Genomic DNA, 57,671 nt, shown 5'->3' with positions numbered 1-57,671 from the left:
CCGGCCTTCAGCGATTCAGCGGTGTTTTCGGTCGAGAACCGGAAGTTGAACTTCAGCTCGACAGTGCCCGGGATTACGTTGGTGGCGCCGGTGCCGGCGTTCAAGTTGGATGCCTGCCAGCTGGTCGCGGGGAAGTAGGTGTTGCCTTCGTCCCACACGGTGGTGGCCAGTTCGGCCAGTGCAGGGGCCATCAGGTGGATCGGGTTCTTTGCCAGATGAGGGTAGGCGATATGGCCTTGTTGGCCCTTGATGATCAAGGTGCCGGACAGTGATCCGCGGCGGCCGTTTTTGATCGTATCCCCGAGTTCGCTGGTCGAGGTCGGTTCGCCGACGATACAGTAGTCGATGGCCTCGCCGCGCGCTTCGAGCAGGTCAACTACGCGAACGGTGCCGTCGGTGGCGACGCCTTCCTCGTCCGAGGTGATCAGGAGTGCAATCGAGCCGGGGTGGTCGGGGTGGCTGGAGACGAAGCGCTCGATCGAGGTGATGAAGGCAGCAAGCGAGGCCTTCATGTCGGCGGCGCCACGTCCGAACAGGTGGCCGTCGCGGATCTCCGGCTCGAACGGGTTGCTGTGCCATTTGTCGAGCGGGCCGGTAGGTACCACGTCGGTGTGGCCGGCGAAGCATAGCAGCGGGCCGGTCGTGCCGCGGCGGGCCCAGAAGTTGTCGACGTCGCCGAAACGCAGGCGCTCGACGGTAAAGCCGATTGCTTCGAGGCGCGCGATCATCGCCTCCTGGCAGCCCTCGTCGCGCGGGGTTACCGAGTCGCGGCGGATCAGCTCGCAGGTCAGGTCGAGGGTCGGGTTCATTGGCCAAACTCCTCTGTATAGCTTGCTTCGCTGAAGCCAACACCGGCGTGCTGGCCGGTGATTAGTACCGGGCGCTTGATCAATGACGGTTGTTCGATCAGCAGCGTGATGGCGCCTTCGACGCTATCCGCGCGCGCCTTCTCGACGTCGCTGAGCTTGCGCCAGGTGGTGCCTTGGCGGTTGATCAGCTTGACCAGGCCGATGCGGGCGACCCAGTCGCTGAGGGTGCCGGCATCAATGCCTTGTTTCTTGAAGTCGTGGAAGGTGTAGTCGATCTGGTGTTCGGTCAGCCAGAGGCGGGCCTTCTTCACCGTAGAGCAGTTCGGGATGCCGTAGAGCGTGGTCATTGTGGTGAGTGTTGTCTGAAATTCAATGAGGCGCTGATCGTTTGCGCCGGGAAGGGCTTGATTATCGCAGGCTTTGTCCTTCTGGTGGATATCGGCGTGTCCGTGCATGAAAAAAGCCCGCACTTGGCGGGCTGGGGGTGAGGATCGGCCGAATCAGGCCGCCTGTTTGGCGGCTTCGTCGCGCAGAGCCCGGCGCAGGATCTTGCCGACGTTGGTCTTTGGTAATTCGGAGCGGAACTCGACCTGCTTGGGAACCTTGTAGCCAGTCAGGTTCTTGCGGCAATGGTCGATCACATCCTTCTCGGTCAACGCTGGGTCTTTTTTCACCACATACAACTTTACTACCTCGCCGGACTTCTCGTCGGGGATGCCGATACATGCGACTTCCAGTATGCCTGGTAGCGAGGCGACTACGTCTTCGATCTCGTTCGGGTAGACATTGAAGCCCGACACCAGGATCATGTCTTTCTTGCGATCGACCAGTTTGACGAAGCCATCCATCGTCACCATGGCCATGTCGCCGGTGGCGAGGTAGCCGTCCTGATCAATCACCTTGGCGGTCTCGTCCGGACGCTTCCAGTAGCCCTTCATCACCTGGGGGCCTTTTACCCATAGTTCGCCCGGTTCGCCGAGCGGCACTTCCTTGCCCTCGATGTCGCGGATCTGGATCTCGGTCGACGGTACCGGTAAGCCGATGGTGCCGTTGTACTCCGGTAGGTCGAGCGGGTTTATGCAGGCGGCCGGCGAAGTCTCGGTCAGGCCGTAGGCTTCGGATAGTGTCACGCCAGTGATCTCTTTCCACTTTTCGGCCACTGTCCTCTGCACGGCCATGCCGCCGCCTAGTGCCAGGTGCCAGCTGGAGAAATCCACCGTCTTGAATTCCGGGTTGTGTAGCAAGGCGTTGAACAGCGTGTTTACCCCGGTCATCGCGGTGACCTTGTACTTTTTCAGCTCCTTGATAAAGCTCGGAATATCGCGTGGATTGGTGATCAGGACATTCATCGCTCCAACTTCGGTGAATACCATCAGGTTCGCGGTGAGGGAAAAGATGTGGTAGAGCGGCAGGGCGGTAACGATTACCTCTTGTCCCTCGCGTACCACTGGCTTTACCCATTCGCCAGCTTGCAGCATATTGGCGATGATGTTGCGGTGAATCAGCATCGCCCCCTTGGAGACGCCGGTCGTTCCGCCGGTGTATTGCAGGAAGGCGATGTCCTCATGATCAATCTCGACCTTGGTGTGCGGTTGGTGTGCTCCAATGTTGAGGGCATCGGTGAAGCGGACGTGGTTGGGGATACGCCAGGCAGGAACCAGCTTCTTGATCTTGCGGACCACGAAGTTGACGATAAGCGACTTGGGAAAACCGAGCATATCGCCGAGTGAGGCGACGATCACGTTCTTGATGCCGGTGCGTGGCAGTACTTCTTCCAGTACGCTGGCGAAGTTTTCTAGGATGACGATGGTGGTGGCGCCCGAGTCGTTGAGCTGGTGCTCCAGTTCGCGCGGTGTGTAAAGCGGGTTGACATTGACCACGGTCAGTCCGGCGCGCAGTACGCCGAACACGCTGATCGGGTAGTGCAGCAGGTTCGGCATCATGATGGCGACCCGTTCGCCTTTGCCGAGCTTGAGCCGATGCTGCAGAAAGGAGGCGAAGTCGGCCGAAAGCCGGTCGAGTTCCCCGTAGGACATGATCTTGTCCATGTTGGCCAGTGCCGGCCGATCGCGGAATTTAGCGACGCTCTTCTCGAACACCTCAACCACCGAGCGGAACTGGTTCACGTCGATTTCTGGTGCGACCCCATTCTGGTAATTTTTCAGCCAGATTTTTTCCATGTTTAAGGTTTCTCCATCGTGCTGTGAACGGGCAAGTCGTCGCGATGACGCTTGGCCTCGGGTATATCTTTTTGTTATGTTGCCCGCCATGCTAACGCAAGCGGGATAAGTGAATGTACCGGAACGCCCGTCCGTCGCAAAGGGTATGGCCGAGCAGGGCTTGGCCCGCGCCTGGGTGCGTAGGTTTCCTTTTCCTTGGAAATGCGTTAAAATCGTGGCTATTTAGAGATGGGCGTTTCGCCCATTTTTTGTTTCTGGAAAACGCAATGGATGTCCGTTTGCTGCTTGAAAACACCCTGCCGGGGTTGGGCTACGAGCTGGTCGACTTTGAGCTGATGAATGGTGGCGGTTTTCGCGTGTTCATCGACAAGCCTCAAGGTATCACCGTCGAAGACTGCGTGCAGGTCAGTAACCACCTAACCCGTCTGTTCACGGTGGAGAACGTCGATTACTCGCGACTGGAAGTGTCGTCGCCGGGGCTCGACCGTCCGCTGAAGAAAGAAGCGGATTTTATCCGCTTCGCAGGTCAACTGGCGATCGTGCGTACCCGGCTGCCTATTGAGCAGCAGAAGCGGTTTGTCGGTCGTCTTGCGGGCGTCGAAGACGGAGCAGTAATGCTCGAGATCGACGGCCGCACCGTGGCGATCCCCCTGTCCAATATCGACAAGGCCCGGCTTGAGCCGGAGTTCTGATCGGCAGGACGTTGGCCACGAAACATAGGGCCCAAATTCGGAGGATGGCATGAGCCGCGAGATTTTGTTGCTGGTTGACGCCTTGGCGAGTGAGAAGAACGTTAGCAAGGAAGTGGTGTTTTCCGCTCTTGAGCTGGCGCTCGCTTCGGCAACCAAGAAAAAATTCAATGAAGACGATCTGGACGTGCGCGTTGAGATCGACCGCCACACCGGTACCCACCAGAGCTTCCGTCGCTGGACGGTGGTCGAGGACGATCTGCTTGAGGTGCCGGATCGTGAAATGACGCTGGAAGAAGCGCGCGAGCGCGACCCGCGCGCCGAAATCGGTAGCGTGATCGAAGATCCGATGGAAGCTGTCGAGTTCGGCCGCATTGGTGCGCAGACCGCCAAGCAGGTCATTCTGCAGAAGATCCGCGACGCAGAGCGTGAACAGATCCTCAACGACTTCCTGCAGCGCCGCGAGCATCTGATTACCGGTACCGTCAAGCGCATCGAACGTGGTAACGCCATCATCGAATGCGGCAAGCTCGAAGCCGTGCTGCCGCGCGATCAGATGATCCCGAAGGAAAACCTGCGCGTGGGCGACCGCGTGAAGGCGTTCCTGCTGCGCATCGATCGCCTCGGTCGCGGTCCGCAGTTGGTGCTGTCGCGTACCTCGCGCGAATTCTTGGCCAAGCTGTTCGAGCTGGAAGTGCCAGAGATCGAAGAGGGCATGCTGGAGATCAAGGAAGCCGCTCGTGATCCGGGTATGCGAGCCAAGATCGCTGTGAAGTCGAATGATCCGCGTATCGATCCGCAGGGCACCTGCATTGGTGTGCGTGGTTCGCGCGTCCAGGCGGTGACTCAGGAATTGGCTGGCGAACGCGTCGACATCGTTCTGTGGTCGCCGGACCCGGCGCAGTTTGTGATTAACGCGCTGTCGCCGGCCGAAGTGAATCGCATCATGATCGACGAAGACAACCACCTGATGGATGTGGTCGTCGACGAAGAACAGTTGGCGCTGGCCATCGGCCGCAGCGGACAGAACGTGCGCCTTGCCGCCGAGCTGACCGGATGGAACTTGAACATCATGACCGTCGAAGAGGCCGAAGAAAAAACCCAGGCTGAGGATGCGGCGTTGCGTGATACCTTCGTGCAGCACCTTGGCGTCGATGAGGACACCGCTGCCACGCTGGTGCAGGAAGGCTTCGCCACCCTGGAAGAGGTGGCTTATGTGCCGGTTTCCGAATTGCTGGAAATCGAGGGCTTCGACGAGGCGCTGGTCAACGACCTGCGCAGCCGTGCCCGTGATGCCATCTTGACCTTGGCGATCGCCTCGGAAGAGAAGGTGGAGTCGGTGAACGAGGATCTACGCAACCTCGAAGGCCTGACCGACGAGCTGGTGCGGAAGTTGGCCGAAAACGACGTGACCACTCGCGATGAGTTGGCCGATTTGGCGGTGGACGACTTGGTCGACATGATCGGCATTGATGCTGAGTCTGCCCGCTCGCTTATCATGAAAGCGCGCGAACACTGGTTCAACCAGTGATTGCAGGCTGAAATGGAAGGATTTGGGAAGACGCATGGTAGTGACGAATGTTAAACAGTTTGCCAATGAACTCGGACTCTCTCCGGAGCGCCTGCTCGAGCAGTTGCGTTCGGCCGGGGTGAGCAAGGGCTCGCTGGACGACACCCTTACCGAACAGGACAAAGGCCGCTTGCTGGAGCACCTGAAGCGCTCGCACGGCGCCCGCGATGATGCGCGCGTTGCGACCGTGACCCGCAAGCAGACCAGCGAGATCCACACCGCCGGCGGCAGCACCGTGAAGGTGGAGACCCGCAAGAAGCGCGTGGTGGTGATGCCGGAAGAGAAGCCGGTGGCCCGTCCGGCCGAGCCGGCCGCTGCTGCGGCACCGGTTGCTCCGGTGGTCGAACCGGTGAAGCCGGTCGTGGAAGAAGCTAAGGTCGAAGTGCCGAAGGTCGAGCCGAAGCCGGAAGTGAAGCCGGCTGCGCCGAAGGCTGAGCCGGTCAAGGAGGCGCCGAAGGTCGAAGCTAAGCCGGCGCCGAAGGTGGAAGAGAAGCCGAAGGCTGCCGCGCCGGCTCGCCCGGCAGCCCCGGTCGCCCCGGCCCAGATTCTGTCGGCCGAAGAAATTGCCGCGCGTGAAGCCGAAGCCCGTCGCCATTCCGAGCTGCGCGCCCGTCAGGAAGCCTTGGTGCGCGAGCGCCTTGAGCGCGAAGAGCGTCGCGCAGCTGCACGCCTCGCTGCCGAACAGGCAGCTCAGCAGCCGAAGCCGGTGGCTCAGCCGGCCAAGCCGGCTGCTGCCGACGCCGCGCGTTCGGGTCGTCCGAATGCCGAGCATCGCTCGGCTTCGCCGACGCAGCGTGCGCCGCTGTCGACTGGCCGCCCGCAAGGCGCGGCACCGGCAGGTGGTGGTGCGGCAGCACCTTCGGCCAACCGCCCGAGTGGTGGTGCTCCGGCTCCGCGCTCCGACGACAAGAAGCCGGGCGGCGGTGGCAACAAGAAGGGTGGCGGCGGTCGCGACTGGTCTGACGGTCGCGGCAAGGGCAAGGGCCTGCGTACCCGTGGCGGCGACTCCAGCAACGACTGGAAGTCGAAGCGTGGTGGCCGTAACAAGAACGCCGGTCAGCATGCCTTCCAAGCGCCGACCGAGCCGATCGTGCACGAAGTGCTGGTGCCGGAAACCATCACCGTCGCAGACCTCGCTCACCGCATGGCCGTGAAGGCTGCTGAGGTGATCAAGGTGCTGATGAAGATGGGCATGATGGTGACCATCAACCAGGTGCTTGATCAGGAAACCGCGATCATTCTGGTCGAGGAAATGGGTCACAAGGCCAAGGCCGCCCAGGCGGACGATCCGGAAGCCTACCTCGAGAAGCCGGAAGGCGAGGCGGAAGTCGAATTGCTGCCGCGCGCGCCGGTGGTGACCGTGATGGGTCACGTCGACCACGGTAAGACCTCCTTGCTCGACTACATCCGTCGCGCCAAGGTTGCCGCGGGCGAAGCAGGTGGCATTACCCAGCACATCGGTGCTTACCACGTTGAAACCGAACGCGGGATGATCACCTTCCTGGATACCCCGGGTCACGAAGCGTTTACCGCGATGCGTGCCCGTGGTGCCAAGGCGACCGATATCGTGGTGCTGGTGGTAGCAGCCGACGACGGCGTGATGCCGCAGACTATCGAAGCAGTTCACCACGCCAAGGCGGCCGGTGTGCCGATCGTGGTTGCGGTGAACAAGATCGACAAGCAGGGTGCCAACCCGGAACGTATCCGTCAGGAACTGTCTAGTCATGGCGTCGTGCCGGAAGATTGGGGTGGCGATACCCAGTTCATCGAAGTGTCGGCCAAGCAAGGCCTGAACATCGATGCGCTGCTCGAAGCGATCCTGCTGCAGGCTGAAGTACTGGAGCTGGTCGCTCCGGTCGACGCACCGGCCAAGGGCATCATCGTCGAGGCTCGTCTCGACAAGGGCCGCGGTCCGGTCGCGACGCTGCTGGTGCAGTCCGGTACGCTGAAGAAGGGCGATATCGTGCTGGCGGGTACCGCGTTCGGCCGTGTCCGTGCGATGGTTGACGAAAACGGCAAGCCGGTGGACGAAGCTGGTCCGGCGATTCCGGTCGAGATCCTCGGTCTGTCCGATGTGCCGCAGGCGGGTGAAGACGCCATGGTGCTGACCGATGAGAAGAAGGCGCGTGAAATCGCCCTGTTCCGCGCCGGCAAGTTCCGCGACGTGCGTCTGGCCAAGCAGCAGGCTGCCAAGCTGGAGAACATGTTCGCCCAGATGGCCGAAGGCGAGGTTCAGACTCTGCCGCTGATCATCAAGGCCGACGTGCAGGGTTCGTACGAAGCGCTGGCCGGCAGCCTGTTGAAGCTGTCGACCGACGAAGTGCGCGTGTCGATCCTGCACTCGGGCGTGGGTGGCATCAGCGAGTCGGACGTCAACTTGGCGATTGCCTCGAAGGCGGTGATGATCGGCTTCAACGTGCGTGCCGACGCGGCCGCCCGCAAGCTGGCCGAAGGCAACGACATCGACATCCGCTACTACAACATCATCTATGACGCCATCGATGATGTGAAGGCTGCGCTGTCGGGCATGCTGGCACCGGAGAAGAAGGAGCAGATCCTAGGTACCGTCGAGATCCGTCAGGTGATCCCGGTCTCCAAGGTCGGCAACATTGCCGGTTGTATGGTGACCGATGGCATGATCAAGCGTTCGGCCCAGGTTCGCCTGATCCGCGATCATGTGGTGGTGCACACCGGCGAACTCGACTCGCTGAAGCGCTTCAAGGACGACGTGAAGGAAGTGAAGCAGGGCTACGAATGCGGCCTGATGCTGAAGAACTTCAACGACATCCATGAGGGCGACGTGCTGGAAGTGTTCGAAATCGTGGAAGTAGCGCGCAGCCTGTAAGTGGGCGCGTAACGGGCGAGCGTTCTGTCGGCAAGGGTTGCCGCGGGCGCTCGCCCGTTTGTTTTTGCTAGGAGGCTGAGATGGCCCAACAACGTAAAGGTTTTTCCCGGGCTGACCGGGTGCGCGAACAGATTCTGCGCGAGTTGGCCGAGATGATCCGCAAGGGTCTGAAGGATCCGCGCGCCGGCTGGATCACGCTGACCGCGGTAGATGTGACGCGCGATTACTCGCACGCCAAGATTTTCTACACGGTGATGGACGAGAAGACCCGCGAGGTGTCGCAGGAGGCGCTGGAGCACGCAGCAGGTTATCTGCGCAGCGAGCTAGGCCGCCGCATTAGCCTGTTCAACATCCCGCAACTGCACTTCGTCTACGATGAATCGGTCGAGCGCGGCGTGTCGATGTCGAACCTGATCGACAAGGTGGCGCAGGAAGACGCTGCGCGGCGCAGCGACGACGAGCAGGACGACAAGGAATGAATGAGCCGCGTCGACCGCGCCGGCCGGTGCACGGCGTGATTCTGCTGGACAAGCCCTGCGGCATCAGCAGCAACTCGGCGTTGCAAAAGGCGCGCTGGCTGATGAACGCGGCCAAGGCCGGGCATACCGGCGTGCTCGACCCGCTCGCCACTGGCCTGTTGCCACTGTGTTTCGGCGAGGCGACCAAGTTCTCGTCGTTCTTGCTCGATGCAGACAAGGGCTATCGCGCCACGGTGAAGTTCGGCGTGCTGACCACGACGGGCGATAGCGAGGGTGAGGTGGTGCGCGAGCGCCCGGTCGCGTTCGATCGCGCGGCGCTGGAAGCGGCGATGGCTGCCTTCCTCGGGCCGATCTCGCAGGTGCCGCCGATGTACTCGGCGTTGAAGCATCAGGGCAAGGCTCTCTACGAGTACGCCCGGCAGGGGATCGAGATCGAGCGCAAAGCGCGCGAGGTGACGATTCACTCGATCGAACTGGTGGAGTTTGCTGGCGATGTGGCGGTGATCGATGTGTCCTGCAGCAAGGGCACCTATATCCGTACCCTGGCCGAAGACATTGGCGAGGCGCTGGGTTGTGGTGCGCACCTGATTGGCTTGCGTCGTACCGCCACGGCGGGTTTCCCGCTCGAGCAGGCGATCACGCTGGAAGCGATCGAGGCGGTGCCGTACGAGGAGCGTCTGGACCTGTTGCTGCCGGTGGATGTGCTGGTGAGCCATCTGCCGGAAGTGGCGCTGGACGAGCAGGAAACCGGTCGCTTCATGCATGGCCAAGCCGTGCGTGTTTCGGAAAAGCATGCGATAATGTCGCGCTTCCGTGTTTACCGTCAGGCAACGCGGGAATTTCTGGGTCTAGCCGAGGCACGCGACGAATCGTCGCTGCATCCGGCCAGGCTCGTGGCTAGTCCGCTAGCCGAATAGCACGAAGTGCGGGATGGGTTTCGGCTCGCCGCACTTGTCGGGCATCAAGCCCTCATAAAAACTGGAGTTGTATAATGGCAATCACTGTTGCTCAAAAAGCGGCCATCGTTAAGGATTTCCAACGCGCCGAAGGCGATACCGGTTCGTCCGAAGTGCAAGTTGCACTGCTGACCGCGCGCATTAACGATCTGACCCCGCACTTCAAGGCGAACATGAAGGATCACCACAGCCGTCGTGGTCTCCTGAAGATGGTGAGCCGTCGTCGTCGTCTGCTTGACTACCTCAAGCGCACCGACGCTGACACCTACCGCGGCCTGATCACCCGTCTGGGTCTGCGTAAGTAATCGCAGTTGGGTTAGAAAAAGTCGCAGCCAGTCTGCGACTTTTTCGTTTTCCTGTGGCATAAGTGAATGCGGCACAGCGGGAGGAGCCTCTAGCCATGCCGACTGCGGGCGCAGTCGTTATCGCTAGGGGTTCCCGTTGGCCGAACAATCAAACGAAAAGGAACCCTCGTGTTTAACAAAATCACCAAGAGCTTCCAGTACGGCAAACACACCGTGACCCTGGAGACCGGCGAAATCGCCCGTCAGGCCAGCGGTGCCGTCAAGGTGTCGATGGACGAAACGGTCGTGATGGTTGCCGTGGTCGGTGGCAAGACCGTCAAGCCGGGTCAGGATTTCTTCCCGCTGACCGTCGACTATCTGGAGCGCACCTACGCCGCAGGCAAGATCCCAGGCGGCTTCTTCAAGCGCGAAGGCAAGCAGTCCGAGAAGGAAATCCTGACCAGCCGTCTGATCGACCGCCCGATCCGTCCGCTGTTCCCGGAAGGTTTCTACAATGACGTGCAGATCGTCGCGACTGTGATGTCGCTGGATCCGGAAATCGATTCGGATATCCCGGCGATGATCGGTGCCTCCGCTGCGCTGGCAATCTCCGGTCTTCCGTTCGCCGGCCCGATCGGCGCCGCCCGCGTTGGCTACGCCAACGGTGAATACCTGCTCAACCCGACCAAGGCCGAACTGGCCGAGTCTGAGCTGGACCTGGTGGTGGCTGGTACCGACCGCGCCGTGCTGATGGTCGAGTCCGAGGCCAAGGAACTGTCCGAAGCCGTGATGCTGGGCGCTGTGGTCTACGGCCACGACCAGATGCAGGCCGCCATCAAGGCGATCAACGAGCTGGCCGACGAAGTCAACCCGGTAATGTGGGACTGGGCTCCGGCCGCCAAGGACGAAGCGCTGATCGCCCGTGTGACGGAAGTCGCCGGCGAGACCGTCAAGGAAGCGTTCCGTCTGCGCCAGAAGCAGGCCCGCACCGTCAAGCTGAACGAAGCCTGGGATGCGGTGAAGGCTGCGCTGATCACCGAGGACACCGACACCCTGGTGGCCAACCAGATCAAGGGCATCTTCAAGAGCCTGGAATCCGACGTGGTCCGTGGCCAGATCCTGGCCGGCGAGCCGCGCATCGACGGCCGCGACACCCGCACCGTGCGTCCGATCGCGATCAGCACCGGCGTGCTGCCGCGTGCTCATGGCTCGGCACTGTTCACCCGTGGCGAAACCCAGGCGCTGGTAGCTGCGACCCTCGGCACCAGCCGCGACGAGCAGATCATCGACGCGCTGGCCGGCGAGTACACCGACCGCTTCATGCTGCACTACAACTTCCCGCCGTACTCGACCGGTGAAGCCGGCCGCATGGGCCCGCCGAAGCGTCGTGAAATCGGTCACGGCCGTCTGGCCAAGCGCGCGCTGATGGCCGTGCTGCCGCCGGCAGACGAGTTCAGCTACGCGATGCGCGTGGTGTCGGAAATCACCGAATCGAACGGCTCCTCGTCGATGGCGTCGGTATGTGGCGGCTGCCTGTCGCTGCTGTCCGCCGGTGTGCCGCTGAAGGCGCACGTGGCTGGCATCGCCATGGGTTTGATCTTGGAAGGCAACCGGTTCGCCGTGCTGACCGACATCCTCGGTGACGAGGACCACCTGGGCGACATGGACTTCAAGGTGGCCGGTACCGCCGAAGGCGTGACTGCGCTGCAGATGGACATCAAGATCCAGGGTATCACCAAGGAAATCATGCATGTGGCTCTGGAGCAGGCCAAGGAGGGTCGCCTGCACATCCTGAAGCACATGAAGGAAGCCGTGGAAGGTCCGCAGGAGCTATCCAGCCACGCGCCGCGCCTGTTCACGATGAAGATCAATCCGGACAAGATCCGCGAAGTGATTGGCAAGGGTGGCGAAACCATCCGCTCGATCACCAAGGATACCGGCACCGAGATCGACATCCAGGAAGATGGCACCATCACCATCGCTTCGGTGACCCAGGAGGGTGCTGATGCCGCTCGCAAGCGCATCGAAGAAATCACCGTCGAAGTTGAAGTGGGCAAGGTCTACGAAGGCACCGTGGTGAAGATCCTGGACAACAACGTCGGCGCGATCGTTTCCATCTTGCCGGGTAAGGATGGTCTGGTACACATTTCGCAGATCGCCAACGAGCGTATCAAGAACGTGTCCGACTACCTGAAGGAAGGCCAAGTCGTGAAGGTCAAGGCCATCGAGATGGACGACCGCGGTCGCATCCGTCTGTCGATCAAGGCGCTGCTGGAAGACGAAGCGAAAGCCGCTCAGGCGACCGCCGACTCCTTCGGCCTGAAGACCGCTGGCTAAGTAGAGTCGCTGTCAGCAAGAAGCCCGTGATGAAGATCACGGGCTTTTTTTGCGCCTGGATTCTGGCGGGAACCTCGACGGGATGTGTCCCGGCTGGATGTGCTCGCATGTTATCCATCGGAGAGGTGTTATAGGCGGTCTGGTGGCTCTTTCGGCCAACTTTCCCGGGGTTGGTTCAGGTTGGAGGGGCTGCTTAAGCCCCGGTTTGCAGCGGGGTGACAGGGCCGGACGGCAACGGAGCAGCTGGCCCGGGAGCGGCATTCGGGGCCGCCATCGACCGTGTGATCACCCGCCGGATTGCGTGGTTGGAGGAGGTCGTCTGCTGAAATCCAGGCGAGAAACAGCCGGTTTCACCATCAGAACGTTTTGTTGCGGCAGAAAGAACAATAAAACGCCCGAGATATAGGCGTTTTTTGTTTTAATGAAAAGATATTTATAGGTTGATGCAGGCCAAGTCTTTCTGTACAGGCATGTCGCAAACCGGATATGGGTCACGGAAATGATTCGATTAGAATCAATGGCAATGCAGTCAAACCATAACAAATTCACAAACACAGAGCAGGAAGGAACATATCAATGAGCAGCAAGATCACTCGTGCCACGTTCGACCAAGTCATGGTTCCCAACTACGCGCCGGCAAGCTTCATTCCGGTGAAGGGCCTGGGGTCCCGTGTCTGGGATCAGGAAGGCCATGAGTTCATCGATCTGGCCGGTGGCATCGCCGTCAACTCGCTGGGGCACTGCCACCCGGAACTGGTCGCTGCACTGACCGAGCAGGCCCAGAAGCTGTGGCACGTCTCGAATGTGTTCACCAACGAACCTGTGTTGAAACTGGCATCGCGCCTAACCGAGCTGACCTTTGCCGAGCGAGTGTTCTTCAGCAACTCCGGCGCCGAGGCCAACGAGGCTGCGTTCAAGCTGGTGCGTAAGTATGCATCCGACCACTCTGGCGCCCACAAGCATCAGATCCTCTCCTGCAAGAACTCTTTCCACGGCCGCACCCTGTTCACCGTATCGGTGGGCGGTCAGCCGAAATACACCGAAGGTTTCGCTCCGGTGCCGGCGGGCATCGACCATTTCGAATACAACAACATCGAGTCGCTGAAAGCTGCGATTTCCGACAACACCTGCGCGGTGGTGATCGAGCCGGTGCAGGGCGAAGGCGGCGTGCTGCCGGCTGACAAAGCGTTCCTGCAGGCCGCACGCGAACTGTGCGACCAGCACGGCGCGCTGCTGGTATTCGACGAAGTGCAGACTGGCGTCGGCCGCACCGGCTCGCTGTACGCCTACATGGAATACGGTGTGGTACCGGACGTGCTGACCACCGCCAAGGCGCTGGGCGGCGGCTTCCCGATCGGCGCGATGCTGACCACCGAGAAGATTGCCAAGAGCTTCGGTATCGGCACCCATGGTTCCACCTATGGCGGTAACCCGCTGGGCGCTGCTGTGGCCGAGAAGGTGATCGATATCGTCAGCCGCCCGGAAGTGCTGGCCGGTGTGCGCACCAAGGCGCAACGCCTGATCGACGGCCTGAACGCGATCAACGCCAAGTACGGTGTATTCAAGACTGTGCGCGGCATGGGCCTGTTGATCGGCGCGGTGCTGACCGAACAGTACGCAGGTCGCGCCAAGGATTTCACCAAGTTGGCCGAAAAGCACAACCTGATGGTGCTGGTGGCCGGCCTGAGCGTGGTGCGTCTGGCGCCGAGCCTGGTGATCACCGATGAAGACATCGACGAAGGCCTGAAGCGCTTCGAAGCAGCCGTGGCCGATCTGGCCGCCGCTTGATCCGCTAAGCGTTCAGCCGCCGCGGGCGCCATGATGGCGCCGACCTGGTCGGCGATGGCGAGGGGCCATCGTTGACCAGCGGCGCGGGTGGCTGGCGCAGGATCAGCTCAGGCTGTTCTTCCAGTTATTACGAATTCGTTCCTGACGGTTCGCCTATGTAGCGACCCGCGGGTTGGTGTGCGCCTTGATTTGGTGCGCGCCAGTCAACAAAGCTGCAAAGTCCAGGGGAGGTTCCCTATGTTAACCGTGCGTCCGGTACGTACCGCTGACCTGCCGGCCATTGAAAAAATGGCGGTGGAAAGCGGCATCGGCGTGACCAGTCTGCCGAATAGTCGCGAGCGTCTGTTCGAACGTATCCAGCAATCCGTGTCCTCGTTCGAACACGAGGCCGTTGCCGATACCAGCGACGAGTACTACATGTTTGTACTCGAACAGCATGGCAGTGTGGTCGGCACTGCGTCGATCAGCGCGTCGGCTGGCTTCGACGAGCCTTTCTACAGTTACCGCAGCGAGACCTTTGTGCACGCTTCGCGCACATTGAAGGTCAACAATCGGGTGCATGTGCTGAACATGTGTCATGACCTGACCGGTCAGACCCAGTTGTGCGGTTTCTTCCTCGATTCGGCGATGCCCGCTGTGGCCGGCGAACTGCTGTCGCGGGCTCGGCTGATGTACATCGCCGCCGAACGCGAGCGCTTTGGTCGCCGCATCATCGCCGAGATGCAGGGCATCCACGACGAGGCGGGCCAGTCCCCGTTTTGGGACGCGATCGGCCGACGTTTCTTCAATATGGACTTCGTCCAAGTGGAGCAGGCGTTCGCCACGCATAGCAAAACCTTCATCGCCGAACTGATGCCGAACTACCCGATCTACGTGCCGTTGCTGCCAGACGAGGCACAACACTCGATCGGTCAGATCCATCCGGCGTTCGAGCTCCCCTGTCAGCTGCTGACCCGAGAGGGTTTCGAGGCCGACAACTATATCGATATCTTCGATGGCGGTGCGGTGCTGACTGCGGATGTTGATCGCCTAGAGACGCTAATGCGTAACGATGTGCTGCCGGTCGAAGTATCTGCAAGTCTGCCGCTCCAGGCCAAAGAGTGCCTGATCAGCAACGAGCATTCGATCGATTTTGCCGCCACCATCGCTAGGGTTGCCGAGGTGGGTGGCGTGTTGTTCATCAACCCCGATGCCGCCAAGGCGCTGGGTGTTCAAAGTGGTGACCGGGTGCGCGTGGCGTATCCGCATGAATCATCCCAGGGGGTGGCAGCATGATGATCATCCGTCCGGTCCGTCGCGATGATCTCGACGGCCTTATGAACCTGGCGCGCAGCGCCGGGGTGGGGTTGACCTCCTTGCCGGTCAACGAAGAGCGTCTGACTCAGAAGATCAGTCGTTCCGAGCTGTCGTTCGCCGGTGAACTCGACCGCTCCGATCGCGGCTATGTGTTCGTGCTGGAGGATGCCGACAATGGTGCGATCGCCGGCATCTGTGCAATCGAGGCTGCGGTGGGGATGCGCGAACCTTGGTACAACTACCGAGTCGGCACCATTGTGCATGCCAGCGAGGAGCTGGGGGTATACAGCCGCCACGACACGCTGTTTCTATCCAATGACCACACTGGCTTCTCCGAGCTGTGCACGCTGTTCTTGCACCCGGACTACCGTGTCAACCGCAACGGCGGGTTGCTCTCGAAGAGCCGCTTTCTGTTCCTCGCTCAGTTCGCGCCGCTATTCGGCAAGATCGTGGTTGCCGAGATGCGCGGTTATTCGGATGAGAAGGGTAATTCACCATTCTGGGAAGCGCTGGGTCGTCACTTCTTTTCGATCGACTTTGCCGAGGCGGACTACCTGACCGGCATTGGTCAGAAGGCCTTTGTCGCCGAGTTGATGCCCAAGCATCCGGTCTACATCGATTTCCTGCCGGCCGAGGCGCAGGCTGTGATCGGCCAGACCCACCCGAACACCAAGCCGGCGGTGGCCATGCTGCAGTCGGAGGGTTTCCGCTATGAAGGCTACGTCGACATCTTCGACGCCGGCCCGACTGTGCAGGCGTACACCTCGGAAATCCGCGCAGTAAAGGAAAGCCGCATGGTTGTGGCGCGCTTGGTTGATCCGCTGCCGACGGAAGGTCGCGTGGCCCAACTGGTGTCGAATACCTCGCTCGACGGCTTCCGTACCATCCTGCTCGATGCGCCGCTCGATGGTGAGTCGATTGCTCTGTCGCGCGAGCAACTGGCTGCGCTGAATGTTCAAGACGGCGATTTCGTCCGCGCCGTTGCCCTGTCCCCAAAGGAACAAGCATGAGCCCACAATTTTTTGATGCTCACTGGCAAGAAGGCGCCGGCGAAGCGTTAAGCAAGACTAATCCGGCCACTGGCGAGGTGATCTGGCAGGGCCGCGAAGCGACGGCCGAGCAGGTCGATGCTGCTGTGAAGGCTGCGCGCGCGGCTTTCCGCGGCTGGTCGCGTACCGCCTTCGACGAGCGTATCGCGCTAGTACGCCGCTTCGCCGAATTGTTGACCGCCAACAAGTCTCGCCTGGCCGAAGTGATCGCTAAGGAAACAGGCAAGCCGCTGTGGGAAGCCGCCACAGAAGTGACCACCATGGTCAACAAGGTGGAAATCTCGATCAAGTCGTACAACGAGCGCACCGGCGAGCGCGCCGCGCCAATGGGGGACGCCCAGGCGGTATTGCGCCACAAGCCGCACGGCGTGGTGGCGGTGTTCGGGCCGTACAATTTCCCGGGGCACCTGCCGAACGGTCACATCGTGCCGGCGCTCCTGGCCGGTAATACGGTGATCTTCAAACCGTCCGAGCTGACGCCGTGGACCGCCGAGGAAACCATCAAGCTGTGGATTGAAGCCGGTCTGCCAGCTGGGGTGATCAGCCTGCTGCAGGGTGCCAAGAATACCGGTATCGCGCTTGCGAACCACGCCGGCATCGACGGCCTGTTTTTCACAGGTAGCTCGGCCACCGGCGCGGTCCTGCACAAGAACTTCGGTGGTCAGCCAGAAAAGATTCTGGCGCTGGAGATGGGCGGTAACAACCCGCTGATCGTCGAGGGGGTTGCCGACATTGATGCGGCCGTGCATCACACCATCCAGTCGGCCTTCGTGTCGGCCGGTCAGCGCTGCACCTGTGCGCGCCGTCTGCTAGTGCCGGTGGGGGAGTGGGGTGACCGCTTCCTAGCGCGGCTGGTGGAGGTGTCGGCCAATATCAAGGTCGGCCGCTACGACGAGGAGCCGGCACCGTTCATGGGGTCGGTGATCTCTAATACTGCCGCCGATGCGCTCTTGACCGCGCAGCAAACGCTGTTGGAGCGTGGCGGCAAGCAGCTGCTGGCGATGCGTCGCTTGTCCGATGTTGGCGCGCTGTTGTCGCCGGGCATCATCGACGTGACAGCCGTCACCGACCGCATCGACGAGGAGTTCTTCGGCCCGCTGCTGCAGGTGGTGCGCTACGCGTGCTTCGACGAGGCGATCGATCTTGCCAATACCACCCGCTACGGCCTCGCAGCCGGTGTGCTGTCGGACGACCGCGCGTTGTATGAGCGCTTCCTGCTGGAGAGTCGTGCCGGTGTGGTCAACTGGAACAAACCGCTGACCGGCGCATCGAGCGCCGCGCCGTTCGGTGGCATCGGCGCCTCGGGCAACCACCGTCCGAGCGCCTATTACGCGGCGGATTATTGCGCCTACCCAGTCGCCTCGCTGGAGTGCGACACCCTGGCCGTGCCGGCCCAACTGTCTCCGGGGATTGTGCTGTGAGTGCATATGAAGTGAATTTCGACGGGCTGGTCGGCCCGACCCATAACTATAGCGGCCTGTCCTACGGCAACGTTGCCTCGACTGGCAACCAGAACGCGGCGTCCAACCCGAAGTTGGCCGCCAAGCAGGGCCTTGCCAAAATGAAGGCGCTGCACGATGCCGGCTTCAAGCAGGGTGTACTTGCCCCGCAGGAACGCCCGGATGTCGCCAGCTTGCGCCAGCTCGGCTTTGCCGGCAGCGACGCAGAGGTGATCGCCCGTGCAGCCAAGGAAGCGCCGGCTATTCTGGCTGCTTGTACCTCGGCATCGAGCATGTGGACCGCAAACGCTGCCACTGTCAGCCCGAGTGCAGACACCGCTGACGGTCGCGTGCACTTTACCCCTGCCAACCTGAACAACAAGTTCCATCGTGCCATTGAGCATCCGACCACCCGTCGTGTGCTGTCGGCGATGTTTGCCGACGAGAGTCGCTTTGCGGTGCATCCGGCACTGCCTGCACAGATGCATTTCGGCGACGAGGGCGCGGCCAACCACACCCGCTTCTGCGCAGAGTACGACGCTCCGGGCGTGGAGTTCTTCGTGTTCGGCGCCTCCGCGTTCGACACCCGTTATCCGAAACCAGTCAAATTCCCTGCACGCCAGACGCTGGAGGCCAGCCAGGCAATCGCCCGTTTGCACGGTTTGTCAGAGGCGGGTGTGGTGTACGCCCAACAGGATCCGGCCACCATCGACGCTGGCGTGTTCCACAACGATGTGATTTCGGTCGGCAATCGCAACGTGCTGTTCCACCATGAGAAGTCGTTCCTGCAGCAGGTCGAAGTACTGGCCGAACTGGATCGCAAACTCGCGGCCCGTGGAGGCAAGTTCATCGGCATCGAGGTGCCGGACGCCGAGGTTTCGGTCGAGGAGGCGGTAAAGAGCTATCTGTTTAACAGCCAGCTGTTGTCGCGTGCCGACGGCAAGATGATCATCGTAGTGCCGGAAGAGTGCCGCAATATGCCGCGTGTCTGGGCCTACCTGGAGAAGTTGGTTGCGAGCAATGGCCCGATCGCCGAAGTGAAGGTGTTCGATTTGAAGCAGAGCATGCAGAACGGTGGTGGCCCGGCTTGCTTGCGCCTACGCGTGGCTCTGAGTGACGCCGAGATTGCTGCGGTGAATCCGAAAGTGATGATGTCCGATGCGCTGTTCGGGCAACTGAATGCTTGGGTCGACAAGCACTATCGCGACCGTCTGTCGCCTGACGATCTGGCCGATCCGCAACTGCTCGTCGAGTGCCGTACTGCGCTTGACGAACTGACCGGAATTCTCGGTTTGGGAGCGGTCTACCCGTTCCAGCTCTAAAATGGTGCGTGCAGATGACGTGCCGTTGGCATGATTGTCTGCTGTATTAAAAAAAAATGCCCTCGGATGCCGTGCAAGCGGTTTACGAGGGCATTTTTTTGATGCATTGTCATGAGGTCGGCAATGCTGTGCTTTGTCCTGTTTTGGTGCTATGGCGGATCAAGTTAATGCATGGTTCGATTGGGGAGAAATAGTTATTTTTCAAAATGTTAGCACATGAAAAAATCACTCGTTTTTTGTGCGGATTTAACAATTTTTTAAGATTGACAGTAGATTGTCTCCAGAAGGATAATCCGCTCGCCTGTCGGACAACCTTCAATTCCAAGGCAGCTGGACCAGAAAAAAACTATAGCGGTAATACAAGAGGGCCAACCCCCGCAGAACCGCTCGGTCGCTCATCCTAAGGAGAACTCCCATCGTGGACATTTTTGTTCAACAAATCCTGAACGGGCTGGTGCTGGGTAGTATCTACGCATTGATTGCGTTGGGCTACACCATGGTGTACGGCATCATGGGCCTGATCAACTTTGCGCATGGTGAGGTAGTCATGGTCGGAGCCATGGTCACCATTTCCGTGATTTCGGCGCTGATGGGTGCGGGCATTAATCTGCCCGGGCCACTATTGGTGCTGATTGGCCTGTTGATCGCCATCCCGTCCTGCATGCTGCTCGGCTTCTGTATCGAGCGGGTCGCCTACCGGCCGCTGCGCAACGCACCGCGACTGGCGCCGCTGATCACCGCGATCGGCCTGTCCATCGTGCTGCAGCAAGTGGCGATCCTGATCTGGGGCCGCAACTACATTCCTTTCCCGCCTATTCTGTCGCATGACACGATCAACATCCTCGGCGCCACTATTACCAAGCTGCAGGTCGTGATCATCTTCTTGTGCCTGGCGATCATGGCTGGCTTGCTGGTGATGGTCGAACGCACCAAACTGGGGCGTGCGATGCGTGCCACCAGCCAGAACCCGGCCGTAGCCGGTCTGATGGGGGTCAGTGTCAACAAGGTGATCTCGGCGACCTTCGTGATCGGTTCGGGTCTCGGCGCCATTGCCGGTGTGATGGTGGAGACCAACTACGACCAGGCTCACTACTACATGGGCTTCCTGATCGGCCTGAAAGCGTTTACCGCGGCGGTGCTCGGCGGCATCGGCAACCTCGGTGGCGCGGTGGCCGGTGGGATTCTGCTCGGTCTTATCGAGAGCCTCGGCGCCGGCTATATCGGCACGCTGACCGGTGGCTTCCTCGGTAGTAACTATCAGGACATCTTCGCCTTCATGGTGCTGATCATTGTGTTGATCTTCCGTCCGTCTGGTCTCTTGGGCGAGAAAGTGGCGGACCGCGCATGATTTCCCGGGGAGAAACTAATATGGCCATGGCCAATAACAAGAAAGTCGGTGTCATTCTCGCGTCGGCCGTCGTGCTGGCGGTGATGCCGTTCCTGGTGGGCGGCGCGCTGGGCAACTCCTGGGTGCGCATCCTGGACTTTTCCCTGCTGTACGTGATGCTGGCGCTGGGCCTGAACATGGTGGTCGGCTTCGCCGGCCTCCTGGATCTGGGCTTCATCGCCTTCTACGCGGTGGGGGCCTACACCTATGGGCTGCTCTGTTCGCCGCACTTCGGCCTGCATCTGCCGTTCTACATTGCGATCCCGATCGGGGCCGCTCTGGCCGCGTTCTTCGGCATTCTGCTCGGCACGCCGGTGCTGCGGCTCAAAGGCGACTATCTGGCGATCGTGACGTTGGGTTTCGGTGAGATCATCCGTATCTTCATCAACAACCTGAATGCTCCAGTCAACATCACCAACGGCCCTCAGGGTATCAACCTGATCGACCCGATCGAGGTAGGAGGCTTTTCGCTCGGCAAAACCTTTGAGCTGTTCGGTCTGAGCTTCAGCAACGTGTATCTGTACTACTACATGTTCCTGGCGCTGACCGTGGGGGTGGTGATCATGGCGTGGCGTCTGCAGCATTCGCGGATTGGCCGGGCCTGGGTGGCACTGCGCGAGGATGACATCGCCGCCGCAGCGATGGGTATCAACATCCGCAACATCAAGCTGTTGGCGTTCGCACTGGGTGCCCTGTCGGGTGGCGTGGCAGGGGGGCTGTTCTCGGCGTTCCAAGGCTTTATCTCTCCCGAATCGTTCAGCCTGATCGAATCGATCATGATTCTCGCGATGATCGTACTCGGCGGCATGGGGAATATCCCGGGGGTGATTCTGGGCGCAGTGATGCTGACGGTGGCGCCGGAAATCCTGCGTGCTACGATCGGCCCGTTGCAGATGGCGGTGTTCGGCAAGACCCTCATCGATCCGGAAAATGCCCGGATGCTGCTGTTCGGCCTCGCGATGGTGGTCATGATGCTGGTCCGCCCGGAAGGGGCTTGGCCGTCCAAGCGTCGTCGGATGGAATTTCAGGATGCCAAGAAAGGTGTGACCCATGGCTGAGACTCTGCTGAAAATCGAAGGCATCGTGAAACGCTTTGGTGGTCTGGTGGCGCTGAACAATGTCGGACTGACCATCAATAAGGGCGAGATCTACGGGCTGATCGGCCCGAACGGCGCCGGCAAGACCACGCTGTTCAACGTGCTGACCGGCCTCTACATGCCGAACGAGGGCAGCTTCACCTTTGCCGGCAAGGACCTGTTCCGTGCGAAGCCGCACGTGGTGGTGGGCACCGGCATCGCCCGGACGTTCCAGAACATTCGTCTGTTCGCCGAGATGACGGCGCTGGAGAACGTGATGGTCGGTCGTCACATCCGCTCCAAGGCCGGTGCGCTGGGCGCGGTGCTGCGCACCAAGCGCACCCGCGAGGAAGAGCAGGCGATCGAGGCGAAGGCCTGGGAGTTGCTCGAATACGTCGGCATCAGCAGCGTCGCCGATGAGCGCGCCCGCAACCTGTCGTATGGTCACCAGCGTCGCCTGGAAATCGCCCGGGCGTTGGCCACGGAGCCGACACTGCTCGCGCTCGACGAGCCGGCAGCCGGCATGAACCCACGGGAAACCGCGGATCTGAAGGACCTGATGGCCAAGATTCGCAACGACGGGGTGACCATCCTGCTGATCGAACACGACGTGAAGCTGATGATGGGTCTGTGCGACCGGATTGCCGTGCTCGACTACGGCAAGAAAATCGCCGAAGGCGTGCCAGAAGTGGTGCGCAACGACCCGAAAGTGATCGAAGCCTACCTCGGAGTGGCCCACGAATGAGTCTCTTGGAAGTCAAAAACCTGCAGGTGGCCTACGGCGGCATCCAGGCCGTGAAGGGCATCGATTTTCACATCAACCAGGGTGAGCTGGTCACCCTGATCGGTGCGAATGGCGCCGGCAAAACCACCACGCTGAAGACCCTGGTCGGCATGGTGAAGAAGTCGGGCGGCAGCATCACTTACGATGGGAAGGATACTCACGGCGTCCCGTCGCACCACTTCGTCAGCAACGGCCTGGCGATGGTGCCGGAAGGCCGCGGCATCTTTTCCAAGCTGACGGTGGAAGAGAACCTGCTGATGGGGGCTTACTACCGTAACGACAAGGCGCAGATACTCGCCGAGATTGACCACGTCTACACGCTGTTCCCACGCCTGAAGGAGCGCTACAAGCAGCTGGCAGGCACCTTGTCGGGCGGTGAACAGCAGATGGTGGCGATGGGGCGGGCGATCCTGTCCAAGCCCAAACTGCTGTTGCTCGACGAACCGTCGATGGGCTTGGCACCGATCATCGTGCAGAAGATCTTCGAGATTATTCAGCAGGTGGCGGCGCAGGGCGTGACGATGCTGCTGGTCGAGCAGAACGCGAAGCTCGCGCTGGAAGTGAGTCAGCGTGGCTACGTGATGGAAAGTGGTCGCATCAGCATCAGCGGTCCCGCTCAGGACCTGCTCAACGACGACCGCGTGCGCAACGCCTACCTCGGCGAATAAACGCGATGAGCGTCAACGCAAGCCCCGACGTGCTAGTACATCAGCTCGTCGGGGCTGTTTTTTTGCCCCCGTTGAGCCTGTTGCTGTTGGCTGTGCTCGGGTTATGGTTGGTACGGCGTGGTTGGGCCAAGGTTGGCCGGGGCTTGTTGTGTGTTGGGTTGCTGTTGATCTATCTCTTTACCACGCCTGCCGTTTCGCTATGGCTGAATGGGCTGCTCGAGCGTTACCCTCCACTGCCTGTGGCAAAACTTGCCGACGTCGACGCGATCGTCGTGCTCGGCGGTGGCAAGAAGGTGGCGCCTGAATACGGCGATGACGAGCCGGTGGCGGATACGCTGATCCGGTTGCGTTATGCAGCACACTTGGCGCGCGTGAGCGGTAAGCCAGTGCTGGTCAGCGGTGGCGCGCCCAATGGCGGTACGCCGGAGGGAAGGGTGATGGCTGAAAGTCTGCACTCCGATTTCGGCATCAGGCCACGCTGGATCGAAGAGGGGGCGGACACCACCGCTGACAATGCCCGGCTATCGGCCGAACTGCTGCGACGCGACGGGGTGCGGCGGATTGCGCTGGTATCGCAAAGCTGGCATCTGGCCCGTGCCGTGCCGGCGTTTGCCGCACAGGGCCTGGCGGTGACCCCCGCGCCAACCGGTTACGTGCGCTATGAAATCTCCGGGGCGCGGTTGTGGGTGCCGCAGGGGCGTGCGATGCAGGAATGTCATTCGGCGCTGCGTGAGCTGATCGGGATCGGCTACTATGCGCTGAGGCACCATTAACCAGCGTCGCTGACGAAACCTGGCAAAGCATTTACCGAACTGCCGCAGTGTAGGGCCAAGCAGCGATGCCGGGACTGAACACTTAGAGAGTCGCTAACAACGCTCAGCGAAGCTGTTTTGGCTAGGTGTTCGGCCGTAGACAGCACAAGTTAATGGGGCAAGGTCGCATAACAAGGCCAAGGGGGTAGCGGCCCTTATTGGCGACCATCAAGGGGCAAGCATATGCATGTAGGGGCACTGATCATCGGCGACGAGCTGTTGTCCGGTAAGCGGCAGGACAAGCATTTGGCCGCATTGATCCGGATCCTGGCCGAGCGCGGGATGAAACTGGCGTGGGCCGAGTACCTGGGGGACGTGCCCGCACGCATCGAGGATGCGATGCGTAGGGCGCTGCAGTCCGACGAGTTGGTGTTCAGCTTTGGTGGCATTGGGGCTACGCCGGATGATCATACTCGCCAAGCCGTCGCCGCGGCGGCAAGAGTCGAACTGGCGTTACATCCGGAAGCCCGCTCGTTGATTGAGGAGCGCTTTGGCGATGAGGCCTATCCACACCGGATCCACATGGGCGAGTTTCCCGTCGGCAGCCGTATCATTCCCAATCCAGTCAACCAGATTCCAGGCTTCAGCTATGGCGATCTGCACTGTGTGCCGGGCTTTCCTTCAATGGCTTGGCCGATGGTCGGGTGGGTGCTCGACACGCATTACTCTCAGTTGAAAAACGAGCAGCCAGACGTAGAGCGTTCGCTAAGGGCGGTTGGAGCCCGTGAGGGGGATCTGATCGAGCTGATGCAGTATTTTGTCGCCCGTTACCCGTCCCTCCGTTTCTCTAGCTTGCCATCGTTTGCACATGATGATGTGCCGGGCCATATCGAGTTCGGTTTCAGTGGGCCGCCGGGGCTGGTTGAGCTAGCGCTGAGCGAGCTGAGCAAGGCGCTCGAAATGCGTGGTTATCCGTTGGCTTAAGGCGATCATCCGTTGTCCATAAATTGGTCAGCGAACCGTTGCGTGCTTTGGTTATGTCTCTATGGTGAGACTTGTTTTTGTAGCAAAAGACGAATCGTTGAAGTTATTGATGGCATTGTGGTACTGCAAGTCTGAATGGCTTTCGATGAAGATAATGGCGTGTGCGTGAGTGGGTATTCAAGGTGTGAGGCATGACCCTGCGACGAATCTTCCTGAGACTGGCCGCTGTTGGTGCGACGACGTTGCTGTTGCTGGGGATGACCGGCTTGCGCCTGTATAGCGCGGCCACCGCGGTGGAGTCTGCCGAAGACGTGCGCCTGCAGAGCTATCTTTATGCTGACGAGTTGCGCCGCAGCTCGGACGATATGACGCGGTTCGCCAGGTCCTATGCAGAAACCGGTGACCCGCGTTTCGAAAAGCTTTATTGGGACATTGCGGCTATCCGCAACGGCGATCTGCCTCGGCCGCTGGCCTATCATCGCATCTACTGGGACTTCGTCGCAGACGGCGAGGCGAAGCCGCGCTCGGATGGCTCATCGGTATCGCTGCGGCAGCTGATGCAGCGCATTGGTTTTACTCCGCAGGAGTTTGCCCATCTGAACGAAGCTCAGGCCAAGTCCGAAGCGCTGATGCGCATTGAGCTGGTAGCGCTCAATGCTGTGAAAGGACGTTTCGAGGATGGCAACGGCGAGTTTACCCGTCGTAGTACGCCCAATCGGGCAATGGCACGCCGGCTGTTGAACGACGCACAGTACCACCGCTACAAGGCGCAGATTATGCGGCCACTCGACAATTTTTACGTGTTATTCGAAGGACGCACCGCCGCGGCGGTGCAGCAAGCCAAAGAGGTGGAGCAGCGTTGGCTGGTGGCGCTGTGCTTATAACTGGCGTTGAGCGTTGTACTGGTTGCCAGCGTGGCGTTTCATGCTTACCGTACGCTACGCACCTTGCTTGGTGACAGGCACTTTGTTGCGTCGCAGGAGCTTCCGATAATGGAGGCCGAGTCGTCGGATCACTGAGGTCTGGGAGAAACAAGAGGCGGCCAGTGGCCGCCTTTTTGTTGTCGGAAGGGCTTAAAGGTCGCGCAATGGATGTGTTTCGGTCGTCCAATGCTCGTCGAAATGACCCTCGATCCAGTCCTGATCTACATCGGCCAGCAGCGTCGGCTGCCAGTGCGGTGCCTGGTCCTTGTCGACCAGCCTAGCCCGCACGCCTTCGATGAAATCCGGGCGGGCGCAGAAGTTGACCGATAGCGCCAATTCGGCGCGGAATGCGTCGGCAAGCGACACCGTTGCCAGTCGTTGGTGGATTGTCCAGCTAACTGCTGCAGTGCTGGGCGAGCCATTGGCGAGTGTCTGGGCTGCACGGGCCAGCCATGGGTCGTCTGACGACTCGCCTAGTGCGATCAACCTTGCCACGACGTCTTGGATATTGCCTGCTTGGAGCGCCGTCTGCAGTGCCAGCTGGTGGTGGGCGATCGGCGATGCCGGCAGGTAGACCGGATGGTCGGCGGCGAAGCGGTCGACGAGGCGCTCGAGTTCAGCCTGATCTGCTGTCGAATGTGCCCGCCAATGGCCTGTGCCAAGCGCATCCAGCAGTGCCTGCAGGCTGCCGTTGGGTAGTGCGCGATCGGCCAGACCGAGCAGTAGAGCGTCGTGCACGTTCAGCGATGCACCGGTGAGCGCGAGGAATCGTCCTAGTCGGCCGGGCAGCCGGGACAGGAACCAACTGCCGCCCACGTCAGGATACAGGCCGATGCTTACCTCCGGCATTGCCAGATGGCTGGTGTCGGTGACGATCCGCATGCTCGCTCCCTGGAGCAGTCCCATGCCGCCGCCCATCACGATACCGCTACCCCAGACCAGTAGCGGCTTCGGATAGGTATGCAGCCGGTAGTCCAGTCGGTACTCCTCGGTAAAGAACGTCACCGCCGCCGGGTGCGGCGCGGGAGCCGGCTCGGCGAGTAGTGCCGCACGCAAGCCTTTCACGTCGCCGCCGGCGCAGAACGCCTTGTCGCCGGCGCCGTGCAGCACTACCAGCGCGATCTCGGGAGCGGCCGCCCATTCGGCCAGCTGCGCGTCGAGCAGGCGAATCATGGCGAGGTTCAGCGCGTTCAGAGCGGCCGGATTGTTGAGCGTGGCGATGCCGATTAGCGCGCCGTTGGCACATCGCCGGGTTTCGAACAGGACAGGGGCTTCGCTCATCTTGTCTCCAGTGTGGTAACGAGCGCACTCGGCGCGATGTTTCCTCTCATTGTGCGTTGGTAACGATTCACTGTCAGCCTAATATTACGTTAACGTAAACGTTAACTGGTTGTGGTGTGGCAATAAGAGTCGCTAACAAAGCCCAGCGAAGCAGCAGTACAGGCAGTACGGCATGGCCGCACAACGACGCCGGGGTAGTTTTGCTTCGTTTTTTGGGCGGTTCTAAGCAAACGGAGACGACACGATGACGCAGGTAGCACAAGACAATGTGGTAGTGGTCGGCATGGCGCGCACGCCGATGGGGGGCTTTCAGGGCGCTTTGGCCGGCAGCAGCGCGAACGAGCTCGGCGCAGTTGCGATCCGCGCTGCGCTAGAGCGCAGCAAGGTCGCGGTTGACAGCATCGACACGGTGCTGATGGGCTGCGTGCTGCCGGCGGGCCAGGGTCAGGCTCCGGCACGCCAAGCGGCGCTGAAGGGTGGCCTGCCGGTGTCGGCGGCGGCGACCACCGTCAACAAGATGTGCGGCTCGGGGATGGAGGCGCTGATCCTCGGTCACGACCGCCTGGTGGCCGGCACGGCCGACCGGGTGGTGGCCGGCGGCATGGAGAGCATGAGCAATGCACCGTACCTGATCCCGAAGGCGCGCGGAGGGCTGCGTCTGGGGCACGGCGAACTGAAGGACCATATGTTCCTCGACGGCCTGGAGGACGCGTATGAGACCGGCACACTGATGGGCGTATTCGCTGAACGTTGTGCCGGCCATTATGGCTTTACCCGCCAACAACAGGACGAGTTCGCGCTGACATCGCTCAGCCGTGCACAGGCGGCGATTGAGGGCGGCAGGTTCGTCGCCGAGATTGCGCCCGTGACGGTGGCCGGGCGCAAGGGCGAAAGCCTGCAGGTCGATACCGACGAGCAGCCGCTATCGGCCAAGCCGGACAAGATCCCGACGCTGAAACCGGCGTTTCAGCGCGACGGTACCGTCACTGCCGCTAACTCGAGCTCGATCTCCGACGGCGCGGCGGCGCTGGTGCTGATGCGCGAGTCGGACGCGCGCGCGCAGGGGCTGACGCCGCTGGCGCGCATCGTCGGCCACGCTACCCACGCGCAGGCGCCGGACTGGTTCACCACCGCACCGGTCAGCGCGATCGGCAAGCTGCTCGACAAGGTCGGTTGGGCTGCTCAGGACGTCGACCTGTACGAGATCAACGAGGCGTTCGCGGTGGTGACGATGGCGGCGATGCGCGAGCTCTCGCTGCCGCACGACCGCGTCAACGTGCACGGCGGCGCCTGCGCACTCGGCCACCCGATCGGCGCTTCGGGCGCACGCATCGTGGTGACGCTGCTGTCGGCGCTGCAGCAGTACGGCCTGCGTCGCGGCGTCGCCAGTTTGTGCATCGGCGGCGGGGAAGCGACCGCGCTGGCGGTCGAGTTGCTGTGAGGGCCGGGCGATGCGACTGAGCACAGAACAGGAACAGATCCGCGATGCGGTGCGCCGCTTCGTGACCGATCAAGTCGTGCCGCACGCGGCACAGTGGGACCGCGACCATGTCTTCCCGCGAGAGGCGCTGCAGGGCCTGGCCGAGCTTGGCTGCTTCGGTCTGACCGTGGCGCCGAAATGGGGCGGTGCGGGCCTCGACACGCTGACCGCGGCGGCGGTGATCGAGGAGATCGCCGCCGGTGACGGTGCGCTGTCGACGATCATCTCGGTGATCAACTCGGTGGGCTGCGGGCCGATTGAGCGTTTCGGCAACGACTGGCAGAAGGACACCTTCCTGCGGCCGATCGCGAGCGGACAGTGGCTGTCGGCGTTCTGCCTGAGCGAGCCTGAGGCCGGTTCGGACGCGGCGGCGCTGCGTTGCAAGGCGCGGCGTGATGGTGGCGATTATGTGATCGACGGGGTGAAGCAGTTCATCACCAACGGCAAGCATGCCAAGCTCGCCATCGTATTCGCGGTCACTGACCCGGCCGCCGGCAAGAAGGGCATCTCGGCCTTTCTGGTGCCGACTGACACGCCGGGCTTCCGGGTGGTGCGGACCGAGGACAAGATGGGCCAGCATGCGTCCGATACCTGCCAGCTGGCATTCGATGGCGTGCGGGTGCCGGCGAGCCACCGGCTCGGCGCCGAGGGAGAGGGCTACAAGATCGCGCTGGCGAACCTGGAGTCGGGCCGCATCGGTATCGCCGCCCAGTGCATAGGCATGGCGCGCGCGGCGCTGGCGATCGCCACCCGCTATGCCGGTGAGCGCAAGAGCTTTGGCCAAGCGATCATCCATCATCAGGCGGTGGGTTTTCGGCTCGCCGATGCCGCGACCCGGCTCGAAGCGGCGCGGCAGTTGCTGTGGCACGCGGCCGGCCTGCGAGACACCGGCCTGCCGTGCCTGACCGAGGCGGCGATGGCCAAGCTGTTCGCATCGGAAATGGCTGAAGCGGTAGTGTCGGCTGCGCTGCAGACCTTGGGCGGTTACGGCTATCTCGCTGATTACGGCATCGAAAAGATCTACCGCGATGTGCGGGTGGCGCAGATCTACGAGGGCACCAGTGACATCCAGAAGATGCTGATCGCGCGGGCGCTGGGGGAGGGGAAAATGCTGTGAGGGTTAGGGTTGGCCGAATTGTTCGGCCAACTTATAAGGGATCAAGAGCCGCTAAAAAAATCCCTCCTGACGTTATTGCTCTGCTGTTCTGTTGCTTGGCATGACTTCGGTTTCGCCTCGTTTCGGCGACAGGGCGCTTTGCCATGATGGCTCTACAGGGATTTGCTAGCGGCTCTAACTTTCGCTAGTCAATATCTCAAAGTGCAGTCGTGTTTCTGGGGGGCAGAGTTGGGTGCCTTTATCGCCGTCCACAGTGCCCCATCTTCTGTTTTCGACTGCAAAAAAATCACCACCGAAGTGGTGGGGGTTTTAAGTTATTGAAGTCTATCCCTTTCAGGCGTCTACTGTATTGAAAAGTAGAGCTCCCCTTTCAGGGCGATTTATTCCAAAGTTGGTCGCATCTTGTTTTTAAAAATAAAAATTTGTCATCTACAGCCAACATGAATTCTGTCTAGGCTTTTTATTGAAAGAGCGAGATAGGCAGTTGCCCTTGTAATATCTATCCCACCCAGTTTATTTATTTCTGCGAGCCTGCGCTACCCTTGGCACTTGCCTTGGCACCGACCTTGGCAGCTCCAGAAACGGCTGCGGCTTTGGCGTTCGCTTTGACACTGCTGTGAGTACTTGTTGCAGCACTGGTGTTGGCACCGGCACCGTTTTCGCTAGCCGCGGCTGCAGATTTGGCACCGCTGTTGGCACTGGCGCTCGTATTTGCCCCAGTGGTTTTGGCGCCGGCATTGACGCTGGCCCCAGTGTTTACGCTGGTATTCGTATTGCTGGTCGTGCCGCTGCCGTTTACGCTAGTTGTCGGCGCAGTCCCCGTGACAGCATGTTTCTGTTGGTCGTCACGGTCAACAAGGCCATGAACATCCTTAGACAAGCCCTTCAGGTCGCCCTTCAGGTCATCCTTGAGCTCACCCACCTGCCTATGGGCATCATCGACGTCAGCTTTTAGATGGCTGTCCGAATCGCGCTTGTCGCCCATCATATGATGGGACTCGTCGGCATCACGCGCCTGTCGGTGATCAGCGTCGGCATCGGCTTTTTGATGGTCATCCACGTCTCGTTTATCGCCCATCACATGGCGGGACTCGTCGGCATCACGTGCCTGTCGATGATCAGCGTCAGCATCGGCTTTTCGATGGTCATCCACGTCTCGTTTATCACCCATCACATGGCGGGAATCGTCGGCATCACGCACCTGTCGGTGAGCATTGTCGGCATCGGCTTTTTGATCATTGCCGTCCACGTCATGTTTGTTACTTATTACATGATGTGCATCGTTATCATCGGCCATCTTCGGGTGGTCGACTTTTTCATTGTCTGGTCGTGCCATGTGCATTTGGTCAGGGTCGTTATCTTTAGCAACTCTTTCGTTCATCGATGCTGCTGATTTTTTAAATTCACTTTGCTCATGCTGAAGTGAAACAATTTTTTGGGCATCGGCCCGGCTAACGCCAGCGTCCATCAGGTCTTTAATACTGGCAGTATTCATGTCGAGTGCCCACGCAGGCGAACCACTTGCCGCCGTGAGCATGGCGCCAATAATATAGGTGCGTATCTGGTGGTGTTTCATAATAATCTCCAGCCCCGATTGGGACTTTGATGATCTTTATCATAGGCCGCCCTCGATCGATAAATCTGCTTTTTGATTAAATTAACGATTGGATTTTGTTAATTTTATTGTCTTCTGCTGCAGAATTTTAGCCAGTTAACAACTAAGGGGGGATATGCCTATTAGGCAAAGCGGCAATCATTTCCCGGATTTAATGCAAATACCTCCCGTTGAAAATGGGATATGAATGTTTTTTGATGGGATGTGGCGGGTTGGGTGAGGTGAAATTTTGCGGATATTGCAAATTGTAGAATTGTTGGTTTTCTACTTATCGCAGTAAGGCATTAAGAGGTAGGCTGGCGCGAGCTGACAGACCAGGTTATGGTTGGCCAACGCCTCGGCAGTTTGTTGTGTCGAAATGGCGCCGGAGTCTCTCTAATTGGCCTGCGGTCGCATTACTTTCGCGAGAATCAGTGTTGCCGCACCACTGTCCATTTGCCGTGCAGTGGAGGATGTTGTAGCGCAGATCTACGAGGGCATTCAGAAGATGCTGATCGTGCGGGCGCTGGAGGAGGGGAAGGCGGTGTGATGGGCAAGGTTGGCCGCATCGTTCGGCCAACCTTGTGAAATCCGTTGTCGGCAGTTATTACGCCGCGATCCTGTTGAGCGTGGCCAGGAGAGACTTGGCCGGCACGAAGCCGATGACGCGGTGCGCTTCCTTGCCGTCGACGCCGAACAGAATCAGCCCAGGCGGGCCGAACAGACCGAAGCGCTTCAGTAGTATCTGGTCGGCGGCGCTGTTGGCGGTGACGTCGGTGCGCAGTAGCGTCATGGTGCGTAGCTTCGCCGCGACTTGCGGGTTGGTGAAGGTGTCGGTTTCCAGCTCCTTGCACGATACGCACCAGTCAGCATAGACATCGAGCAGCACCGGCTTGCCGGCGCTCGCGGCGATTGCAGCGTCAAGCTCAGCGATACTGCGGACCGTTTGGAACGACAACGCCTCGGTGGAGGCGGCCGATGAGCCAGCGAACAACCCCTTCAACGGTTGACGGGGGTCGGTGCTGCCGGACAGTGCACCGGTGAGCTGCCCCACGCCAGCCAACAGTAGAAGCACACCCAGCGCCTTGCCAAGCTTGTGCCAAGCGGTGGCATTGCCGTTCAGCGATTCGAATACCTTCAGGAACACTGCGCAACCGATCGACAGTGCCGCCCAGCCGAGCATTGCCAGCCAGGCTGGCAGGAAGGGGCTGGCAAGATAGATCGCCAGCGCCAACATGACCACGCCGAAGCCTGACTTGATTGTCTTCATCCAGCTGCCTGCACGCGGCAGCACGGTTCCGCCGAAGATGCCGACCACGAGTAGTGGCAGGCCGAGGCCAAGTGCCATTACATACAGTGCCAAGCCGCCAAGCAGCGCGTCGCCGGTGCTGCCGATATAGCCGAGTGCCAAGGCGAGCGGCGGTGCGACACAGGGGCCGATGATCAGTGCCGACAGCGCACCCATTGCGAACACCGTCACGTAATGCCCGCCAGGCAGGCGGTTGCTGACGTCGGCTAGGCGTGACTGCAAGGTAGCCGGCAGCTGGATCGAGAACACGTCGAACATCGCCAACGCGAATACCACCATCAGTGCTGCCGCCGACAGAATCACTGCAGGCTGCTGCAGCCAGACGGTGAGCAGTGCGCCGGTCATCCCTGCGGTGACGCCGACGGCGGTATAGCTCAGCGCCAGGCCCTGTACATAGGCAAGTGCGAGCAGGAAGCCCCGACGGCGGGTCAGCGTTTGGCCATGCCCTGCGATCAGCGATGACAGGATGGGCAGCAGCGGGTACATGCAGGCGGTGAACGCTAGCGCGAGGCCAGCAACAAAGAATGTACCGAGTGTTGCGCCGATCGACATGCGCGACAGCGTGGTCGCTGCTTCGGTTGCCGGTGGGGCATTGGCGCGGTTGCTGCCCTCCAGCCATTCGAGCGGGTTGATCTTGCCGGTGGTTCCGACCTCGAGTAGGTGGGTCTGCGGCGGATAGCACACGCCGACTTCGGCACAGCCCTGGTAGACGGCTTTAAGGGCGAAATGGGAGGGCGCGCCAGCCTTGACGGGTAGCGTAATCACCGCCTCGTGCTTGAAGATGGTCTGCTTGCCGAAGAAAGCATCATGCTTCTCTTGACCGTTCGGGAAGTCCGGCTTGCCAACGAGGTCGGCGGGCTGGCTCACGAACGACATGCGGTCGCGGTACAAGTAGTAGCCGTCGGCAATCTTGAAGCGCACGGTCAACTGCTGGCCAGTCTGCTTGACGCTGGCAGCGAACGCCTTGTCCGGCGGCAGCAAATCGTCTGGTGACACCGCGTGTGCAAATAGCGGGGCCAGCATCAGCAGCACGGCGCAAAGACCACGCCACAGTCGGAATGGATACTGTGATGACAAGATTGTTCCAGTGTATCTGTACTATCAAGAAAATAGACCGCTGAGGTGCCTGCGGGTTCCCTCGCCGAGTTCACGCTATCATTGTCGGGCAATGGCGGCAAATCTGACATTCAGCATGACCATTGCGCCCCGATCGGAGGGCGGTAGTGTGTCCGACAAATCAAACAAACGACCGACCGAAAGGTGTGGTTGCACTCATAATCACGAAGGGGGACTAACACATCATGCGGGAAACGATACATTTCGCGCACGCCAACAGTTTTCCAGCCGGTGTGTATCGCAAGATGCTCGCCGCGTTGGCGAGCGAACATGAGGTCGGCTACATGGATCTGCTCGGCCACAATCCACGTTTTCCGGTGACCGACTGCTGGCCACATCTGGTCGACGAAACCATCGACTATATCGAGAGCCACTATACGAAGCCAGTGATCGGCGTCGGCCATTCGCTCGGCGGCTTTCTGTTGTTCTTTGCTGCGGTTCGGCGGCCAGAGTTGTTCCGAGGCCTGGTGATCCTCGATTCTCCACTGATGGGGCCGTTGCGCTCGCGTGGTATCTGGTTGTCGAAGAAGTTCGGTCTGATAGACCGGATGACGCCAGGTGGCAAGGCGGCCCGCCGTCGTGATGGCTGGGGCAGTGTTGCCGAAGTACGTGATTATTTCGGCCGCAAGCCGATATTCGCCAGTTGGGACCCGGACTGCTTGAGCGACTACGCCGAGTTCGGTACCGTCGACGACGGGCGGGGGCAGCGGCTCTTGAAATTCCGTCCGGCAGTCGAGCATGCGATCTTCCGTCACCTGCCACACAATTTTCCGCGCTACAGGGGTCGGCTCAAGGTGCCGGCGGCGTTTGTCGCCGGTACCCACAGTAATGTGGTCAAGCCGGCGGACCTGCGCTATATGCAACGCCACTTCGGCATGAATGTACTGCAGCAGCGCGGTACCCACCTGTTTCCGATGGAGCATCCGCAGGAAACCGCGCGCAAGATCCTTGAGTTGCTCCCGGCGTTGGCGCGCTGAACCGCAGTTCCTAATCTGGTCGAGAAATGCTCTGCTGGGTGCAGGTCGGTACAGAATCCCGGCGTGTGTTGTCCAACGAGATTTCTTATCGCTGAACGAATCAACGGCGTTGCACACCTAGCGCCTAGGGTCCGATCAGGAGCGCACAGCAAGATCATGAACGGGCCCAGGGCAGTTTCGGCAGACATGGCAAGGGCGACCCGTGGGTCGCCTTGATTTTGTCGACGCTGCCGGCTCAGCCTCGGTGCTTGCCGTGCTCGATCCTCCATACGCAGGGTGGCTGGAGGTGCCTTTCATGCGCCATGGCCACGGGGAATGAGTAAGAGCAAGCCTGGCGCCCGCAAAATAGTTGATAAAAACTGTCGGGAATGGCTGCGGTCATAGGGTCTGCAGTGCCAGCCAGCCCCCAATGCCCATGCCAAGCAGTGAGGCGGCAAGCGTTGGTAGGCACTGTCGCGCCAGAGGTACCCCGCCTATGGTCAGAATCACCCCTAACTTGAGGGCCGTATTGGCCATCACCGCCAGCGCCAGCGCGGTCAGCATTGCCGCTGCGCCGATGCGCTGGTCGCTGAACAGGTTGAGGACGGTCAACGAGATCGCGTCCAGCTCATAGAGGCCGGAAATCAGTGCCACTGCGTAGACTCCCTTATTGCCGAACTCGGTGTTGAGCCACGCGGCACAGAACATCACCACTGCGAAGATGGTGGCAAAGCCGAACGCCAGTTTCAGCTCGGTGGGGTTGGAAAGCGCCATCGCTGGCTGTTCGGCGTTGGCGTGGCGCTGATGTGCCCAGCGCGGCAGCATGGCGAGAAGCCCGATGACCAGGCCGGGAAGCATCATCAGAGCGATTGGTCGTGCCGCTCCCGGCACCACGAGCAGTGCCAGGACGATCAGCCGTGCGAACAGGATCAGGTTGGCGAACAAGATCACCAGCTTGGCGAACGGTGCACTGGCCGGGTTGGTGCGCACCTCGCGCGAGTAGACGAGGCTGGTGGCGGTGCTGGAAGCAAGGCCGCCGAGTATGCCGAGCAGCGGTCCGCTGGCCCGCTCGCCGAGCAGCCGCACCAGCAGGTAGCCGGACAGGCTGACGCCGACGATCAGCACGACCATCAGCCACACGATATAGGGGTTGAACGCGTGGTAAGGGCCGAAGCTGCGGTTGGGTAGGATGGGCAGCACGATGAACGACAGTGCGACAAACTGCAGCAGCGACAGGAAGTCGTGGCGGGCGAGTTTCTGGAGCAGGCCGGTCAACTCCGGCTTGAGGTAGAGCAGGGCGGCGGTCGCCACGCCGAGCGCCACTGCCAGCGAGGAGCCTCCGTGCCAGATCAGCAGACCTAGCGAATAGGTGACCAATAGTGCGATCAGGGTGGTCGTGTGCGGCTCGGAGACCGGGACGGCGGGATCGCCTTCGTTGGGGATATGACTGTGGGGCAGGAAACCGAATGCGGCGATCGTCAGTAGACCAATGGGGGGAAGAAGAGGGGCGCCGGTCTGTTCGGCCAGCATGCCAGTCAGGCAGCCGAACAGCGCGGCCAGCGGAAAGGTGCGGATGCCGGCGAGCGCATGGCGCTTTCGTTCGCGCTCGACGCCGATCAACAGGCCGATCGACAACGCCACCGCGAAGCGCGGTAGAAACGCGAACGGCGTGCCCTGCAAGTTGAAAAACGTTGCCAGGTCCACGCCGTGCATTGCGGCCTCCGAGCAGGGAATCTTATCGATTCAGCCTAGCACGGATCGAGGCTTCAATTCCTGGGGCGTTCAGGCCTGCATCGGCCAGCAAGAGCGCCGGGTCACCGTGTTCACCGAAGACGTCCGACAGCCCCAGCTGCAATACTGGCACCTGGCGACCGGTGCGCTCCAGATATTCCAATACCGCCGATCCAGCGCCGCCCATGATGGCGTTCTCTTCCACGGTGACCAAAAGTTCGTAGTGATCGGTCAGTTGCGCTACCAGCTCCTCGTCGAGCGGCTTGACCCACCGCATGTCGGCCACGGTGGCGTCGAACGCCTCGGCCGCGGTCAGCGCCGGTGTCACCATGCTGCCGAAGGCAAGGATGGCGACCTGTTTCTTCGCACCCTCACGGCGGATCAACCCGCGGCCCAACGGCAGCGCGGTCATTTGTGGCTCGATCACCGCACCCGGACCGGTGCCGCGCGGATAGCGCACTGCGCTGGGGCCGTGGTGCTGATAGGCGGTGTAGAGCAACTGGCGGCACTCGTTCTCGTCGGACGGGGCCGCAACGATCATATTCGGGATGCAGCGCAGATAGCTGATGTCGAACGCCCCGGCGTGGGTCGGGCCGTCGGCGCCGACCAGGCCGGCCCGGTCAATCGCGAACATCACCGGCAGGTTCTGGATCGCCACGTCGTGGATCAGCTGGTCATAGGCGCGCTGCAGGAAGGTCGAATAGATCGCCACCACCGGCTTCATGCCGTCGCAGGCGAGGCCGGCGGCGAAGGTCACCGAGTGCTGCTCGGCGATGCCGACGTCGAAGTAGCGGTCCGGATGTTCCTTCTCGAAGCGAACCAGGCCGGAGCCCTCGCGCATCGCAGGGGTGATGCCGACGAGGCGCGGGTCGATCTTGGCCATGTCGCACAGCCAGTCGCCGAACACCTGGGTGTAGGCCGGTTTGCCGCCCGCTTTGCCTGCGGCCAGACCGTTGGCCGGGTCGAACTTCGACACGCCGTGGTAGGCGACCGGGTCGTTTTCGGCCAGCTTGTAGCCTTGGCCCTTCTTGGTGACCACGTGCAGGAACTGCGGGCCCTTCAGCGTCTTGATGTTCTTCAGGGTGCTGACCAGCGCGTCGAGGTCGTGACCATCGATCGGGCCGATGTAGTTGAAGCCGAACTCTTCGAACAGCGTGCCGCCGGTCAGCATGCCGCGCATGTGCTCCTCGACCTTGCCGGCGATGTCGCGCACCGGGGGCAGGATACCTAGCGCCTTGCTGGTGCCGTCGCGCACCGCGTTATAGAAGCGGCTCGACAGGATCTGCGACAGGTAGTTGGTCAGCGCACCGACGTTCGGCGAGATCGACATCTCATTGTCGTTGAGGATGACCAATAGGTCGACGTCCATTGCCCCGGCGTTGTTCAGCGCTTCGAATGCCTGGCCGGCGGTCAGTGCGCCGTCGCCGATGATCGCGACCGCATGACGGTCTAGTCCCTGCGCCTTGGCTGCACAGGCCATGCCGAGCGCGGCGCCGATGCTGGTGGACGAGTGACCGACACCAAAAGTGTCATACTCGGACTCCTCGCGCTTGGGGAAGCCGGCCAGGCCGCCCTTCTGGCGCATCGTGCCCATGCGTTCGCGGCGACCAGTCAGAATCTTGTGCGGGTAGGTCTGGTGACCGACGTCCCACACGAGGCGGTCGTCCGGTGTGTTGAACACATAGTGCAGCGCAATCGTCAGCTCGATGCTGCCGAGGTTGGACGCGAAGTGGCCGCCGGTCTTGCTGACCGACTCGACCAGGAAGTCTCGCAGTTCGTTCGCCAGTTGCGGTAGCTGCTTGCGGTCGAGCGCACGCAGGTCGGCCGGGTAGACGATGGTGTCGAGTAGTGGGTGCATAAATATTTCGACCTTAGAACGAGCGGGCGACGATATAGTCGGCTAGTGCCTTCAGACGATCGGCGGCCGGGCCGAACGGCTCGAGCGCGGCGAAGGCTTCGTCGCGCAGCTCGCGGGCGAAGCGCTTGGCTTCGGCCAGGCCCATCAGGCTGACGTAGGTGGGCTTGTTGTTGGCGGCATCCTTGCCGGCGGTCTTGCCTAGCGTAGCGGTGTCGGCCTCGCAGTCGAGCACATCGTCGACCACCTGGAACGCCAGGCCAATACGCTTGGCGAACTGGTCGAGTCGTTCCGCTTCTTCATTAGACAGCGCACGGCCAGCTAGCGCTCCCAGCCAGACCGAGGCGCGGATCAGTGCGCCGGTCTTCAAGAGGTGCATGTATTCGAGTTCGGCTAGCGTCAGTTGTTTGCCGACGCTGGCCAGGTCAATCGCTTGGCCACCAGCCATGCCGCCGTGGCCGGCCGCTTCTGCCAGCTTTCGCACCATCTGCAGTTGCGCGGAGGCGGCGACACCGTCCATCGGCAAAGATAGCTGTTCGAACGCCAGCGTCTGCAAAGCATCGCCGACCAACAGTGCGGTGGCTTCGTCGTAAGCGACATGGCAGGTGGGCTTGCCTCGGCGCAGCACATCGTCGTCCATGCACGGCATGTCGTCGTGCACCAGCGAATAGACGTGGATCATCTCGATCGCACAGGCGGCGCGCTCGACGTTGGTCGAATCGGCACCAACCAGTTCGCCGGCGGCGAATGCCAACAGCGGACGCACCCGCTTGCCGCCCTCGAGCGTGACATAGCGCATCGCGTCGTGCAGCGATTCGGGAGCGATGTGGCTGGCAGGCAGCACGGCGGCCAGCGCGGTTTCCATGCGTTGCTGGATGCCAGTCATCCAGCCGATGAAGGCGGTATCAGACATTTGGCAGATCCAGTGGTTTGAGTTCGTCGTTTTCCAGCATCTTCAACTGCTGCTCGGCATCGGCGAGCTTGCCTTGGCAGAGCTTGATTAGCTCAATGCCTTGCTTGTATGAGGCAAGCGCGGCCTCCAGCGGCATGTCACCGCTCTCCATTGCCTGGATCAGTTCTTCCAGCTGGGAGAGGGCGGTCTCGAAACTGGCGGGGGCCTTCGGCGCTTTGGCCATGGGGTGTCCTTGTGTCTTGCAATATTTAATGGCGGCTATTTTAGGCGCTTGCGGCCATTCTAGGCGTTTTGCGTGATGCCTGCCAGAGAGCGAAAAAAGCGTTAACAAACTGGTCTACACGGTTTCGACCCTACTCATGACAGGGTCTTGGAATTTATTCATGATCCTATGAGTTAAGGCGATTTTGCTCTGAAAAGACGCTCAATATGTATATTTAGCCATTCAACATGCTGTTTTTTTCGATGTTTTATCTTTGTTAGTTTTTTGTTTTTTAGGTCGTAAGTGTCCTGTTAACAAAGGCTTACGACTGTGGTGCTGCCTTTTTAGGGCGCAGCAAGGACGCAATTACCGAACCGACGATTACTGCGAACACCACGCCGAGAGAAATCGTCACCGGGATATGGACAAGCTTTATGACCAGCATCTTTACGCCGATGAAGGTCAGAACGATCGCGAGGCCATATTTGAGCAGGTGGAAACGGTCTGCCACGTCGGCCAGCAGGAAGTACATCGCGCGCAGGCCGAGAATGGCGAAGATATTCGAGGTGAGCACGATGAACGGGTCCGTGGTCACCGCGAAGATCGCCGGGATACTGTCCACGGCGAAGATCACGTCCGAGAGTTCGATCATCACCAATACCAGGAACATCGGCGTGGCGTAGCGTAGACCGTCCTTCATTATGAAGAAGCGCTCGCCGTGCAGTTCGTCGCTGACACGCAGGTTGTGGCGCACAAAGCGCAAGATTGCGTTGTCGTTCAGGTTGGCTTCTTTGTCCTTCTCCGGCAGCATCATCTTGATACCGGTGAAGATCAGGAAGGCGCCGAACACGTAGAGGATCCACGCAAACTCGGCCACCAGCACCGAGCCGATGCCGACCATCATGGCGCGCAGCACGATGGCGCCGAATACGCCGTACAGCAGGACGCGGCGCTGGTATTCCACTGGCACCTTGAAGAAGGCGAAGATCATCAGGAACACGAAGATGTTGTCGACCGCCAGCGCCTTTTCGATCACGTAGCCGGTGAAGAACTCCAGCGCCTTGTCCTCGGCCACCGCCGGGCCGTAGCTCGGATCGCCAGCGAGCTTCCAGTACAGCCAGCCGGCGAACGCGACTGATACGGCTACCCACACGAATGACCAGCCAAGCGCCTCTTTGGCGCTGACCTTGTACGAGCCCTTCTTGTTGAGAGCGACGATGTCAATCGCCAGCATGACCAACACGGCGATGAAGAACACGCCGTAGAACAGAGGGCTACCTACGGACGGCAAGGATTCCTGCATTATTATCTCTTTCCGGTTGATGATGCGCGCATGGCGCCTGTTGGAGTCTGTTCACGATCTTTTTGTGGCTGCGGCTGGCCTCTGCCGGATGCAGTGCTAGGAGAAAGTCCTCCGCCGTGTCATTCCCTGTCAGGGACGAACGACAACGCGATGCGCCGGTAGGTGCCAAGCCTGCGCAGTCCGTAAAAAGATCGTGAACAGGCTCTCATTGCGAGCCGGACCGTCTTCTTACGTCATAGACGGGGTCGGCCTAGGTTGCCGATGCGGCTCGGGCCCATGTTTCATTTGCCCCCTCCGCAGTATCGGGGCGACGGTTTTCAAGCCAAGCCCGACGATGTTAGGGTGCGGGCCTCCATTTCGATTGACGACATCCTTTCTCACAGGGTTTATCGCGTGACGCAAAAAACCATTTTGATCACCGGCTGCTCCAGCGGCATCGGCGAGTGCGTGGCGCTGGGCCTCGCCAAGCGTGGCTGGCGGGTGTTCGCCACTTGTCGCAAGCCGGCCGACGTGGCGCGCCTTGCCGCCGCCGGCCTGGAGGCACTGCAGCTCGATGTTGACGACAGCGCCAGCATCGACGCTGCGCTCGGCGAAGTGATCGCGCGCACCGGCGGTCGGCTCGACGCGCTGTTCAACAACGCCGGCTTCGGCCAACCCGGCGCCGCCGAGGACATTCCCCGCGCCGCGATGCGCGCCCAGTTCGAGACCAATCTGTTCGGTGCCTGGGAGCTGACCAACAAGGTGCTGCCGCTGATGCGCGCTCAGGGGCACGGCCGGATCGTCTTTAACAGCTCCATCCTCGGCTTCGCCGCGATGAAGTGGCGCGGAGCCTACAACGCCAGCAAGTACGCGATGGAAGGCCTGTGCGACACGCTGCGCCAAGAGCTGTTCGGCAGCGGCATCCATGTGTCGTTGATCGAGCCCGGCCCGATCCGCAGCCGCTTCCGCCCGAACGCGCTGGAGAAATTCCTCGCCAACGTCGATATCGAACACAGCGTGCATCACGAGCTTTACCAAAAACAGCTGGAACGGCTGAAGAAGGAGGGCGACGCTGCCCCGTTCACGCTCGGGCCGGAGGCTTGCCTCGCCGTCTGCATCAAGGCGCTGGAATCGGCCCGCCCGGCGGCGCGCTACCGCGTCACCACGCCAACCAAGTTGTTCTGGTACCTGAAACGGCTGCTGCCGAGCCTGACCCTTGATGCCGTACTGCGCCGCGCGGTCTGAGCCTTCCTCCTGGTCCGCCCCCATGATTGTGTCGGGCTTTTCTTAGCGCAGCCTTTCAGTGGCGCAAGGAAGGTCGGGTAACCGGGGCTGCGAGCCGGTGATCTCGACGGCGCGCGGCAGAGGGGGGGCCGCCTCCCAAGGTTGGCCAAACGGCCTCAGGGGCGGGGCGGCGGACGGCCACCGCCGTTGACGCTGGCCCCGCGCACGGTGAACACCACCAGGTCGATGCGCTTGCCGGTCTCGTCACGCAGTTCCAGTTTGTGCCGGCCAGGGAAGGGGAACCAGGCCAGTGTGGTGCCGCGGCCGAGTAGGCGGCCGTCGATCCACCACTGCGCCTTTGCCACGCCGTGGGCACGCAGCATCATGCGCTGGTTGGCCGGCGGGATGTCCGGGTCGAGTGCGAACAGGCTGCCGTCGAGTGGCGCGACGATGCCGGCCGGCTGGTTGGCCTGGCGGTCGCGCTCCGGCACCACCACCGTGCGCTGGGTGCCGGCCAGGAACCACTCCTGGCGCGGCGCCTCGATATTGCCGGCGTAACGCACCGCGCTTTTCACCACGCCAGGCGGGGTGGTGGGCGGCGCGGACGACTGCGTTTCCTGCAGATGGTCGAGCACTTCCTGCCACACCGGCGCGGCACCGTGCATGCCCGACACGTCCCACATCGGTGCGCCGCTGGCGTTGCCCACCCACACCGCTACCGTGTAGCGGCGCGAGAAGCCCACCGCCCAGTTGTCGCGCATGTCCTTGCTGGTGCCGGTCTTCACCGCGCTCCAGTAGCGGGTGGACAGCGCACTCTCCAGCCCGAAGGTGCGCGCCCGCGCGGTGCGGTCGGACAGGATGTCGGCGATGATGAAGCTGCTGGCCGCGTCGAGCCTGCGTACTGGCGCGGTGCGATGCTGGTCCAGGGTCCAGACCGGCGCGCCATACAGCCCCTGGTTGGCCAGCGTGCGATAGGCGTTGGCCAGCTCCAATAGGCGGATGTCGGCCGCGCCCAGCGCCAGGCTGTAGCCGTAGTAGTCGCCGTCCTCGACCAGACTGCTCATGCCTAGGCTTACCAGCCGGTCGCGCAACTTGCTCGGCGACACGATCTCAATGGTGCGCACCGCCGGTACGTTCAGCGACGACGCGAGAGCGGTGCGAACCGACACCAGGCCCTTGAAATCCTTGGCGTAGTTCTGCGGCGCATACAGGCCCGAAGCGGTCTTGAGGTCGAGCGGGCTGTCGTCCAGCAGCGAGGCGGCGGTCAGCCAGCGGCCTTCCAGCGCCAACTGGTAGAGGAAGGGCTTGAGCGTGGAGCCTGCCTGGCGCAGCGCGGTGACGCCGTCCACCTCACCAGCGGCCGACAGCGGGCCGCTGGAGCCGACCCAGGCCAGGATGTCGCCGTTCTGGTTGTCGAGCACCACCAGCGCGCCGTCCTGCACATTGCGCTGGGCCAGCACGGCGAGCTGGCGACGCAGCACGCGCACCGCGAAGCGCTGCAGGCCGGCATCGAGCGTGCTGGTGACGCGGCTGCCGGCTGCCAGCTTGCGGCCGGCCAACAGCTTGCGGGCGAAGTGCGGAGCCAGTTCGGGCGAGAACGGGTCGGGCGCGTTTTTGCGCGCCAGCGCCTGGTGGGTGCGGATGGCCAGCTCCGCGCAGTCGGCCTGACCCTTCTGCAGGTCCTTGAGCATCTTGCAGGCGCGTTTGGCGACCCGGTCCGGTGCGGCGTTCGGCGCGCGGATCAGCGCGACGGCGATCGCCGATTCCTGCTTGTCGAGGCCGCTGGGCAGCTTGCCGAACAGCGTGGCCGACAGCGCCGACAGACCGACCAGCTCGCCGCGGAAGCCGACCAGGTTCAGATAGGCCTCGAGAATCTGCGCCTTGGTCCAGTTGGTCTCCAGCCAGCTGGCCGACCAGCTCTGGCCGACCTTCTGCCATACGCTGCGACCGTCGCGCCTGGCACGCAGATCGGCGTCGAGCAGGCCGGTCAGCTGCATGGTCAGCGTCGAGGCGCCCCGGGTGCGGGTATTCCACAGATTGCCCCAGGCCGCCGCTGCTACGCCGCTCCAGTCCACGCCGCTGTGCTCGTAGAAGCGCTTGTCCTCGGACAGCACCAGCGCTTGGCGCAGCGCCGGCGAGGTGTCCGTTAGTGCCACCCAGTCGAGCCGACGTGTGCGCTGGTCGACGCGCACCCGCTGCAAGGGTTGACCGAAGCGGTCGAGCACGATCACGTCGGACGGTCGCCACGCCGCCTTCACCTCGGCGAAGCTCGGCAGGGCGTGGCTAGCCGTCGGCAGGACCACGAGCAAGAGGGCGAGGCGGCAGCGCTGCCGCAAACGATCACTTGCCATCGACCACCTTGAACACCGGGTTGGGCAGTTGGCCGAACACGCCCGGGGCATACAGCGCCTCGACCCGGGTCGGCGGCAGCTGGAAGCTGCCCGGGTTGTTCAGGCGCATGCGGTACTGCAGCTTCAGGTGGCCGCGCGGCACATAGCTGTAGTAGGCACGATAGCCTGAGAAACGCCGCTCGATATAGTCGGCCTCGTCATTGTCGCGGGCTTGGCCCGAGTTGGCGATGGCCGAGTCGCGGCCGAGGCCGCTGCCGAGCAGGCTGGCGCCGGCCGGAATCGGGTCGTCGACCACCACCCAGCTCATCTCGGCCTGGGCGTCCACATCCAGCGTTACCTCCACCACGTCGCCCGGCTGGTACTGGCCGGCGGTCTTCTGGCTGACCGGGGTGAGGGTCTTCTTCACCGTGTAGCCGGCCGAACGCGGCGCGCGCAGCTTCACTGCCGCCTCGGCCTGCACCGTGGCCCACGGCGCCCCGCTGCCCTGGTGATTCAGCTGCAGCGTGCCGTTGCCATTTGCCGGCCACGGCAACAGCGGCAGCGCGGCGCTCTTGTCGCCTTGCCAGGCGATGCTTTTGCGCTGCTCGCCGAGCGAGACGCTGGTGTTGCCGCTCACAGGCACGCTCTCGAACTGGCGCGAGAACTGCGCGACCGCCAGCGCCCCCCACAGGTTGGCGGTGGTGGTCTGCCAGTGGCCCTTGTCCTGGCGGCCCAGCAGGCCGGTCAACAGGCGCGGCAGGTCGGCGCGCCAGTCGGGCAGGGCGTGCGCCGCCAGCAGCAACCGCGCGGCGTTGACGTCGCCGTTGCCCATCAGCCACCAGGCACCGTCGTCGCGTTCGGTGCTGAAGGCGAGTCGGGTGCCCTGGTAGGTCAGCCGGCTGCGCAGCAGATTGCTGGCTTCGGCCAACCTGGCGGCGCGGCTGGGGATGGTCTGCACGCGATTCAGCAGGTTCAGCCAGTCGATCAGCATCGCCGTGCTCCAGGACTGTGGCTGCAGGTTCAGCACGTCCAGCATGCGCGGCGCGAAGCGAGCATAGCGGGCCAGCGTCTCCATCGCGGCCAGGCGGCGCGCGTCCAGGTCCTGGCGTGACAGCGGCAGCTCGCGCTTGATGCGGCCCTCGACGAAGGCGGTCAGGCCGTCGAGCAGGCGGGTGCGTGCCGGTTCGGGTAGCGTCTGACCGGCTTCCTGGCTCACGGCCAGGAAGTAGCTGGTCAGCACGTCGCTGCCGCGATTGCCGGCGTCCTCGCCGAGCGGGAAGTAGGCGGCCAGGCCATTGCTGTCGAGATAGAGCGGCAGCTCGGCCATCAGCTTGTTCCAACGCACCGCGTCATGCAGGCCCAGCGCCACCGAGGTGCGTTGCTCCAGGCACACATAGGGGTAGGTCTCGAACCAGCGGCGCACGCCCGGCAGGTCGTCGCCGAGCTTGGCCTGCAGGCTGACGCGGATGCCGCCGCGGCCGGGCTGTGCGTCGGCGGGCAGACCGACCGGAATGCTCTGGCTCGGCTCAAGCTGCACCAGGGTGGCCTGCTGCACCGTCACCGGCACCGCCGGTTCCACCTGCTGCTTGATCGCCAGCTTGTCGGCGGCCTTGCCCTTGAGTTCGTGCGCGGAGAAGGTCCAGGCCAGCTCCGCATGCCCGGTGGGCACGGTGATCGGCCAACGTGCTTCGCGCGCCTCGCCGGCCGGCAGCGTCAGCGTGATCGGGGCGCGTACCGGCAGACCGGGAGCGGCGGCGCTGACGCTGACGGACATGCTGCGGTCGCTGCCGTTGCGCAGTATCACCGCGGCGGACAGCTGGTCGCCCTCGCGCACCAGCGGCGGCACGGCCGAGGTCAGTTGCAGGTCCTGGCTGACGGTGATGGTGGTGCTACCGGTGCCGAATTGTTGACGGCCATAGTCGGCCACCGCCACCAGACGGAAGCGGGTGAGCGCGTCGTTGATCGGTACCGACACGGTAGCGGTGCCGCCGGCACCGAGCACCACGCGCGGCTGCCAGGTCAGCAAGGTGTCGAGCAGCTCGCGGGTCGGCACCTTGCCGCCGCCGCCGCCGGGTGGCAGCGCCTTGCGGCCGTAGTGGCGCTTGCCGACCACCTCGAGCTGGGCGGTGGCGGTGTCCACCGCGTAGCTGTGACGCTCCTGCATCGCTTCGAGCAACTCCCAGCTGCGGTTGGGCTGCAGCTCCAGCAGCGCCTCATCCACCGCGGCGAACGCCACCTCGGTGCCGGCCGGTGCCGGCTTGCCGTCGGGCAGGCGTACCTTGATCTGGACCTTGGCGGTCTCGCGGATGCCGTACTTGGCGCGCTCGGGGGTAACGTCCACCTGCAGACGGTTGGCCTTGTTGTCAACCTTCAGCTCGGCGATGCCGTACTTGAAGGCCGGACGAGACAGGTCGACCAGCGCGGTCGGTGCGACATAGTCGCCGCCCTCGTTCCAGTAGGCGTCCCACCAGTCGAGCGGAGTCTTCCAGCCCCAGGTGAAGAATGAGTACCACGGGACCTCTCTAAGTCGGCCGCGCACCGCCAGCACCGAGACGTAGACGTTAGGCGCCCAGTTGGGCTCTATCTTCACCTCGACCACCGGATTCTTGCCCTCGATCTCGATCACGCGGGTGTCGACGATGCCCTCGCGCTCGATCGCCACCCAGGCAGTGGCCTTGCGGAACGGCATGCGCACCTGCAGCCGCGCGGTGTCGCCCGGTGCGTAGCTGGTCTTCTCCGGCAGCACGTCGATGCGGTCGTTGTTGTCGACGTCGAACCACAGCTCGTCGTGGTGGCTCACCCACACGCTCTGGGCCGCCCGCACCGTGTTGCCCTTGTCGTCGCGCGCTTCGGCAATCAGTTCCATATTGCCTTCGTCCTTCAGCGCCACGTCGCACAGCAGCAGGCCGCGCGCGTCGGTCTTGCCTTCGCACAGCTGGCCGCGGCTGGAGGTCTCCTCGTCGTGTTCCCAGGCGTAGAAGCCGCCGACCAGGCGCTTGCGGGTGGACAGGTAACGGTGCTCGACCATCTTCACCGTCACCGTCTTGTTGGCGAGCGGCTTGCCGGAGAGGTCCAGCAGTACCGTCTTCAGGTTCAGCGTTCGGCCGACCGACACCCAGCTTTCCACGTCGATGCCGAGCAGCACGCCGGCCGGCAGCAGCGGGATGCGCCGCGACAGCGTCTGCACCTCGCCGTTCGGGTCGCGGTAGGCTACCTCGCTGACCAGGTCGTAGCGGCGGTCGAGCTTGGGCAGGTCCTTGATGGTGGTCTTGCCGTTGCCGTTGTCGTCCAGCTTCAGCGCAGCCTTGTCGAGCACTACCTTGCCGTCGAGCGCGTCGGCCTGATCGCGGTTGGGTTTCTCCGGCGGCGAGAAGCTGAAACGCTCGTAGCCCTTCGGGCTGGCGTAGCTTTGCTCCAACATGGCGCTGACCTCGACCGGCCAGCCCTTGGCCGGGCCGCCGTTGCCCCAGGCCAGCGACACATTCAGCGGCAGCTCCTTCGGCGCGATGCCGGCGCCGGGCAGGGCGCTGATGCGGCCGGTCATGGTCGGCAGGCGGAACTGCTCGACGCGGAAGCTACCGCTTTGCAACGAGTAGCCGTCGAGCTCGGGGCTGGACGGCTGGTCGCTGTCGCCGCTGTCGCGCTTGCCCTTGTGCTCCAGGTAGACGCTGTATTCGCCGAGCTTGGCGGCGGCCGGCAGCGCAAAGCTCGACTCGGCGTAGCGACCCTGCCGCCAGGTCAGTGGCAGCGTGTATTCGTCGTTGCTGCCGTTGTGCACCAGCCGCACCTGTTCGGGCAGCTGGTTGGCCTTCAACAGCGCCAGGCCCTGGGCGTTCTGCACGCGCAGGAAGTGCTTCATCGACACCGTTTCACCCGGGCGCAGCAGGGTGCGGTCCATCACCGTGTGGGCCAGGATGGACGGGCGGTCGCCGTAGCTGGTGGGGAAGGGGAAGCGCCAGGTCTCGATGCCGCGGTTCCAGCTGGAGCGCACGAAGGACACGTCCTCGCGGCCGGTGGCGTCCTTGCTGCGGGCGGTGACGAAGAAGCCGGACAGCTCGTCGCCGTCGCAGCTGCCGTCGTCCAGCCGGGTGGCAATGCGCGCGATGCCCTGCGCGTCGGTGCGGCCCTGCCACAGCGCGTTGCCGCGGCAGTCGTACACATGCACCTCGGCATTGGGCACCGGGCGGCCGTGATCCAGGCTGGTCACCCACACCGCGGCGTTCTCCGGCGAGCGCTTGAAGTGCACCGCCATATTGGTGACGAGCGCCGCGGTGCGCACATACATCGGCGTGTTGCCGCCCAGCAGCGACTTGCCGAGCAGTTTCGACGTCACCTCCACCACATACAGGCCCGGTTGCGGCAGCGGGATGCCCACCACCTCGAACGGCCAGCGGCCCTTGGCATCTGGCTGGGTCGGCAGGCTCAGTTTCTTCGCGCTCTTGTCACCATTGAGCAGCGACAGGCGGCGGCTCTCCACTATCCTGCCCTTGCCGACCTCGATGGTGCTCTCGTGGTAGCGGGACACCTTGGCGAGCCACGCCTGCATCTGCTTGTCGTCGGTGACGCGCAGGCTCTGGCCGCCGAGCTGGATCGCCTTGATCGGCAATGCTGCCTCGACGCCGCGCAGTGTGATCGGCAGTGCTGCATCCGAGCCCGCTTCGATGATGCCGAACGGCGCGGCGGCAAACTTGGCCAACGGTGGAAAGTCGGCCAGCGGAATGGTTAGCGGGAACCTGCCGGCATTGGTCAGGCTGCGGCCGATCTCGTCCTTGAAGTCCTTGGGCAGGCTCAGCGTGGCCGATTCGCGCGGCGGGAACGGCGCGGCGAAGCTGATGCTGTCCACCGGCTTGCCGCGGTTGTCACCCTGCGGGTCGGGCAGGCGTTCAGCGCCCGCCACTTTCAGGCGTATGGCGGCAGCCAGCTTGGCTGGTACCGGGCTGGAGAAATTCAGCACCAGTGGTTTGAAGGGGATGCAGGCGCCGCGGGCGTTTTCGCGGTGGCAGTTCAACGTGGCGGTGAACGGCGGGCGCACCTTGTATTCGATCTTGTCCGGTGTGCTGCCGCTGCGCAGGTTGACCAGGGTCAGCTTGCTGTCCGGCGGCAGGCGCTGACCGCAGCGCACCGTCAGGATGTGGTCGGCTTCCTTGTCGAGCTTGAGGTGCTGTAGCAGTGTTTGGCGCTCGGCGGGGGACAGCGGCACGACCGGGATGCGCTCGGGCAGGCTGGCCGATTGGCAATATAGACCGGGCAGGGCCTTCAGGCGCGCGTTGGTGCGCAGCACGAAGGCCTGGTCTTCTTCGATCTGTTCGTCGTCCTCCGGCCAGCTCTTCAGGATGGCCGGCGCGCCGGTGGTAAAGGCGTAGCTGGCGGCGGGCAGCGCCTCGCCCTGCAGGTTCTTGAGGCCGGGTTTGATGGTGAAACGGCAGCTGGTGTTGGCCGAAGGTGGGTCTTTCAGATCGAGCACCCAGGTCTTGTCGTCGACCCAGTGCGACAGGCCTTTCAGCGCGCACGACCATTGCACCGGGGGTGGTGCATCGGTATTGCCCAAGCGGATCATCGAGCTGTCGAAGCTGATACGCACCTGACTTGGGGTGCGAACCTCGCCTGTGGGGCTGAAGGCGGTGATGGCGACGGCCTCTGCGGCGCCGACGGCCAGTGCGAGGGTCGCCCCGATCAGAAGGTGAAGGGAGGTCCGCATGCTTGGGCCGTCCTTTATTGAAATGTCATTATGAGAAATGCATCATAACATTGCGCATTGATATTCCATATGGCATTTGGGTGGGCTCGGCCAACCTTGTGAGCGCTCAGGTGCAATACTGTGCTCATGATTACCGTCACTTTCCGCTTTTACGCCGAACTCAATGACTTTCTCGCGCCGGATCAGCGTCAGCGCAGGGTCGACCGTATCTGTGCGGTGGATGCATCGGTGAAGCACTCGATCGAAGCGCTCGGTGTGCCGCATACCGAGGTCGAGCTGATTCTGGTCAACGGCGAGTCGGTCGGTTTCGACCGCCTGCTGCAGGATGGCGACCAAGTGGCGGTCTACCCGGTGTTCGAGGCGTTCGATGTCAGACCGGTGCTGCGGGTACGCGAGACGCCGCTGCGTCGACCGCGCTTCATTGCCGACGCCCACCTCGGCGGCTTGGCGCACAAGCTGCGCATGGCCGGCTTCGATACGTTATACGACAACGGTTATCCGGATGAGGACATCGAAGCGATCGCGGTGCGGGAGCATCGTATCGTGTTGACCCGCGACCGTGAGCTGTTGAAGCGGCGCAGCATCAGCCACGGCTGCTACGTGAGGGCGCTGCGACCGGAGGCGCAGTTGCGAGAGTTGTTCTTGCGGCTCGATTTGGCAGGCAGCGTGCAGCCGTTCACCCTATGCATTGAGTGCAATGCGCCGCTGCGCGAGGTCGCCCGGGAGGAGGTGGTCGAACGGGTGCCTCCGGGGGTGCTGGCACAGCAGGAGCGCTTCATCACCTGCGATGTCTGCAGACGAGTGTTCTGGGAGGGCTCTCACTGGCAGCGGATGAGAGCGCTACTCGATACCCTGATTGCTCAAACGCCCGACGACGCGGGTTGACACAGGCCGAATCGTACGCACGAAAAACCGCCACGCAAGGTGGCGGTTTGGTCAATCCCGCGAGCCGGGCTCAGAGCGCGGAGCCTGCGGGGGCCGGCCAAGAGATGGAAAGATGTTTGCTGCCCTGCGCACCGACGTTGACCTTCTGTTGTTTGGTCACGCCGTCGAGCGTGGCTTTGACGATGTAGTTACCAGGGGGCAGCTTCACCAGCATGAATGGTCCGGTGCTGTTGGCCTCGAACACTTGCTTGCCCTTGACGTTGCTGATCGCGACGTCGACGTCGGCGACATAGTGACCTTCGCGGCCCTTGGCCATTTCGATCGCCAATGGGTAATGGCGCGCTTCGGCCTTCATCGCGTTCGATTCATCGCTGCCAATACCGCCAGTCAGATACTCGATCCTTCCGGACTGCTGCACCGACGGAAGGTCGGCGGCAAAGACTGGGGACGCCAGCATCAGGCTGGTGACGATGGTGGTGAGTAAAGTCCTGCTGAAATGGGTGGGAGTCATCTGAGTCCTCTCCTTTTCAGGTGGCTGGACAATCCAGAGGCTCGCCGGGAAAACGCCTAGGGTTAACCCGGCCCGTCTAGGCTAGACCCGCTGCGCGACCGACAAGTTCCTAATCGCTAGCTTCAACTGGATATAACGTCTAACGTCAAGCCTTGCCTGGCAAGGCTTTGCCACTTACGCGCGCAGGGCCACTTTTTTTGGCTAACGGGTGCCAGGGCGGTGCATTGCCGTCATTTTTCGGCGTGTTGAAGAACGACAAAGCGATATGTTGAGCGGCATGATCTCTGCGAGGCATCCCATAGAAAAGGGTGCATTCCGGCTCTTTCAGCAGTAGGTATGGCTGCCAGCCGCACAGTAGGGGTGCCATAGGATAAGCCACAGCGAGTCGCCGTCCATTGGCCGCCTCGCGGGCCAAGGCGCATCGCCCCGGCTTGGCTGGTCGGCGCGGTATGGCACGGTGCCTGCCAGGGCGGCTGCTGCTACAATGCACCCGATCCGTCATTCTTGATCGGCGAGCTGTGCTCGCCATCAGTAGATTTTCCTTATCTGAAATAAAAAGCATTTTCCAAGGCGCACAATGGAACTCGACAAAAGCTTCGAACCGGGCAACATCGAACGTCGCTGGTACGACCAGTGGGAACAGGCCGGCTACTTCCAGCCGCATATGGACGAGAACAAGCCCTCGTTCTCGATCCAGCTGCCGCCGCCCAACGTCACCGGCACGCTGCACATGGGCCACGCCTTCAACCAGACCATCATGGATGGCCTGACCCGCTACTACCGCATGAAGGGCAACAACACCCTGTGGGTGCCGGGCACCGACCATGCCGGCATCGCCACCCAGATCGTCGTCGAGCGCCAGCTGGGCGAGCAGGGCGTGTCGCGCCACGACCTGGGCCGCGACGCCTTCATCAGCAAGGTGTGGGAATGGAAGAACGTCTCCGGCGGCACCATCACCAGCCAGATGCGCCGCGTCGGCTGCTCGGTGGACTGGAGCCGTGAATACTTCACCATGGACGACACCCGCGCCGGTATCGTCAGCGAAGTGTTCGTGCGCCTGTTCGAACAGGGCCTGATCTACCGTGGCAAGCGCCTGGTGAACTGGGACCCGAAACTGGGCACCGCCGTGTCCGACCTCGAAGTGATCTCCGAGGAAGAAGACGGCAAGATGTGGCACATCAAGTACCCGGTGGTGGGCAGCGACGAATTCGTCACCGTGGCCACCACCCGCCCGGAAACCCTGCTGGGCGACGTGGCCGTCGCGATCAACCCGACCGATGAGCGCTACCAGCACCTGCTCGGCAAGATGCTGGAACTGCCGCTGACCGGCCGCCAGATCCCGGTGATCGCCGACGACTACGTCGACGCCGCTTTCGGCACCGGCTTCGTCAAGATCACCCCGGCGCACGACTTCAACGACTACCAGGTCGGCAAGCGTCACAACACCGCCTTGATCAATGTGATGAGCCTGCAGGCCACCATGCTGGACAAGGCCCAAGTGTTCGGCTTCGACGGCTCGGTGCAAGGCAGTATCGACCTGCCGGCCGCCTACGCCGGCCTCACCACCGCCGAGGCGCGCAAGGCCATGCTGGCCGACTTGGAAGCCGTCGGCCTGCTGCTGGAAACCAAGCCGCACAAGCTGATGGTGCCGCGCGGCGACCGTACCGGCTCGGTGATCGAACCGCTGCTGACCGACCAGTGGTTCGTGGCAATGACCAAGGTTGCCGACGGCGACGCCACCGGCAAGAGCATCACTCAGAAAGCCATCGACGCGGTCGAATCGGGCGAAGTGCGCTTCATCCCGGAAAACTGGGTCAACACCTACAACCAGTGGATGAACAACATCCAGGACTGGTGTATCAGCCGCCAGCTGTGGTGGGGTCACCAAATCCCGGCCTGGTACGACGAAGACGGCAAGGTCTACGTGGCCCGTACCGAGGCGGAAGCCCAGGCCAAGGCGCCGGGCAAGACGCTGCGTCGCGACGACGACGTGCTCGACACTTGGTTCAGCTCCGCGCTCGTGCCGTTCAGCACCCTGGGTTGGCCGAACGACACCGCCGAGCTGCGCGCCTTCCTGCCGTCCAACGTGCTGGTGACCGGCTACGAGATCATCTTCTTCTGGGTCGCCCGGATGATCATGATGACCTCGCACTTCTGCGGCAAAGTGCCGTTCAAGGACGTGTATATCCACGGCATGGTGCGCGACCACGAAGGCAAGAAGATGTCCAAGTCCGAGGGCAACGTGATCGACCCGGTGGACCTGATCGACGGCATCGACCTGGAAACCCTGGTTGCCAAGCGCACCACCGGCCTGCGCCGTCCGGAAAAGGCCCCTCAGATCGCCAAGGCTACCGAAAAGCTGTTCCCGGAAGGCATCCCGGCCTACGGCAGTGACGCGCTGCGCTTCACCATGGCCAGCTACGCCACGCTGGGCCGTTCGGTCAACTTCGACTTCAAGCGTGCCGAAGGCTACCGCAACTTCTGCAACAAGCTGTGGAACGCCACCCGCTTCGTGCTGATGAATGTGGAAGGCAAGGACTGCGGCCAGGACGAATCGCTGCCGCTGGAATTCAGCTTCGTCGACAAGTGGATGATCGGCCGCCTGCAGGAAGTGGAAGCCGCCGTCACCGAGGCGCTCGACACCTACCGCTTCGACATCGCCGCCCAGGCGCTGTACGAATTCGTCTGGAACGAATACTGCGACTGGTACGTGGAGCTGACCAAGGTTCAGTTGCAAAACGGCAACGAAGCCCAGCAACGCGCCACCCGCCGCACCCTGGTGCGCGTGCTGGAAGTGGTGCTACGCCTGATCCATCCGATCATGCCGTTCATCACCGAAGAGCTGTGGCAGGCCGTTGCGCCGCTGGCAAACGCCAAGAAGACCGATTCGGTCATGCTGGCCGCCTGGCCGGTGGCCGCGCCGGAGAAGATCGATGCCGCCGCCAACGCGCGCATGGATGCCTTCAAGGACATGGTCAACGCGGTGCGTAACCTGCGCGGCGAAATGGGCCTGGGCCCGGCGGTGAAAGCGCCGCTGTTCGTCGAAGGCGATGTCGCCAACGCCGACTTCCTGCCGTACCTGAAGCTGCTGGCCCGCCTGTCCGACGCCACCATCGTCGCCAAGCTGCCGGAAGACGACGCCCCGGTGGCGATCGCCGGCGAAGCCCGCCTGATGCTGAAGGTGGAAATCGACAAGGCCGCCGAAACCGCCCGCTTGACCAAGGAAATCGGCAAGGTGGAAGCGGATCTGGCCAAGCTGACCGCAAAGCTGGAAAAGCCGGGTTACACCGACAAGGCACCGACGCATCTGGTCGAGCGCGACCGTGCGCAGCTGGCTGAATTCAGCGACAAACTGGAGAAGCTGAAGGGGCAACTCGCCAAGCTTGCTTGATCACTGCAACAAGCGAACGAAAGGCCGCCAGGAATGGCGGCCTTTTTCTTGTGAAATGGTCCATGTAATAGAATTATGCTGTATGATTTTATTGCGTAAGATGTGTAATGCGTTTGGCGTGATGCTAGTCTTTACAGTTTGCTAGGCGTTACTTCAATTGCAGATCTTGCCACAGGTAATTAGTCAAGTTTTTCCTAACAAACAAAATGCTGGGAGAGGTTATGGAAATAATCGCGGTTATTAATTACAAAGGTGGTGTTGGCAAGACTACTGTCACGGCTAATATTGGAGCAGAACTTGCTTTTAGAGGAAAGAAAGTTCTAATCATCGATACTGATGCTCAGGCGAGCCTTACTTTTTCATTTGTTAGGCCCGATTATTGGGATGAGAGCCTTAAAGATAATAAGACCATTAAGAGCTGGTTCGATGCAATTGCAGAAAGCGATGAGCCGCCACCGCTGGCCTCGCTCGTCATCTCGCCTGAAATTGTTAATAATCAGGTCGATAAAAATGGCGGCAAGCTAGACTTGATTTCTTCTCATCTTGGCTTGATTAATGTTGACTTGGAACTTGCCACCTTGCTTGGCGGTGCAAACCTGCAACAGACGAAAAAGAACTATATTAAAGTTCATGGCAGGCTCCGACAGGCCGTAAAAGATTTGGCTTCAATGAATTATGATTATGTGCTGATTGATTGTCCGCCAAATTTTAATATCGTCACAAAGAACGCTATAATTGCAAGCGAGAAAATTCTCATTCCTGCAAAGCCGGACTACCTTTCGACCCTAGGTATTGACTATTTGCAGCGTAGCCTTAATGAGCTAGTGAGGGAATTTAATGAATTCACGGACCAGGATAAAGAAAGGATTTCTCCGGAAGTTTTGGGCGTTATATTCACTATGATTCAGATCACATCTGGGCAACCTATTGCAGCGCAAAGGCAGTTTATTGCCCAGACGAAAAGGGATGGTATTGTGGTGTTTGAAAATTATTTCCGTGAAAATAAAACTATTTTTGCGGATGCTCCGCAAAATTTGCGGCCAGTTGTGTTAACGGCATATTCAAATGCAACTCATTCTGATATTGTTGATGAGATTGAGGCCGTAGTCAATGAGTTTGAAGGTCGGCTTGGAGATATTTAATGAATGCCAAATCGATTGCGATCAGCGAGTTGCTTATTAGGTTTGCTGACTCTATCCGAAATCTCTCTGATGATGAGATTAATAAAATTCTAGTGGGAACTCATTCTCTTGAGATTAAAATAACAAAAAATCGGATGGGAATAAAAGGCGAAGTGCAGCCAGAGGTGGTAGACGTTGTGAGTGCTGCTCAGAAATTAAGTGAATTTTCTGATAGAGCAGCTGCTGGCGATTATCTTCGAGAGCTTGCGAAGAATAAGAGGAAACTTGAGTTAATCGCACGGCATTTGGATGTGGCTGTGTCGAGGCAAGATAAATCAGAGGACATTGTCGACAAAATTGTCGAGTCAACAGTTGGCGCAAGGCTCAGATCTGCAGCTATCCGTGGCAGTGAAGTATAATAAATTTATATGCTATCTTGTATAGGCGAGTAGGATGGGTGAAGGCACTTGTGCCGTAACCCATCAATCCCTTCTCTGCGATGAAACCGATGGGCTACGCTCCGCTCTACCGCATTCTGTGGGGATGGCCAGACATGTCGGCAAGCGGAAGCGCTGTCCGGTGATTAATTCTTACCGCTCTCCAGTGCCATAAAAACGGTCTGTATATCCGCAGGGTTGATGTTGTTACTGATCCCTAGCACGGCTCCGCCGACGCTGTTCCAGGTCTTTTCCCCTTTTTCCGGTATGCCAGCTTTCGAAATGATCCACCAGCCGCCCCAGTCGTAGTCGCTGGGTATTTTCAGCTTGCCGGCCGCATTGCCGTCTTTGCTCCAATTGTCGCGGGCGACGATTTCGCCGTGGCAAATGCTGTCGTTCTGTCTCGCCGGGTTGGTGTTGAGGATCGTGCTGTCAAAGGCCGACCGGATGATGACGGAATGCCCCATGCCGAAGGGGCGGCCCGATTCAAGAATCCATTTCTCCGTTGGCCCCAATGCCGTACTGCTTGCGGTGGCGCAGCCATTGCTGGTCTTGCTCAGGAATTTACCGTTTTCCCAGTTGTATAGGGCGTAAATGTTTTTGGCCGCTTCAACTTGTATCAAGAACCAGGTTTCTTGGGTTGCACGCATGCGGCTGTCATGAAGCTCGCCATTATAGGGGCGTGCTTGAAGATAATAGCCTTCATAACTCTGAATCTTGATCATGCCCAGATTGACAGCGACGGTGATGGGGGTGATGGGGGGAAGGCTGCGTTGCAGATCTTTGGGCGAGCTCATGCCCAATTTTTGTGGCGGATTGTTTATGATATTGTCGTCCGCTGCGACTGCCATTCCGAATGTAAGGGTGAGAATGGTTGCGATGATCACTCTGTGAAAAGTTGGCATGACAGCCTCCCTGACGAATAAGCAAGTCTACCAATATCAGGTATTGCAGACGGCAGAGTCATGCGCAAGTGGGTATTCGCGTTTATTTCAAGATAACATGCAAATATTTTCAAGAAAGTCTTGCAAATGATTAGGGTTGTCGTTGCGTTTTTTGTCACTGCTTGAATGCCTTTCGGCACTATGAAAGAAGGCAAATAGAGCGCATGAAGACGTTTCAACCATCACCAGCAATTCTACTGATGCAATGTATTTATTTCAGCCGACCTAGCGTTTGATTGAAAATCTTGGCGCTAATGATCAATGGAATAAAATACTTCGATTTTATTGATAGAAGAATGCCTGATTAAATCGAAGTCGGTTTAAGGCGGCCGAGTCGCTACCCGGTGGGCGAGGAATCGGGGTGTTACTAAGCTTTGCAAAAGTATTGTCACTGGCAGGCATATTGGCACTCAGGCTGGCGGAAGAACGATTTCACCAGCCCGGGTAGCTTTTGGATTCGACGCAAGGCGCCGATTGCTAGCCGCTTCATTTCCTCATGGTTTTGCACCAGACGCTTTGATACCTGGCGCTTCACGTGCGCCCAGACCTGCTCGTCCGGATTCAGTTGCGGCGAGTAAGGCGGCAAGTAGAACAGGTTGAGCTTGCCTTCCAAGCTCTCCACATAGTCCCTGACCAGCTTCGCCTTGTGGATCGGATGGCCATCGACGATCACAAAC

Annotated in this window: 43 protein-coding genes (1 of these 43 running past the window's edge); 27 read left to right on the top strand and 16 right to left on the bottom strand. The window is 61.2% G+C overall.

All coding sequences use genetic code 11. The features are described from left to right. The 3 genes from dapE to QU481_RS15465 form a co-directional block, all read right to left on the bottom strand. Window positions 1-809, bottom strand: partial view of a succinyl-diaminopimelate desuccinylase gene (gene dapE, locus QU481_RS15475; RefSeq protein ID WP_289830965.1) — the 5' portion only. 325 nt of this gene lie to the left of the window's left edge; only the first 809 of its 1,134 coding nucleotides appear in the window; the start codon lies at window positions 807-809; its stop codon lies off the left edge, out of view. Next, window positions 806-1,156 carry an ArsC family reductase gene (locus QU481_RS15470; RefSeq protein ID WP_289830969.1) on the bottom strand — a complete coding sequence of 117 codons (351 nt, stop codon included), beginning with the start codon at window positions 1,154-1,156 and terminating at the stop codon, window positions 806-808. The genes dapE and QU481_RS15470 overlap by 4 nt, the downstream gene beginning before the upstream one ends. Window positions 1,157-1,309: 153 nt before the next feature. Then, a complete protein-coding gene (locus QU481_RS15465; protein WP_289830964.1) occupies window positions 1,310-2,989 on the bottom strand; it encodes a long-chain-fatty-acid--CoA ligase in 1,680 nt (559 codons plus the stop codon). A 266-nt stretch (window positions 2,990-3,255) separates the two neighbouring features. Between QU481_RS15465 and rimP the strand changes: the two genes are divergently transcribed. The 19 genes from rimP (at window position 3,256) to QU481_RS15370 (ending at window position 25,578) form a co-directional block, all read left to right on the top strand. Beyond that, complete coding sequence (rimP, locus tag QU481_RS15460) at window positions 3,256-3,681, top strand: ribosome maturation factor RimP (protein WP_289830963.1); 426 nt, start codon at window positions 3,256-3,258, stop codon at window positions 3,679-3,681. A gap of 49 nt (window positions 3,682-3,730) precedes the next feature. Continuing rightward, window positions 3,731-5,209, top strand: a complete 1,479-nt coding sequence (nusA, locus tag QU481_RS15455) for a transcription termination factor NusA (RefSeq protein ID WP_289830962.1) — start codon at window positions 3,731-3,733, stop codon at window positions 5,207-5,209. Between the two features lie 34 nt (window positions 5,210-5,243). Next, window positions 5,244-8,093: a translation initiation factor IF-2 gene (infB, locus tag QU481_RS15450; RefSeq protein WP_289830961.1), complete on the top strand. Its 2,850-nt coding sequence runs from the start codon at window positions 5,244-5,246 to the stop codon at window positions 8,091-8,093. An 80-nt stretch (window positions 8,094-8,173) separates the two neighbouring features. Next, window positions 8,174-8,572 (top strand): 30S ribosome-binding factor RbfA, encoded by a 399-nt coding sequence (gene rbfA, locus QU481_RS15445; protein ID WP_289830960.1) that lies wholly within the window; start codon window positions 8,174-8,176, stop codon window positions 8,570-8,572. Next, the gene (gene truB, locus QU481_RS15440) at window positions 8,569-9,489 is read left to right on the top strand and encodes a tRNA pseudouridine(55) synthase TruB (RefSeq protein WP_289830959.1); all 921 of its coding nucleotides are present in this window, start codon (window positions 8,569-8,571) and stop codon (window positions 9,487-9,489) included. Before rbfA ends, truB begins: the two co-directional genes overlap by 4 nt. Window positions 9,490-9,563: 74 nt before the next feature. After that, window positions 9,564-9,833, top strand: a complete 270-nt coding sequence (gene rpsO / locus QU481_RS15435; protein ID WP_289830958.1) for a 30S ribosomal protein S15 — start codon at window positions 9,564-9,566, stop codon at window positions 9,831-9,833. Between the two features lie 168 nt (window positions 9,834-10,001). Then, window positions 10,002-12,149, top strand: coding sequence for a polyribonucleotide nucleotidyltransferase (gene pnp / locus QU481_RS15430; protein ID WP_289830957.1), 2,148 nt, complete (start codon window positions 10,002-10,004; stop codon window positions 12,147-12,149). Between the two features lie 576 nt (window positions 12,150-12,725). Further along, entirely contained in the window at window positions 12,726-13,937 is a 1,212-nt protein-coding gene (locus QU481_RS15425) for an aspartate aminotransferase family protein (protein WP_289830956.1), read from the top strand. A gap of 237 nt (window positions 13,938-14,174) precedes the next feature. Further along, a complete protein-coding gene (gene aruF / locus QU481_RS15420) occupies window positions 14,175-15,212 on the top strand; it encodes an arginine/ornithine succinyltransferase subunit alpha (protein ID WP_289830955.1) in 1,038 nt (345 codons plus the stop codon). Continuing rightward, entirely contained in the window at window positions 15,209-16,243 is a 1,035-nt protein-coding gene (astA, locus tag QU481_RS15415; protein WP_289830954.1) for an arginine N-succinyltransferase, read from the top strand. Before aruF ends, astA begins: the two co-directional genes overlap by 4 nt. After that, the gene (gene astD / locus QU481_RS15410; RefSeq protein ID WP_289830953.1) at window positions 16,240-17,703 is read left to right on the top strand and encodes a succinylglutamate-semialdehyde dehydrogenase; all 1,464 of its coding nucleotides are present in this window, start codon (window positions 16,240-16,242) and stop codon (window positions 17,701-17,703) included. The genes astA and astD overlap by 4 nt, the downstream gene beginning before the upstream one ends. Beyond that, window positions 17,700-19,043 (top strand): N-succinylarginine dihydrolase, encoded by a 1,344-nt coding sequence (gene astB / locus QU481_RS15405; RefSeq protein WP_289830952.1) that lies wholly within the window; start codon window positions 17,700-17,702, stop codon window positions 19,041-19,043. Before astD ends, astB begins: the two co-directional genes overlap by 4 nt. A 418-nt stretch (window positions 19,044-19,461) precedes the next feature. Continuing rightward, window positions 19,462-20,391, top strand: coding sequence for a branched-chain amino acid ABC transporter permease (locus tag QU481_RS15400; protein ID WP_289830951.1), 930 nt, complete (start codon window positions 19,462-19,464; stop codon window positions 20,389-20,391). A 20-nt stretch (window positions 20,392-20,411) separates the two neighbouring features. Continuing rightward, a complete protein-coding gene (locus tag QU481_RS15395; protein ID WP_289830950.1) occupies window positions 20,412-21,488 on the top strand; it encodes an ABC transporter permease subunit in 1,077 nt (358 codons plus the stop codon). Further along, complete coding sequence (locus tag QU481_RS15390; protein WP_289830949.1) at window positions 21,481-22,251, top strand: ABC transporter ATP-binding protein; 771 nt, start codon at window positions 21,481-21,483, stop codon at window positions 22,249-22,251. The genes QU481_RS15395 and QU481_RS15390 overlap by 8 nt, the downstream gene beginning before the upstream one ends. Then, window positions 22,248-22,958, top strand: coding sequence for an ABC transporter ATP-binding protein (locus QU481_RS15385; RefSeq protein WP_289830948.1), 711 nt, complete (start codon window positions 22,248-22,250; stop codon window positions 22,956-22,958). The genes QU481_RS15390 and QU481_RS15385 overlap by 4 nt, the downstream gene beginning before the upstream one ends. A 164-nt stretch (window positions 22,959-23,122) precedes the next feature. Continuing rightward, entirely contained in the window at window positions 23,123-23,731 is a 609-nt protein-coding gene (locus tag QU481_RS15380) for a YdcF family protein (protein ID WP_289830947.1), read from the top strand. Window positions 23,732-23,953: 222 nt separating this feature from the next. Next, the gene (locus QU481_RS15375) at window positions 23,954-24,694 is read left to right on the top strand and encodes a competence/damage-inducible protein A (RefSeq protein WP_289830946.1); all 741 of its coding nucleotides are present in this window, start codon (window positions 23,954-23,956) and stop codon (window positions 24,692-24,694) included. Window positions 24,695-24,885: 191 nt separating this feature from the next. Further along, the gene (locus tag QU481_RS15370) at window positions 24,886-25,578 is read left to right on the top strand and encodes a hypothetical protein (protein ID WP_289830945.1); all 693 of its coding nucleotides are present in this window, start codon (window positions 24,886-24,888) and stop codon (window positions 25,576-25,578) included. 189 nt (window positions 25,579-25,767) lie between these two features. Here QU481_RS15370 and QU481_RS15365 read toward each other — a convergent pair whose 3' ends face one another. After that, entirely contained in the window at window positions 25,768-26,898 is a 1,131-nt protein-coding gene (locus tag QU481_RS15365) for an enoyl-CoA hydratase/isomerase family protein (protein WP_289830944.1), read from the bottom strand. Between the two features lie 244 nt (window positions 26,899-27,142). Here QU481_RS15365 and QU481_RS15360 point away from each other — a divergent pair, with 244 nt between their 5' ends. Together QU481_RS15360 and QU481_RS15355 are read left to right on the top strand one after the other, a co-directional pair. Then, the gene (locus QU481_RS15360; protein WP_289830943.1) at window positions 27,143-28,339 is read left to right on the top strand and encodes an acetyl-CoA C-acyltransferase; all 1,197 of its coding nucleotides are present in this window, start codon (window positions 27,143-27,145) and stop codon (window positions 28,337-28,339) included. 10 nt (window positions 28,340-28,349) lie between these two features. Next, window positions 28,350-29,495 carry an acyl-CoA dehydrogenase family protein gene (locus tag QU481_RS15355; protein ID WP_289830942.1) on the top strand — a complete coding sequence of 382 codons (1,146 nt, stop codon included), beginning with the start codon at window positions 28,350-28,352 and terminating at the stop codon, window positions 29,493-29,495. A gap of 517 nt (window positions 29,496-30,012) precedes the next feature. Here the strand turns inward: QU481_RS15355 and QU481_RS15350 are convergent. Further along, window positions 30,013-31,071 carry a midas domain-containing protein gene (locus QU481_RS15350; RefSeq protein WP_289830941.1) on the bottom strand — a complete coding sequence of 353 codons (1,059 nt, stop codon included), beginning with the start codon at window positions 31,069-31,071 and terminating at the stop codon, window positions 30,013-30,015. Window positions 31,072-31,696: 625 nt separating this feature from the next. Further along, window positions 31,697-33,475, bottom strand: coding sequence for a protein-disulfide reductase DsbD (dsbD, locus tag QU481_RS15345; protein WP_289830940.1), 1,779 nt, complete (start codon window positions 33,473-33,475; stop codon window positions 31,697-31,699). A 224-nt stretch (window positions 33,476-33,699) separates the two neighbouring features. Here dsbD and QU481_RS15340 point away from each other — a divergent pair, with 224 nt between their 5' ends. Next, entirely contained in the window at window positions 33,700-34,491 is a 792-nt protein-coding gene (locus QU481_RS15340) for an alpha/beta fold hydrolase (protein WP_289830939.1), read from the top strand. Window positions 34,492-34,869: 378 nt separating this feature from the next. Here the strand turns inward: QU481_RS15340 and QU481_RS15335 are convergent, their stop codons facing one another. The 5 genes from QU481_RS15335 to QU481_RS15315 form a co-directional block, all read right to left on the bottom strand. Beyond that, window positions 34,870-36,183 (bottom strand): MgtC/SapB family protein, encoded by a 1,314-nt coding sequence (locus tag QU481_RS15335; RefSeq protein ID WP_289830938.1) that lies wholly within the window; start codon window positions 36,181-36,183, stop codon window positions 34,870-34,872. 22 nt (window positions 36,184-36,205) lie between these two features. Next, on the bottom strand, window positions 36,206-38,059 hold the full coding sequence (dxs, locus tag QU481_RS15330; protein WP_289830937.1) for a 1-deoxy-D-xylulose-5-phosphate synthase: 1,854 nt from the start codon (window positions 38,057-38,059) through the stop codon (window positions 36,206-36,208). Window positions 38,060-38,072: 13 nt separating this feature from the next. Further along, the gene (locus tag QU481_RS15325) at window positions 38,073-38,969 is read right to left on the bottom strand and encodes a polyprenyl synthetase family protein (RefSeq protein WP_435382739.1); all 897 of its coding nucleotides are present in this window, start codon (window positions 38,967-38,969) and stop codon (window positions 38,073-38,075) included. Next, the gene (locus QU481_RS15320; RefSeq protein ID WP_289830936.1) at window positions 38,962-39,192 is read right to left on the bottom strand and encodes an exodeoxyribonuclease VII small subunit; all 231 of its coding nucleotides are present in this window, start codon (window positions 39,190-39,192) and stop codon (window positions 38,962-38,964) included. The genes QU481_RS15325 and QU481_RS15320 overlap by 8 nt, the downstream gene beginning before the upstream one ends. A gap of 301 nt (window positions 39,193-39,493) precedes the next feature. Next, window positions 39,494-40,474 carry a TerC family protein gene (locus tag QU481_RS15315; protein WP_289830935.1) on the bottom strand — a complete coding sequence of 327 codons (981 nt, stop codon included), beginning with the start codon at window positions 40,472-40,474 and terminating at the stop codon, window positions 39,494-39,496. 393 nt (window positions 40,475-40,867) lie between these two features. Here QU481_RS15315 and QU481_RS15310 point away from each other — a divergent pair, with 393 nt between their 5' ends. Continuing rightward, window positions 40,868-41,698 (top strand): SDR family oxidoreductase, encoded by an 831-nt coding sequence (locus tag QU481_RS15310; protein WP_289830934.1) that lies wholly within the window; start codon window positions 40,868-40,870, stop codon window positions 41,696-41,698. Window positions 41,699-41,853: 155 nt separating this feature from the next. On the opposite strand, the gene pbpC is transcribed toward QU481_RS15310, so the two are convergent. Together pbpC and QU481_RS15300 are read right to left on the bottom strand one after the other, a co-directional pair. Beyond that, window positions 41,854-44,028 carry a penicillin-binding protein 1C gene (gene pbpC / locus QU481_RS15305; RefSeq protein WP_289830933.1) on the bottom strand — a complete coding sequence of 725 codons (2,175 nt, stop codon included), beginning with the start codon at window positions 44,026-44,028 and terminating at the stop codon, window positions 41,854-41,856. Then, window positions 44,018-49,705 (bottom strand): Ig-like domain-containing alpha-2-macroglobulin family protein, encoded by a 5,688-nt coding sequence (locus tag QU481_RS15300; protein WP_289830932.1) that lies wholly within the window; start codon window positions 49,703-49,705, stop codon window positions 44,018-44,020. The genes pbpC and QU481_RS15300 overlap by 11 nt, the downstream gene beginning before the upstream one ends. Before the next feature lie 126 nt (window positions 49,706-49,831). Between QU481_RS15300 and QU481_RS15295 the strand changes: the two genes are divergently transcribed. Next, entirely contained in the window at window positions 49,832-50,590 is a 759-nt protein-coding gene (locus tag QU481_RS15295) for a Mut7-C RNAse domain-containing protein (protein WP_289830931.1), read from the top strand. Between the two features lie 70 nt (window positions 50,591-50,660). On the opposite strand, the gene QU481_RS15290 is transcribed toward QU481_RS15295, so the two are convergent. Continuing rightward, on the bottom strand, window positions 50,661-51,101 hold the full coding sequence (locus QU481_RS15290) for a T9SS type A sorting domain-containing protein (protein ID WP_289830930.1): 441 nt from the start codon (window positions 51,099-51,101) through the stop codon (window positions 50,661-50,663). A 577-nt stretch (window positions 51,102-51,678) separates the two neighbouring features. Here QU481_RS15290 and QU481_RS15285 point away from each other — a divergent pair. The 3 genes from QU481_RS15285 (at window position 51,679) to QU481_RS15275 (ending at window position 56,032) form a co-directional block, all read left to right on the top strand. Then, on the top strand, window positions 51,679-54,492 hold the full coding sequence (locus QU481_RS15285) for a valine--tRNA ligase (protein WP_289830929.1): 2,814 nt from the start codon (window positions 51,679-51,681) through the stop codon (window positions 54,490-54,492). 221 nt (window positions 54,493-54,713) lie between these two features. Next, the gene (locus QU481_RS15280) at window positions 54,714-55,634 is read left to right on the top strand and encodes a ParA family protein (protein ID WP_289830928.1); all 921 of its coding nucleotides are present in this window, start codon (window positions 54,714-54,716) and stop codon (window positions 55,632-55,634) included. Next, window positions 55,634-56,032, top strand: coding sequence for a hypothetical protein (locus QU481_RS15275; RefSeq protein WP_289830927.1), 399 nt, complete (start codon window positions 55,634-55,636; stop codon window positions 56,030-56,032). Before QU481_RS15280 ends, QU481_RS15275 begins: the two co-directional genes overlap by 1 nt. A 164-nt stretch (window positions 56,033-56,196) precedes the next feature. Here the strand turns inward: QU481_RS15275 and QU481_RS15270 are convergent, their stop codons facing one another. Continuing rightward, a complete protein-coding gene (locus tag QU481_RS15270; RefSeq protein ID WP_289830926.1) occupies window positions 56,197-56,955 on the bottom strand; it encodes a fascin domain-containing protein in 759 nt (252 codons plus the stop codon). Window positions 56,956-57,382: 427 nt separating this feature from the next. Beyond that, window positions 57,383-57,671: transposase (locus QU481_RS15265; protein ID WP_289828758.1), on the bottom strand; the 289-nt coding region annotated here is incomplete at its 5' end.

It is taken from the genome of Crenobacter oryzisoli (assembly GCF_030385785.1).
Classification (GTDB): Bacteria; Pseudomonadota; Gammaproteobacteria; order Burkholderiales; family Chromobacteriaceae; genus Crenobacter_A; species Crenobacter_A oryzisoli.
Note: the sequence above shows the minus strand (reverse complement) of the source record. Positions and strands in the feature narration are given on the sequence as shown.

Coding starts and splice junctions, on each gene's coding strand:
- QU481_RS15470 (WP_289830969.1), bottom strand. CDS start 1,156: ATGACCACGCTCTACGGCATCCCGAACTGCTCTACGGTGAAGAAGGCC.
- QU481_RS15465 (WP_289830964.1), bottom strand. CDS start 2,989: ATGGAAAAAATCTGGCTGAAAAATTACCAGAATGGGGTCGCACCAGAA.
- rimP (WP_289830963.1), top strand. CDS start 3,256: ATGGATGTCCGTTTGCTGCTTGAAAACACCCTGCCGGGGTTGGGCTAC.
- nusA (WP_289830962.1), top strand. CDS start 3,731: ATGAGCCGCGAGATTTTGTTGCTGGTTGACGCCTTGGCGAGTGAGAAG.
- infB (WP_289830961.1), top strand. CDS start 5,244: ATGGTAGTGACGAATGTTAAACAGTTTGCCAATGAACTCGGACTCTCT.
- rbfA (WP_289830960.1), top strand. CDS start 8,174: ATGGCCCAACAACGTAAAGGTTTTTCCCGGGCTGACCGGGTGCGCGAA.
- truB (WP_289830959.1), top strand. CDS start 8,569: ATGAATGAGCCGCGTCGACCGCGCCGGCCGGTGCACGGCGTGATTCTG.
- rpsO (WP_289830958.1), top strand. CDS start 9,564: ATGGCAATCACTGTTGCTCAAAAAGCGGCCATCGTTAAGGATTTCCAA.
- QU481_RS15425 (WP_289830956.1), top strand. CDS start 12,726: ATGAGCAGCAAGATCACTCGTGCCACGTTCGACCAAGTCATGGTTCCC.
- aruF (WP_289830955.1), top strand. CDS start 14,175: ATGTTAACCGTGCGTCCGGTACGTACCGCTGACCTGCCGGCCATTGAA.
- astA (WP_289830954.1), top strand. CDS start 15,209: ATGATGATCATCCGTCCGGTCCGTCGCGATGATCTCGACGGCCTTATG.
- astD (WP_289830953.1), top strand. CDS start 16,240: ATGAGCCCACAATTTTTTGATGCTCACTGGCAAGAAGGCGCCGGCGAA.
- QU481_RS15395 (WP_289830950.1), top strand. CDS start 20,412: ATGGCCATGGCCAATAACAAGAAAGTCGGTGTCATTCTCGCGTCGGCC.
- QU481_RS15390 (WP_289830949.1), top strand. CDS start 21,481: ATGGCTGAGACTCTGCTGAAAATCGAAGGCATCGTGAAACGCTTTGGT.
- QU481_RS15385 (WP_289830948.1), top strand. CDS start 22,248: ATGAGTCTCTTGGAAGTCAAAAACCTGCAGGTGGCCTACGGCGGCATC.
- QU481_RS15375 (WP_289830946.1), top strand. CDS start 23,954: ATGCATGTAGGGGCACTGATCATCGGCGACGAGCTGTTGTCCGGTAAG.
- QU481_RS15370 (WP_289830945.1), top strand. CDS start 24,886: ATGACCCTGCGACGAATCTTCCTGAGACTGGCCGCTGTTGGTGCGACG.
- QU481_RS15365 (WP_289830944.1), bottom strand. CDS start 26,898: ATGAGCGAAGCCCCTGTCCTGTTCGAAACCCGGCGATGTGCCAACGGC.
- QU481_RS15360 (WP_289830943.1), top strand. CDS start 27,143: ATGACGCAGGTAGCACAAGACAATGTGGTAGTGGTCGGCATGGCGCGC.
- QU481_RS15355 (WP_289830942.1), top strand. CDS start 28,350: ATGCGACTGAGCACAGAACAGGAACAGATCCGCGATGCGGTGCGCCGC.
- QU481_RS15350 (WP_289830941.1), bottom strand. CDS start 31,071: ATGAAACACCACCAGATACGCACCTATATTATTGGCGCCATGCTCACG.
- QU481_RS15340 (WP_289830939.1), top strand. CDS start 33,700: ATGCGGGAAACGATACATTTCGCGCACGCCAACAGTTTTCCAGCCGGT.
- QU481_RS15335 (WP_289830938.1), bottom strand. CDS start 36,183: ATGCACGGCGTGGACCTGGCAACGTTTTTCAACTTGCAGGGCACGCCG.
- dxs (WP_289830937.1), bottom strand. CDS start 38,059: ATGCACCCACTACTCGACACCATCGTCTACCCGGCCGACCTGCGTGCG.
- QU481_RS15325 (WP_435382739.1), bottom strand. CDS start 38,969: ATGTCTGATACCGCCTTCATCGGCTGGATGACTGGCATCCAGCAACGC.
- QU481_RS15320 (WP_289830936.1), bottom strand. CDS start 39,192: ATGGCCAAAGCGCCGAAGGCCCCCGCCAGTTTCGAGACCGCCCTCTCC.
- QU481_RS15315 (WP_289830935.1), bottom strand. CDS start 40,474: ATGCAGGAATCCTTGCCGTCCGTAGGTAGCCCTCTGTTCTACGGCGTG.
- pbpC (WP_289830933.1), bottom strand. CDS start 44,028: ATGGCAAGTGATCGTTTGCGGCAGCGCTGCCGCCTCGCCCTCTTGCTC.
- QU481_RS15300 (WP_289830932.1), bottom strand. CDS start 49,705: ATGCGGACCTCCCTTCACCTTCTGATCGGGGCGACCCTCGCACTGGCC.
- QU481_RS15295 (WP_289830931.1), top strand. CDS start 49,832: ATGATTACCGTCACTTTCCGCTTTTACGCCGAACTCAATGACTTTCTC.
- QU481_RS15290 (WP_289830930.1), bottom strand. CDS start 51,101: ATGACTCCCACCCATTTCAGCAGGACTTTACTCACCACCATCGTCACC.
- QU481_RS15285 (WP_289830929.1), top strand. CDS start 51,679: ATGGAACTCGACAAAAGCTTCGAACCGGGCAACATCGAACGTCGCTGG.
- QU481_RS15280 (WP_289830928.1), top strand. CDS start 54,714: ATGGAAATAATCGCGGTTATTAATTACAAAGGTGGTGTTGGCAAGACT.
- QU481_RS15275 (WP_289830927.1), top strand. CDS start 55,634: ATGAATGCCAAATCGATTGCGATCAGCGAGTTGCTTATTAGGTTTGCT.
- QU481_RS15270 (WP_289830926.1), bottom strand. CDS start 56,955: ATGCCAACTTTTCACAGAGTGATCATCGCAACCATTCTCACCCTTACA.